50 protein-coding genes and 2 pseudogenes (1 of these 52 only partly in view) are annotated in these 56,088 nt (G+C 68.6%); 34 read left to right on the top strand and 18 right to left on the bottom strand.

Features of this window, described 5'->3' with window-relative positions:
* From AB4Z46_RS27420 to AB4Z46_RS27450, 7 genes and pseudogenes are all read left to right on the top strand, one after another.
* Positions 1-166: pseudogene (locus AB4Z46_RS27420) on the top strand (MBL fold metallo-hydrolase); the annotation flags it as partial.
* A gap of 143 nt (positions 167-309) precedes the next feature.
* A complete protein-coding gene (locus AB4Z46_RS27425) occupies positions 310-1,260 on the top strand; it encodes a helix-turn-helix domain-containing protein (RefSeq protein ID WP_442286715.1) in 951 nt (316 codons plus the stop codon).
* 224 nt (positions 1,261-1,484) lie between these two features.
* Positions 1,485-1,736 carry a hypothetical protein gene (locus AB4Z46_RS27430; RefSeq protein WP_442286716.1) on the top strand — a complete coding sequence of 84 codons (252 nt, stop codon included), beginning with the start codon at positions 1,485-1,487 and terminating at the stop codon, positions 1,734-1,736.
* Positions 1,733-2,839 (top strand): substrate-binding domain-containing protein, encoded by a 1,107-nt coding sequence (locus AB4Z46_RS27435; protein WP_442286717.1) that lies wholly within the window; start codon positions 1,733-1,735, stop codon positions 2,837-2,839. The genes AB4Z46_RS27430 and AB4Z46_RS27435 overlap by 4 nt, the downstream gene beginning before the upstream one ends.
* Before the next feature lie 34 nt (positions 2,840-2,873).
* Positions 2,874-5,354 carry an ATP-binding cassette domain-containing protein gene (locus AB4Z46_RS27440; RefSeq protein ID WP_442286718.1) on the top strand — a complete coding sequence of 827 codons (2,481 nt, stop codon included), beginning with the start codon at positions 2,874-2,876 and terminating at the stop codon, positions 5,352-5,354.
* A complete protein-coding gene (locus AB4Z46_RS27445; RefSeq protein ID WP_442286719.1) occupies positions 5,351-6,361 on the top strand; it encodes an ABC transporter permease in 1,011 nt (336 codons plus the stop codon). The genes AB4Z46_RS27440 and AB4Z46_RS27445 overlap by 4 nt, the downstream gene beginning before the upstream one ends.
* Before the next feature lie 35 nt (positions 6,362-6,396).
* A complete protein-coding gene (locus tag AB4Z46_RS27450) occupies positions 6,397-7,788 on the top strand; it encodes an amidase (RefSeq protein WP_442286720.1) in 1,392 nt (463 codons plus the stop codon).
* Between the two features lie 115 nt (positions 7,789-7,903).
* Here the strand turns inward: AB4Z46_RS27450 and AB4Z46_RS27455 are convergent, their stop codons facing one another.
* Entirely contained in the window at positions 7,904-8,920 is a 1,017-nt protein-coding gene (locus tag AB4Z46_RS27455) for an AraC family transcriptional regulator (RefSeq protein WP_442286721.1), read from the bottom strand.
* Positions 8,921-9,124: 204 nt separating this feature from the next.
* Between AB4Z46_RS27455 and AB4Z46_RS27460 the strand changes: the two genes are divergently transcribed.
* Positions 9,125-10,555 (top strand): FAD-binding oxidoreductase, encoded by a 1,431-nt coding sequence (locus AB4Z46_RS27460; protein ID WP_442286722.1) that lies wholly within the window; start codon positions 9,125-9,127, stop codon positions 10,553-10,555.
* 1,276 nt (positions 10,556-11,831) lie between these two features.
* Here AB4Z46_RS27460 and AB4Z46_RS27465 read toward each other — a convergent pair.
* Positions 11,832-11,975: pseudogene (locus AB4Z46_RS27465) on the bottom strand (SDR family oxidoreductase); the annotation flags it as partial.
* Between the two features lie 72 nt (positions 11,976-12,047).
* On the bottom strand, positions 12,048-12,266 hold the full coding sequence (locus tag AB4Z46_RS27470; RefSeq protein ID WP_442286723.1) for a hypothetical protein: 219 nt from the start codon (positions 12,264-12,266) through the stop codon (positions 12,048-12,050).
* Positions 12,267-12,435: 169 nt separating this feature from the next.
* Between AB4Z46_RS27470 and AB4Z46_RS27475 the strand changes: the two genes are divergently transcribed.
* Positions 12,436-13,749, top strand: a complete 1,314-nt coding sequence (locus AB4Z46_RS27475; RefSeq protein WP_442286724.1) for a lytic murein transglycosylase — start codon at positions 12,436-12,438, stop codon at positions 13,747-13,749.
* 33 nt (positions 13,750-13,782) lie between these two features.
* Here AB4Z46_RS27475 and AB4Z46_RS27480 read toward each other — a convergent pair whose 3' ends face one another.
* The 5 genes from AB4Z46_RS27480 to pdxR all read right to left on the bottom strand — a co-directional run bounded on the left by AB4Z46_RS27480 (position 13,783) and on the right by pdxR (position 19,316).
* Complete coding sequence (locus tag AB4Z46_RS27480) at positions 13,783-15,000, bottom strand: pyridoxal-phosphate-dependent aminotransferase family protein (protein ID WP_442286725.1); 1,218 nt, start codon at positions 14,998-15,000, stop codon at positions 13,783-13,785.
* A gap of 64 nt (positions 15,001-15,064) precedes the next feature.
* Positions 15,065-16,231, bottom strand: coding sequence for a serine hydrolase domain-containing protein (locus AB4Z46_RS27485; protein ID WP_442286726.1), 1,167 nt, complete (start codon positions 16,229-16,231; stop codon positions 15,065-15,067).
* Positions 16,232-16,364: 133 nt separating this feature from the next.
* Positions 16,365-17,309 carry a helix-turn-helix domain-containing protein gene (locus tag AB4Z46_RS27490; RefSeq protein WP_442286727.1) on the bottom strand — a complete coding sequence of 315 codons (945 nt, stop codon included), beginning with the start codon at positions 17,307-17,309 and terminating at the stop codon, positions 16,365-16,367.
* A 23-nt stretch (positions 17,310-17,332) separates the two neighbouring features.
* Positions 17,333-17,725, bottom strand: a complete 393-nt coding sequence (locus AB4Z46_RS27495; protein ID WP_442286728.1) for a nuclear transport factor 2 family protein — start codon at positions 17,723-17,725, stop codon at positions 17,333-17,335.
* A 70-nt stretch (positions 17,726-17,795) separates the two neighbouring features.
* Positions 17,796-19,316: a MocR-like pyridoxine biosynthesis transcription factor PdxR gene (pdxR, locus tag AB4Z46_RS27500; RefSeq protein WP_442286729.1), complete on the bottom strand. Its 1,521-nt coding sequence runs from the start codon at positions 19,314-19,316 to the stop codon at positions 17,796-17,798.
* A 119-nt stretch (positions 19,317-19,435) separates the two neighbouring features.
* Between pdxR and AB4Z46_RS27505 the strand changes: the two genes are divergently transcribed.
* The 8 genes from AB4Z46_RS27505 (at position 19,436) to AB4Z46_RS27540 (ending at position 29,095) form a co-directional block, all read left to right on the top strand.
* Positions 19,436-20,542: a mandelate racemase/muconate lactonizing enzyme family protein gene (locus AB4Z46_RS27505; protein ID WP_442286730.1), complete on the top strand. Its 1,107-nt coding sequence runs from the start codon at positions 19,436-19,438 to the stop codon at positions 20,540-20,542.
* The gene (locus AB4Z46_RS27510) at positions 20,539-22,035 is read left to right on the top strand and encodes an aldehyde dehydrogenase family protein (RefSeq protein ID WP_442286731.1); all 1,497 of its coding nucleotides are present in this window, start codon (positions 20,539-20,541) and stop codon (positions 22,033-22,035) included. Before AB4Z46_RS27505 ends, AB4Z46_RS27510 begins: the two co-directional genes overlap by 4 nt.
* 113 nt (positions 22,036-22,148) lie before the next feature.
* The gene (locus AB4Z46_RS27515) at positions 22,149-23,216 is read left to right on the top strand and encodes an ABC transporter substrate-binding protein (protein WP_442286732.1); all 1,068 of its coding nucleotides are present in this window, start codon (positions 22,149-22,151) and stop codon (positions 23,214-23,216) included.
* 83 nt (positions 23,217-23,299) lie between these two features.
* On the top strand, positions 23,300-24,394 hold the full coding sequence (locus AB4Z46_RS27520) for an ABC transporter ATP-binding protein (RefSeq protein WP_442286733.1): 1,095 nt from the start codon (positions 23,300-23,302) through the stop codon (positions 24,392-24,394).
* On the top strand, positions 24,391-25,323 hold the full coding sequence (locus tag AB4Z46_RS27525) for an ABC transporter permease (protein ID WP_442286734.1): 933 nt from the start codon (positions 24,391-24,393) through the stop codon (positions 25,321-25,323). The genes AB4Z46_RS27520 and AB4Z46_RS27525 overlap by 4 nt, the downstream gene beginning before the upstream one ends.
* On the top strand, positions 25,320-26,147 hold the full coding sequence (locus AB4Z46_RS27530) for an ABC transporter permease (protein WP_442286735.1): 828 nt from the start codon (positions 25,320-25,322) through the stop codon (positions 26,145-26,147). The genes AB4Z46_RS27525 and AB4Z46_RS27530 overlap by 4 nt, the downstream gene beginning before the upstream one ends.
* A gap of 15 nt (positions 26,148-26,162) precedes the next feature.
* Positions 26,163-27,794 (top strand): GMC family oxidoreductase, encoded by a 1,632-nt coding sequence (locus AB4Z46_RS27535; RefSeq protein WP_442286736.1) that lies wholly within the window; start codon positions 26,163-26,165, stop codon positions 27,792-27,794.
* The gene (locus AB4Z46_RS27540) at positions 27,791-29,095 is read left to right on the top strand and encodes an NAD(P)/FAD-dependent oxidoreductase (protein ID WP_442286737.1); all 1,305 of its coding nucleotides are present in this window, start codon (positions 27,791-27,793) and stop codon (positions 29,093-29,095) included. The genes AB4Z46_RS27535 and AB4Z46_RS27540 overlap by 4 nt, the downstream gene beginning before the upstream one ends.
* 12 nt (positions 29,096-29,107) lie before the next feature.
* On the opposite strand, the gene AB4Z46_RS27545 is transcribed toward AB4Z46_RS27540, so the two are convergent.
* Positions 29,108-29,488 (bottom strand): glutaredoxin domain-containing protein, encoded by a 381-nt coding sequence (locus AB4Z46_RS27545; RefSeq protein ID WP_442286738.1) that lies wholly within the window; start codon positions 29,486-29,488, stop codon positions 29,108-29,110.
* A 175-nt stretch (positions 29,489-29,663) separates the two neighbouring features.
* Between AB4Z46_RS27545 and AB4Z46_RS27550 the strand changes: the two genes are divergently transcribed.
* Positions 29,664-30,392 carry a GntR family transcriptional regulator gene (locus tag AB4Z46_RS27550; RefSeq protein WP_442286739.1) on the top strand — a complete coding sequence of 243 codons (729 nt, stop codon included), beginning with the start codon at positions 29,664-29,666 and terminating at the stop codon, positions 30,390-30,392.
* On the opposite strand, the gene AB4Z46_RS27555 is transcribed toward AB4Z46_RS27550, so the two are convergent.
* The 4 genes from AB4Z46_RS27555 to AB4Z46_RS27570 are packed head-to-tail and all read right to left on the bottom strand — an operon-like array spanning position 30,378 to position 35,154.
* A complete protein-coding gene (locus AB4Z46_RS27555; RefSeq protein ID WP_442286740.1) occupies positions 30,378-31,241 on the bottom strand; it encodes a fumarylacetoacetate hydrolase family protein in 864 nt (287 codons plus the stop codon). The genes AB4Z46_RS27550 and AB4Z46_RS27555 overlap by 15 nt on opposite strands.
* A 27-nt stretch (positions 31,242-31,268) precedes the next feature.
* Positions 31,269-32,951, bottom strand: coding sequence for a thiamine pyrophosphate-dependent enzyme (locus AB4Z46_RS27560; RefSeq protein WP_442286741.1), 1,683 nt, complete (start codon positions 32,949-32,951; stop codon positions 31,269-31,271).
* A 45-nt stretch (positions 32,952-32,996) separates the two neighbouring features.
* Positions 32,997-34,703 (bottom strand): FAD-dependent monooxygenase, encoded by a 1,707-nt coding sequence (locus AB4Z46_RS27565; protein WP_442286742.1) that lies wholly within the window; start codon positions 34,701-34,703, stop codon positions 32,997-32,999.
* Between the two features lie 10 nt (positions 34,704-34,713).
* Positions 34,714-35,154, bottom strand: coding sequence for a nuclear transport factor 2 family protein (locus tag AB4Z46_RS27570; RefSeq protein WP_442286743.1), 441 nt, complete (start codon positions 35,152-35,154; stop codon positions 34,714-34,716).
* A 217-nt stretch (positions 35,155-35,371) separates the two neighbouring features.
* On the opposite strand from AB4Z46_RS27570, the gene AB4Z46_RS27575 reads away from it, so the two are divergent.
* From AB4Z46_RS27575 to AB4Z46_RS27630, 12 genes are all read left to right on the top strand, one after another.
* On the top strand, positions 35,372-35,911 hold the full coding sequence (locus tag AB4Z46_RS27575; protein ID WP_442286744.1) for a VOC family protein: 540 nt from the start codon (positions 35,372-35,374) through the stop codon (positions 35,909-35,911).
* A gap of 71 nt (positions 35,912-35,982) precedes the next feature.
* Positions 35,983-36,993: an ABC transporter substrate-binding protein gene (locus AB4Z46_RS27580; protein ID WP_442286745.1), complete on the top strand. Its 1,011-nt coding sequence runs from the start codon at positions 35,983-35,985 to the stop codon at positions 36,991-36,993.
* Positions 36,983-37,777 (top strand): ABC transporter permease, encoded by a 795-nt coding sequence (locus AB4Z46_RS27585; RefSeq protein ID WP_442286746.1) that lies wholly within the window; start codon positions 36,983-36,985, stop codon positions 37,775-37,777. Before AB4Z46_RS27580 ends, AB4Z46_RS27585 begins: the two co-directional genes overlap by 11 nt.
* 13 nt (positions 37,778-37,790) lie before the next feature.
* Positions 37,791-38,579 carry an ABC transporter ATP-binding protein gene (locus AB4Z46_RS27590; protein ID WP_442286747.1) on the top strand — a complete coding sequence of 263 codons (789 nt, stop codon included), beginning with the start codon at positions 37,791-37,793 and terminating at the stop codon, positions 38,577-38,579.
* Positions 38,576-39,400, top strand: a complete 825-nt coding sequence (locus tag AB4Z46_RS27595) for an ABC transporter permease (protein WP_442286748.1) — start codon at positions 38,576-38,578, stop codon at positions 39,398-39,400. The genes AB4Z46_RS27590 and AB4Z46_RS27595 overlap by 4 nt, the downstream gene beginning before the upstream one ends.
* Positions 39,401-39,453: 53 nt before the next feature.
* Positions 39,454-40,305, top strand: a complete 852-nt coding sequence (locus AB4Z46_RS27600) for a fumarylacetoacetate hydrolase family protein (protein WP_442286749.1) — start codon at positions 39,454-39,456, stop codon at positions 40,303-40,305.
* A gap of 122 nt (positions 40,306-40,427) precedes the next feature.
* The gene (locus AB4Z46_RS27605) at positions 40,428-41,429 is read left to right on the top strand and encodes an ABC transporter substrate-binding protein (protein ID WP_442286750.1); all 1,002 of its coding nucleotides are present in this window, start codon (positions 40,428-40,430) and stop codon (positions 41,427-41,429) included.
* 398 nt (positions 41,430-41,827) lie between these two features.
* The gene (locus tag AB4Z46_RS27610) at positions 41,828-42,031 is read left to right on the top strand and encodes a hypothetical protein (RefSeq protein WP_442286751.1); all 204 of its coding nucleotides are present in this window, start codon (positions 41,828-41,830) and stop codon (positions 42,029-42,031) included.
* Positions 42,032-42,209: 178 nt separating this feature from the next.
* Positions 42,210-42,500: a hypothetical protein gene (locus AB4Z46_RS27615; RefSeq protein ID WP_442286752.1), complete on the top strand. Its 291-nt coding sequence runs from the start codon at positions 42,210-42,212 to the stop codon at positions 42,498-42,500.
* Positions 42,497-43,165, top strand: a complete 669-nt coding sequence (locus AB4Z46_RS27620; RefSeq protein WP_442286753.1) for a hypothetical protein — start codon at positions 42,497-42,499, stop codon at positions 43,163-43,165. The genes AB4Z46_RS27615 and AB4Z46_RS27620 overlap by 4 nt, the downstream gene beginning before the upstream one ends.
* A 103-nt stretch (positions 43,166-43,268) precedes the next feature.
* Positions 43,269-46,034 (top strand): magnesium-translocating P-type ATPase, encoded by a 2,766-nt coding sequence (mgtA, locus tag AB4Z46_RS27625; protein ID WP_442286754.1) that lies wholly within the window; start codon positions 43,269-43,271, stop codon positions 46,032-46,034.
* Between the two features lie 73 nt (positions 46,035-46,107).
* Complete coding sequence (locus AB4Z46_RS27630; protein WP_442286755.1) at positions 46,108-46,824, top strand: MgtC/SapB family protein; 717 nt, start codon at positions 46,108-46,110, stop codon at positions 46,822-46,824.
* A gap of 180 nt (positions 46,825-47,004) precedes the next feature.
* On the opposite strand, the gene AB4Z46_RS27635 is transcribed toward AB4Z46_RS27630, so the two are convergent.
* From AB4Z46_RS27635 to AB4Z46_RS27655, 5 genes are all read right to left on the bottom strand, one after another.
* Entirely contained in the window at positions 47,005-48,273 is a 1,269-nt protein-coding gene (locus AB4Z46_RS27635; RefSeq protein ID WP_442286756.1) for a c-type cytochrome, read from the bottom strand.
* 16 nt (positions 48,274-48,289) lie between these two features.
* A complete protein-coding gene (locus tag AB4Z46_RS27640) occupies positions 48,290-48,676 on the bottom strand; it encodes a c-type cytochrome (protein ID WP_442286757.1) in 387 nt (128 codons plus the stop codon).
* 29 nt (positions 48,677-48,705) lie between these two features.
* Positions 48,706-49,275 carry a ferritin-like domain-containing protein gene (locus tag AB4Z46_RS27645; RefSeq protein ID WP_442286758.1) on the bottom strand — a complete coding sequence of 190 codons (570 nt, stop codon included), beginning with the start codon at positions 49,273-49,275 and terminating at the stop codon, positions 48,706-48,708.
* Positions 49,276-49,295: 20 nt separating this feature from the next.
* Complete coding sequence (locus AB4Z46_RS27650; RefSeq protein WP_442286759.1) at positions 49,296-50,009, bottom strand: RNA polymerase sigma factor; 714 nt, start codon at positions 50,007-50,009, stop codon at positions 49,296-49,298.
* 102 nt (positions 50,010-50,111) lie between these two features.
* Positions 50,112-51,014 (bottom strand): LysR family transcriptional regulator, encoded by a 903-nt coding sequence (locus tag AB4Z46_RS27655; RefSeq protein WP_442286760.1) that lies wholly within the window; start codon positions 51,012-51,014, stop codon positions 50,112-50,114.
* Between the two features lie 164 nt (positions 51,015-51,178).
* Here AB4Z46_RS27655 and AB4Z46_RS27660 point away from each other — a divergent pair, with 164 nt between their 5' ends.
* The 4 genes from AB4Z46_RS27660 to AB4Z46_RS27675 form a co-directional block, all read left to right on the top strand.
* Positions 51,179-51,880 (top strand): CBS domain-containing protein, encoded by a 702-nt coding sequence (locus AB4Z46_RS27660; RefSeq protein WP_442286761.1) that lies wholly within the window; start codon positions 51,179-51,181, stop codon positions 51,878-51,880.
* Positions 51,881-51,906: 26 nt separating this feature from the next.
* Positions 51,907-53,460 (top strand): nitronate monooxygenase, encoded by a 1,554-nt coding sequence (locus tag AB4Z46_RS27665; RefSeq protein ID WP_442286762.1) that lies wholly within the window; start codon positions 51,907-51,909, stop codon positions 53,458-53,460.
* Positions 53,461-53,523: 63 nt separating this feature from the next.
* A complete protein-coding gene (gene yccS / locus AB4Z46_RS27670) occupies positions 53,524-55,767 on the top strand; it encodes a YccS family putative transporter (protein ID WP_442286763.1) in 2,244 nt (747 codons plus the stop codon).
* A 251-nt stretch (positions 55,768-56,018) separates the two neighbouring features.
* Positions 56,019-56,088, top strand: the 5' end (the start) of a protein-coding gene (locus AB4Z46_RS27675) for a GntR family transcriptional regulator (protein ID WP_442286764.1). It continues 659 nt past the right edge of the window; the window shows 70 of its 729 coding nt (coding positions 1-70); its start codon is at positions 56,019-56,021; the stop codon falls past the right edge of the window.

Raw genomic sequence — 56,088 nt, forward strand, 5'->3', positions numbered from 1 at the left:
GGAGACCTACGCCAGGCTCAAGCCCAAGTACGGCCACTGGGTGATCTTCGACCACTGCATGCCCTTCGACGTCAGCCGTGCCTACGACGAGGCCTCGGGCCATGCCGACCCGCGCATCTGGACCGCCGAGCGCGACGTCGACATGTGGAGGACGCTCGAGGGTTGAGCGTCCGGCTCGCAACCGGTATGGGCCGTGGGTCGCGCGTGGTGGCGAGCGGACCTCGGCATATCGGTGGCCTCTCGCGATACGGCTACGATGATGGGGTCATCCCGCTTGCATGCGAATCAGGCAATCCTGGAGCCTCGTTGATGTTGACCCACTTTGATGCTTCGACCGTTCGCGAAAGCGAGCGCTTCTCGTACTGGCATGAAGAAATCTGCCGAAACTTCTGTCGTGCGGAGACCAAGCCTGTGCGTCCCGGTGCGTTCAACGCACAGTTGTCGCGGACGTCACTCGGGTGCATCGAGCTCAGCCACATCGACTGCGAGCCGCTGCGATACGAGCGCGCGTCCTCCGACGTGCGCTCGTCGCCGAGCGACGACTTCCTTCTCAGCGTGTTGTGCGAAGGCGAAGGCCATCTGCAGCAGCGCGGCAGGATGGCGCTCCAGCGTCCAGGCGATCTGGTCGTCTACGACACGGCGCAGTCCTTCTCCTATGCGTTCCCGGAGCGCTACCGGATGGTGCTCCTGAAGATTCCGCGCCGCGCGATGCTGGCGCGCGTGCCGGAGGTCGAACGGATGACCTCGCTGGTGATCGACGGGAAGACTCCGCTCGGCGGCCTGGCGGCGAGCATGGTCCGCAATGCCGCCACGCTCGACTTGGTCGACGGCGCTGCGGCGGCGAAAGTGGGAACGTCGATCGTCGATGTGATTTCGGCGGCGATGGATGTGGAACTCGCAGGGGCGGACGCGGCGCCCGACCGCCGCACCATGCTGTTGCGGCGCGCGCAGGACTGCATCCGGGCCAATCTGGACGATCCAGAACTGGACGTCGACCGCATCGCTGCGGCGCTCTGCGTTTCAAGCAGCACGCTGGCGCGACTGTTCTCAGGTCACGGGACCACCGTCATGCGATGGCTATGGGAGCAGCGGCTCGAAGCGGCGCACCGCACCCTGGTCGAGGGACGTGCCAGGCAGGTCACCGAAGTTGCGCTCTCCTGTGGGTTCAGCAGCTTCTCCCACTTCAGCCGCAGCTTCAAGGCCCGATTCGGGCACTCGCCCCATACCCTGATCGGGAGCCGCGGCGCGACGACGCCCTGAGCCTGAGTCCGTCCGGGGCGGGCAGGCAGCCCGCTGGCTGACGAGTCCGTTCTGCCTGTCTCAGGCAAGTGCAATTGACCGACGCAGGCGAGCGCTGGCCGCCGGCAATTCCTAAAGTTCACCCCAAGGTTGTTCCTCGGTCCCGGGCCGCTGGCACGAAGCGCCGGAGGACACCAACGAACCGAAGGAACACAGCGGCTGTGACTGCGCAATGTACCGGGGCCATGGTCCTTGACGTCGATGGAAAGGTGCTCCATGCGACGGGAGCCGCCTGCAGGGTGGCGGTGCAGCGACAGCTGTGTGACTACGTGCTGCGCCGGGCCATCGTCTCGGGCGTCGTGCCATTGGCGATGCCCGGTGGTCCGCACAGCGTGCAGTTCCTTCGAGGCGTCGACACCGACATTGTTCTGTTGTTCAGCGCCAGCCCCATCGATCCGTCCGATGTCATTCACCCGCACCAAGGAGATTTCCAATGAACGAAGCCCTCATCCAGACCTACCGTCGCGGCGCACGCGCAGCCGCGCTCGGCGCAGCATTCGCCGCACTGTCCCTCAGTGGTCTGGCCGACGCCCAGGAATCCGTCACCATGGGCAAGGGCGTCGACATGTCCACGTTGTGCGGGACCAAGCCGACGGTCGTCGGTCTCACCGACGGATACGGCGGCGACACCTGGCGCAAGATCGCCGAGGCCGAGTTTCGCGACGAGGCTTCCAAGTGCAAGAACATCACGAAGATCATCTACGCCAACGCGAACGGCGACCAGCAAAAGGGCAACAGCGACATCAACAGCATGGTTGCGCAGGGTGTCAACGTGCTGATTGCGTTCACCGACTTCGGTGACGCGATGCTGCCCGCAGTGCGCAAGGCGCAGAAGGCCGGGGTGACCGTCGTGCCGTACTTTTCCAAGATTGCAGGTATGCCTGGCAAGGACTATGCGGCCAACGTCTATCAAGACCAGGTTCGCGTGGGTCAGATCTGGGCCGACTGGATGGGTGCGAACCTGAAGACCGGCAATGTCGTCTTTCTGGGCGGCACTGCAGGCGCCACGTCCTCGCAACGCTTCATGGATGGCTTCTCGGGCCAGCTCAAGAAGTATCCTGGCCTGAAGCTGGTGGATACCAACTACATCGTGACCAACTGGAATCCGGCGGACGGCCAGAAGGCCGTCGCGGGCCTGATCGCCAAACACGGAAAGATCGACGGCATTGCCTCGGACTACGGTGTCACGACGCTGGCGGCCATCAAGGCCTTCGAACAGGCGGGACTGCCGATTCCGGTTCAGGCCACGCTGGCGAGCAACAACGACATCAACTGCAAGTACCTGCAGGCCAAGAAGGCGGGCAAGTCCTGGCCGTACTTTTCGCTGGACGGAACCACGTCGACCGTGCGCTATGCGCTGCGTCGCGGCATGGCCGAGTACCAGGGCACGAGCAACCCCGAATCGGCGGGCGTCGTGCCGTACCTCTACATCGACAGCGCCAAGGGCCTGGACCCCAAGTGCGATCCGACGGCTCCGCCGGACGCGGACCTGTCGTCGGGCTTGCCGACGGACAAGCTGAACGCGCTTTTCAAGAAGTGATGCGCGAGCGTGATGGCGACGAGGCTCCACGGTGATGAATCCAAGTAACGAAACCCTGCTCCAGCTGGACGGCGTGACCAAGCTGTTCCCAGGCGTCAAGGCGCTCGATGCCGTGACCTTCTCGGTCCGCGCAGGCGAAGTGCACGGCCTGGTCGGTGAGAACGGCGCAGGGAAGTCCACCTTGATGGGCGTGGCGTCGGGAGCCCTGATGGCCGACGGCGGGGCGGTCACGCTCTGCGCGCGCATCGTGCGCGGCGATCCGGAGCTCGCTCGCGAACTCGGCCTGGCGATCGTCCGGCAGGAGCCGGCACTGATGCCGGACCTGACGGTCGCGGAGAACCTCTATCTCGGCGTGCCGCTGCGTTGCCGCCCGTCGCTCTCGCAGCTCGCTCCTTGGGCGACCGGATTGCTCAGGCGCTGGAGCGACGACGTCGCCATCGATCCTCGCGACCGTGTCGTGACGCTGGGTCCGGAGCATCGCTTCATCGTGGAGATCGTGAAGGCGCTGGCGGCCGAGCCCATGGTTCTGGTGCTGGACGAGCCGACGGAGCATCTCCTGGCCGAGGACGTCGATCGCTTGTTCAAGCACGTTCGCGCGGTGACGGCCAGGGGCGCGTGTGTCGTGTACATCTCGCACCGCATCCGCGAGGTGCAGCAGATCGCCGACCGCCTGACCGTGCTGCGCGATGGACAGGGCCAGGGCACCTACGACGCTTCGAGCCTGAGCGAGCAGCAGATCGTCGAACTCATCGTGGGTGGAGAGCTCGATCGCGAATTTCCGGCGAAGGCCGTCGCTCCCCAGGCGGGCGTGGCGCTTCGCGTCGATGCCCTCGACGGCCCCGGCTTCGCCAACGTCGCCATGCGGGTGGGGCGGGGTGAGATCGTCGGGCTGGCCGGCATCGACGGCAACGGGCAACGCGAACTGCTGCGCGCACTCTCCGGCATCGTCACCTCCAAGGGGCTCCTGGAAGTCGACGGGCGGGCGGTGCGCATTCGCACGCCGGACGATGCGGCGGCGGCAGGCATCCGGCTCCTGCCCGGCGACCGTCATCGCGAAGGGATCTTCGCCGAACTGTCGGTGCGGGAGAACTTCTCGATGCGCAGCCTCGGCCTTGACCTGGTCGGCGGCCTGCTGAGCAAGCGAAGCGAGAGCCGGCGTACGCGCGACGCCGTGGCGCGGTTCGCCGTCAAGACGCCGACGACGGAGACGCCGATCGGATCTTTGTCGGGCGGGAATCAGCAAAAGCTGGTGCTGGCGAGCGTGCTGGCGAGCCAACCGGTGGTGATGCTGGTCGACGAGCCTACGCAGGGGGTCGACGTCGGCGCCCGGATGGAGATCTACAAGACGCTGCGAGCGACCGCCGCGAGCGGCGTCGGGATCGTCGTCGTTTCGTCGGATGCCCATGAAGTCGCCGGCTTGTGCGACCGGGTCCTCATCTTCTCGCGTGGAAAGATCGCGAAGGAGCTGGCGGGGGCGGAGGTGTCCGAGCACAACATCACGTCGGCAGTTCTGACCTCGACGACGGTTCGCGAGCGTGCGCCCGGCGGGGTCTCGGGATTCTGGAAATGGGCGTCCGGCGATCTGGCGCCGATCGTGATGCTGACACTTGCCGTGCTGCTGCTCGGCGCCTATGCAGCGGCGGTCAACGAGTTCTATCTGACCGCGCGAAACTGGAGCGGCGTGCTCCCACTGATCGCAACGCTCGCGCTCGTCGCCTTCGGCCAGCAACTGCTCATGCTGGTGGGTGGTATCGATCTCTCCGTGGGGCCGCTCATGGGTCTGGTGGTCGTCGTGCAGTCCTTCTTCCTGGTCACGGATGCGGGCGCCGGACAGCAGGCGATCGGCTGGGCGCTGGTGTTGGGCGTCGCGCTGGCTGTGGGGTTCCTGAACTGGCTCCTGGTCGATCCGGTCGGCCTGCACCCCATGGTGGCCACGCTGGCGACCTACATGGCGGTCCAGGCGGTTTCGCTGATCTTGCGACCGGTGCCTGGCGGATTGATCGCGGACGACGTGATGGAGGGGATCGGCGCGAGCATCGGCTTCGTGCCCGTCGCGATGATCGCGGTCGGTGTCCTGGCCTTGCTTCTGGAGTTCGGCTTGTTCCGAAGCAGATGGGGCCTGTCCTTTCGCGGCTTCGGTTCGAAGCCCGAGGCGGCACGCGTCGCGGGCATCCATCCCCGGTGGACGATGATGGCGGCGTACATGGGTTGTTCGCTGCTCGCGGGTATCGCCGCGATCCTCATGATGGCGCAGGTGGGTTCCGGGGACGCGACGGCGGGGGTGAACTACACCTTGGCCAGCATCGCTGCCGTGGTGATCGGCGGGGCGAGTCTTTTCGGCGGCCGGGGTTCCTTTGTCGGTGCGCTGCTCGGCGCGCTCCTGATCACCCAGGTCAACGTCGTCACCACCTTCCTGGGGCTCACCGACGCCTGGCAGGCCTACCTGCTCGGCGGGATGATCCTGGCCTCCGTCGCGTTGTACTCCAAGAGCCGTGAAATGGCGGTGGCACGATGAACACCACGATCCCGAACACTCTGAGTGCGGCGAAGTCCAGCGTGGCTTCAGTCCAGGTCGGGCGACGCAGCCGTTCCCCGCGGGTCGGCGAGTTCGGCTGGATCTGGGTCGGAACCGTCGTCCTGTTCGCGATCAGCGCATGGCTCGCACCCGGCACGTTGACGAAGGGGTCGCTCCTGGCGATGCTGCCCTTCGCCGGCATCCTGGCACTCGTCGCCACCGGCGAGACGGTCGTGATCCAGCAGCGCGGTCTCGACATGTCGGCAGCCGGCATGGTCTCGCTGGCGGGCGTACTGGCCGCGGTATTCGGCTATGCCAGCGGCTCGACGATCGTGGCCGTCGGCGGGGCCTTGATCTGCGGGGCCGTTGTCGGGGCCGCCAACGGATTCCTGTGCGCGCGGCTGAACATCACGCCCCTGGTGGCGACGCTCGCCGTCAACGCTCTGCTGATCGGCGGGGTGCGATCCCTGACCGGCAACGCGCCGATCTCGGCACCTGAGAGCATCCAGGCCTTTTCCCATTCAAGCCTGCTCGGATTGCCCAACAGCCTTTGGCTGGCCGTGCTGTTCATTGCCGTGGTTGCCGTCATGACCAGGCGCACGCCCCTGGGTCGCCGTTTCGTCGGCGTCGGCGTGAATCCGCGCGCGGCGTCGGCGGCCGGCATCGCGGTCCTCCGATACCAGATCGGCGCCTATGTGGTCTCCGGCCTTTGCTTCGCCGTGGCGGGGATCCTTCTGGCGGGCTACATCGGCAATGCGTCCCATACGGCCGGCAACGACTATTTGCTGCCTGCCATCGCTGCCGTGGTGGTGGGCGGCACGCCCTTCACGGGTGGCCGAGGCAGCGTGGTCGCAAGCGGCGTCGCCGCCCTCTTCATGGCTCAGCTTGGCCAACTGGTTCTGGCGCTGGGCGCGGGCCCCGCCGTGCAGCTCCTGGTGCAGGCACTCGCGATCCTGCTCGCGACCACCATTCGCCTGCTTCCCTCGCTCTTCAAGAGAAGACACTGAAAATGCGCTCGCCAACTTCCGAAGCCGCCCCTCAAATGGCGGAAGGTCTGCACTATCTGGAGCTGAGGGACCTTGCCCGGCTCATCCGCTCGAAGCAGGTTTCGCCCGTCGAGATCACAGCGGCCATGCTGGGCCGAATCGACGAGGTGGATCCGCGGCTTCACGCCTATGTTCGCGTCATGGCCGATTCCGCCATGGAGAGCGCCCGTGCGGCGGAAAGAGACATCGCGGCGGGGAGATGGCGTGGCCCTTTGCACGGCGTACCCATCGCGATCAAGGACATCTTCTGGACCAAGGGTGTTCCTACCGCTGCCGGGATGGCGATGCATCAGGGATTCACAGGCGCGGAAGATGCGACCGTCGTGCGTCGCCTGAGAGAGGCGGGAGCCGTGCTTCTTGGCAAGCTCACCCTGACTGAAGGCGTCTATGCAGAGCATCGCCCGCCCTACGACGCGCCGCGCAATCCGTGGAATGGATCGTTCTGGTCCGGCGCATCGTCCAGCGGCAGCGGCGTCGCGGTGGCCGCCGGCCTGTGCTTCGCCGCATTGGCGTCCGAGACCGGCGGCTCGATCAAGTTGCCCTCTGCGGCGAGCGGAGTGACCGGTCTGAAACCGACGTGGGGACGCGTCAGCCGGCATGGCGTGTTCGAGCTGGCCGCGAGCCTGGATCATGTCGGGACCATCGCACGAAGCGCAGCGGATGCCGCTGTCATGCTGGGCGCGATTGCCGGAGCCGACCCCCAGGACAGCACTGCGTCTCACCAGCCGGTTCCGGACTATCTGCAGTCCCTGGACCAGGGCGTGCGAGAGCTCCGGATCGGTCTGGACGAGGCCTGGGTGCGGGAAGGCGTCGACGAAGGGACGTCGTACGCGCTCGACGGGGCGCTCGCCACGCTCGAGGACCTGGGCGCATCGCTCCAGCCGGTGCGGCTTCCCGATGGCAACGACATGATCTGGGATTGGTTCGGCGTCTGTGCGGTGGAAACGGCGCTCGCGCATGAAGGCACGTACCCGTCCCGTGAGGCGGAGTACGGGCCGGCCCTGGCCGACTTGCTCAAGATGGGGCATTCCATGACGGCATTGCAGCACCAGCGTCTGCTGCAGCGGCGCGATGCGTTCTCGCGCGCACTGGATGCGGTGTTCGAGCGGGTGGACCTGATCGCGCTGCCAGTGCTTTCCTTCCCCGCGCCGAGCTTGGAGCGCATGTCGCGGATCGATGACGACCTCATCGCGGGGCTGCATCGCTTCACGTGCCCCTTCAACATGTCGGGCCATCCGGGCATCGTGCTGCCTTGCGGATTCACCGCGGAACGCACCCCCATCGTCTTTCAACTGATCGGGCGGCGGTTTGCGGAGGCGCAATTGCTCTCGGCTGGACACGCCTTTCAGATGAACACGGGCTGGCACCACGTGCATCCGTCATCGTGAACTGCTCGCGCTATTCATAAATAGACCGACACGTCGGGCGGCACGCTGCACGCTGGAAGTTCGACGGCCATGGACTGCGCGGCATCGAGCACGCCCTTGCTCACAGCGCACCGGGCTATTGCGCCAACTCGGCGCGCGCATCGCGTTCCCGCCGCCATGCGCCGGGCGGCATGCCGACCAGGCGTTTGAAGGCCCGCGCGAACGCCGCTTCGGATTCGTAGCCGACGTCGAGCGCAATCGCGGCGACCGTGGCGCGGGTTTCGAGCAGCTGGCGCGCCGCCGCCTGCACGCGCCATAGCGCCAGATAGTGGATCGGCGGCATGCCGATCAGGTGGACGAAGCGTTCGTGCAGTGCCGAGCGCGAGAGACCGACGCACCGTCCGAGTTCGTCGATGGTCCAGTCCTGCGCGGGCTGCTCGTGGATCAATGCGAGCGTCCGGCCGACATAGCGGTCGCGCAAGCCCGCAAGCCAGCCCGCGCTCTGCGCGGGCAGGTGGTCGGCGTAGCGACGCACGGCATCCACGAACATCATTTCGCTCATGCGCGCGAGCATCGCCTCGCCGCCTGGACGCCGCGCATGCGACTCGGCCACCGCCTGCTGGGTGAACTTCGCGATCCAGGCGTCGCCCTCGGTGGCGCGCAAGTGCATCAGGTGGGGCAGCGCAGCGATCAGCGGATTGAAAGGCTGCAGGTCGCAACCGAGGAACCCGCAGACGATGGTCGCGTCCGCATCCGGATCGGGCGGCGCCGAATGCACGACGTTCCGGCCGTTGTAGGCAAGGCGCAGAGGCAGTTGATCGACTTGCGCGTGCGCGCCGGGGAACCAGCTGAAATCGCTGTCGCCGCGCATTCCGGGCGCGCTCGACACCACGTGGGCATCCCCGTGCGGGAACATCACGACATCGCCGGCGAAAAGCTGCACCGACGGCCCGCCGGGAATCCCGGCCCAGCAGCTGCCCTGCGCGACCGCGTGGTACTCGATCACATGGTCGACGCCGTGCATCAGCAGGGGCGCGAGTTCCTTCGCCGACGGAGCCTCTGCGGCCCACTCGCTGTTGCCGCTGATGCTGAAGAACACCGCGCCGCGCAGGCGCACGCCGCGCAGCACATCCGACAGCGTGTCCTGGCTCATCGGGGGGTCACCGCGGCGCTTCGGTCAAGGCGGCCGGACGCTCGGTCAACCCCGAGCATCGCGCGCGAACAAAGAAGGACGCGCAATCAAGTGCCGAGGACCCGCGGTCAAGCGCCGGATCGCGCAGGAAAAAAGAATGGGTCCACCCGTTGCGACCGAGGCGCGGCGGCATGTCCCTCAATGCATTCATTTCAGGAGCACTCCATGCAGTCTTTGACTTACCTTACGCTGGACAAGGACGTCCGGCAAGTCCGGCAGGCGGACGTCGATGCATTCGCCGCGCAGATCAGTGGAGGCGTGCTCGGGATGGCCGATGCCGGGTATGACGAAGCCCGCAAGGTCTGGAACGGGACCATCGATCGCCGCCCCGGGCTGATCGCCCGCTGCCTCACGGAAGGCGATGTGCAGGCCGGCGTGCGTTTCGCCGCCGCCCACCGGATGCTCCTGAGCGTGCGCGGCGGCGGCCATCACATCGCGGGCAACGCGGTGGCCGAAGGCGGACTCATGCTCGACCTCTCGGCCATGCGGACGGTCCAGATCGACGCTGCGAAGCGGACCGCGCGTGTCGCCGCCGGCTCGTTGCTCGGCGACCTCGATCGCGAATCGCAAGCCCACGGCCTGGCGACGCCGCTCGGCATCAATTCCACCACCGGCGTTGCGGGACTCACCCTCGGGGGAGGCTTCGGCTGGCTGACACGCCGCTATGGCATGACCGTCGACAACCTGCTGAGCGCCACGGTGGTGACCGCTGACGGCACCGTGCGCGTCGCCTCCGCCACTTCCGAGCCCGACCTGTTCTGGGCCTTGCGCGGCGGCGGCGGCAACTTCGGCGTGGTGACGTCGTTCGAGTTCCAGCTGCATCCGGTGGGGCCCGAGCTCTACGCCGGCCTGGTCGTCTACCCGTTCGCACAGGCCCGGCAGGTGCTGCGCGCGTGGCGCGACTTCAACACCGGCGCGCCCGATGAACTGAGCGTCTGGGCGGTGATGCGCAAGGCGCCGCCGCTGCCGTTCCTTCCGGCGTCGGCCCACGGCACCGAGGTGGTGGTCTTTCCGCTCGTCTACTGTGGCGACGTCGCGGCCGGCGAGCGTGCGGCCGCCCCGGTGCTGAAGTTCGGCGATCCGATCGGTACCGCGCTGGGGCCCACGCCCTATGCCGGGTTCCAGACCGCCTTCGACCCGCTGCTGGCCGCCGGCAGCCGCAACTACTGGAAGTCGAACAACTTCAACCGGCTGACCGACCAGGCGCTCGACGTCGTGATCGAATCCGTCAACCGCCTGCCGGGACCGGAGTGCGAGATCTTCATCGCGCAACTCGGCGGTGCGATGGCGCGCGTGAAGCCTGCGGCCACGGCCTTTGTCGGCCGCGATGCGCACTACATCATGAACGTGCATGGCCGCTGGTCCGACGCGGGCGACGATGAGCGGGTGCGTGCCTGGGCGCGCCGGGCCTTCGAGGAGGCCGCGCCGCACGCCACCGGAAGCGGCTACGTGAACTTCCTGACCGAGGACGAGGCCGAGCGCGTTGCCGCGAGCTATGGCGCGAACCATGAACGGCTCCAGGCCCTGAAGCAGCGCTTCGACCCGGGCAACCTGTTCCGCATGAACCTGAACATCGCGCCTGCGGGCCAGGCCTAGCCATGAGTTGCGTCGACGACCGCGGATGCCGGACCACCGGCGCCACACCGTCCGCCCTGGTGGCGTACGAGCGAGCGCTCGCCGCCTTCCAGAGCTGGCGCGGCGGCGTCGACGCGGAACTTGCCATGGCGCTGCGGGAGTCGCCTGCCTTCGTGATGGCACATGTGCTGCAGGCCTACCTGCTGATCGGCGGCCGCGATCCGCGACGCGTGCAATCGGCGCGGCCGGTGCTTGCGCGCGCCGCCGGGCTGCCGGCCAACCGGCGCGAGCGGCTGCATCTTGCCGCGATCGCCGCGGCGATCGACGACGACTACGAAGGCGCCAAGGAGAGGCTCGGCGAGTTGCTTCGACTGGAGCCGCGGGATGTGCTGGCGCTGCAGGTGGCGCACATGCTCGACTACGTCACCGGCGATGCCGCGCGCATGAGCCATCGCGTGGCGACGGTGCTGCCGGCCTGGTCGCGCGATCTTCCGGGCTACCACGCCGTGCTGGCGATGCATGCCTTCGGGCTCGAGGAAGGCGGCGAGTACGAACGCGCCGAGGCGTTCGCCCACGCGGCGCTGGCCCTGAATCCGATGGACGCCCGGGCGCACCATGTGCTGGCGCATGTGTTCGAGATGACCGAACGGCCCGACGCGGGCGTCCGCTGGCTGAACGCGCACTTCGACTGCTGGGGCGAGCACACCGTCGTGGCGAGCCACTGCTGGTGGCATCTGGCGCTGTTCCGGCTGGCGCAGGGCCGGGTCGACGAAGCGCTGGCGTTGTACGACCGGCGGGTCTGGGCCGCTCCCTCGAACCAGATCGCCGACTTGATCGACGCCGCCGCACTGCTTTGGCGGATCGAACTCTGCGGCGGCGAAACGGGCACGCGCTGGACCGAGCTCGCGGCCGCGTGGGACCCGCACATCGACGACGGCTTCTGCAGCTTCAGCGACCTGCACGCGACGCTGGCATTCGTCGGTGCCCGCGACTGGGACCGGGCGCGGCGCCTCGAGCTGGCGTTGCTCCGGGCGCAGTCGCTGCCGACGCGCCACGGCGAAACGACACGGCAGCTCGGTCTTTCATCGTGCCGCGCGCTGATCGCGTTCGGACGCGGGGACAACGCCCTCGCCACCACGCTGCTGGCGAGCCTGCCGGCGCTGGCCCACCGGCTCGGCGGCAGTCATGCGCAGCGCGACGTGCTCAACCTGACCCTGCTGGAGGCCGTCGAGCGCCTCCGCAAGCCGGCCCGACGGCTGCGCAGGGCGTCGATCCTCGGCGGCCTCGATCGCGTCGCTCAATACTGCACCCCGCGCGTCAACGCGCCGTCGACGACCAAGTGGGTGCCGGTGATGAAGCTCGCCGCCGGGCTCGCGAGAAACACCGCGGCGTTCGCCATTTCCTGGGGCGTGCCCATGCGGCCGGTCGGATTGAGCGCGAGTGCTTCGGCGAAGAACTTCGGGTTGCCTTGCTCGATCTGGTTCCAGACCCCGCTATGGAACGCCGGCAACTCTCAGAAGCTGGGCGCGGCAGGTCCTTCGTCGGGTTGGCGCGCCAGCGCCGCTTCGGCGTCGGCGAACTTGTCGCCGATGTAGACGGCGAGCTTTTCGGCCTCGCCTTCGGTGCGTGTCGGCGATGGCCCGGCCTGCACCGTGTGCTGGCCACAGCCGCTCACGCCCAGGGCGGCGACGAGTCCGGCGGCGGCAAGCGACCGGGAAAGACATGGGTGCATGAAATCTCCTCTGCCTCGCCAGGATCGGATCGGCACGGCGGATATTGGTTGGCATTCCCTCGATCTGCAAGAAAGCAGACGGCCTATGGCCCGACTGTTCGGACTAGGCCCGGCTGGACTTTCGGCTGCCCGTGGCCTTCGTCGACGTCAGCAGGCGAAAATCAGCGCCATGCACCGACACCATCTTCCGCAGCTACGCATCCGCGCGCTTGGCGCTGCTGCCCTGGCAGCCGCCGTCCTGGCGGGCTGCGCCTCCGCGCCGTCGACCGCACCGACACCGCCGACCGGTCCGGCCGCAGCCGCTCGACCGGCGATGCCGCTCCCGGCCCCGAGGCCCGCGGGCGCGGACGATACGGCGCTCCCACAAGGATTCGCACGCTGGGTCGCGGACTTCCGCGCCAGCGCGCGCGAAGCCGGCATCAGCGAGGCAACGCTTCGCGCTGCGTTCGACAACGTGCAGTACCTGCCACGCGTCGTCGAACTGGATCGTGCCCAGCCCGAGTTCACGCGCACGCCCTGGGACTACCTCGACAACACCGTGACGGCCCAGCGCGTCGCGCTGGGCCAGGACAAGCTGCTGCAGATTCGCGGCGAAGCCGATGCGGCGGCCGCGCGCTACGGCGTCCCGCCCGGCATCGTGGTCGCGATCTGGGGCATGGAGAGCAACTACGGCAGCAACTATGGCAGCACCCCGACCATCGACGCGCTGGCGACCCTGGGCTTCGAGGGCCGCCGCGAGGAATGGGCGCGCCGTGAATTGCTCGCGGCCTTGAAGATCCTCGACCGGGGCGACATCGACCGCGACCACATGATCGGCTCCTGGGCGGGTGCCATGGGCCAGACGCAGTTCCTGCCGTCGAACTTCCTGGCCTACGCGGTGGACGCCGACGGCGACGGCCGGCGCGACATCTGGGGCAGCATGGCCGACGTCACGGCGTCGACCGCCAACTTCCTCTCGAAGTCGGGCTGGAAGGCGGGCCAGCCCTGGGGCGTCGAGGTGCAGTTGCCGGCGGGCTTCGACCACGGTCGCGCGGATGCCGCCGTGCGTCAGTCCAGCGCGCAATGGGCCGCCGAGGGCCTGCGAAGCGCGGACGGCCGGCCATTGCCGGACTTTGCCGATGGCTCGATCCTGCTGCCTGCGGGGGCGCGCGGCCCGGCCTTCCTGGTCGGACCCAATTTCCGCGCGATCCTGCGCTACAACAACTCGACCAGCTATGCGCTCGCGGTCGGTCTTCTTTCACAGCGGCTGACCGGCGGCCCCGGCGTGCAGGCGCCCTGGCCGCGCGATCTGACGGCGCTGTCGCGCAGTCAGCTGCTGGAACTGCAGACCGCATTGAACCAGCGCGGTTTTGCCGCCGGCACGCCCGACGGCATGATGGGGCCGGCCACCCGCGACGGGATTCGCCGGTATCAGCGCAGCGTCGGCCTGCCCGCGGACGGCTACCCGAGCGCGGCCGTGCTCCAGCGCTTGCGCGAGCCCTAACCGCCGCCGTGATTCGGCGCCTGCGGGTTCCGGCTACACCGGACCCGCCGGCCTGTCGCCGCGTTCCGAAAGTCTCCGCTCCAAGGCGGCCATTCCGGCAGGGACATTGAGAGCTGCGCCGTTGGCCTCCATGCTCAGCCCCAGCGCATGCAGGGTGCGAAAGAGATGGTGTTCCCTGCATTGCTCGCCCATCTGCCCGATGCGCAGGATGTTGAGGCCGAACGAGCCTGAAATCTCCACCTTGTGCGTGCTCGACATGTGGCCCCGGACGCGGTCCGCCACCACGGCGGCGGGCACGTTGATGCCAACCACCGAGTTCAGGCGGGAGGGTGCCTCGACCAGCAGCGTCAGGCCCATCGCTTCGATGCCGGTCTGGAGCGCCTCGGAACAGACACGATGCCGCCGGAAGCGGGCGGACAGGGTCTCTTCGCAGACCAGGCGGAGTGCCTCGTGCAGCGCGAGGATGCCCGACACCGGCGCGGTGTAGTGGTAGGAGCTCTGGTTCCAGAACTTGTCCGCCAGCTTCGCGTCCAGGCACCAGTGCGGCAAATGGTCCTGGCGCCGTTCGATGGACTCCCAGGCGCTTCGGGAAAACGCAAGCAGCGACACGCCCGGGATCGAAGACAGGCCCTTCTGGCCCCCGGTGATGACGGCATCGATCTGCCAGTGGTCCATGTCGAGCGGCATGGTGCTCAGCGTGCACACGGCATCCACGATGACCAGGCATCCGTGCGCCTTCGCAATTCGCGCGATGTCCTGCAGGTCCCGGTTGAGGACCGTGTTCGATGTCTCGCCCTGGACGATGGTCAGCACGTCGTACTTGCGGGTGCGCAGGCGCGCTTCGATCAGGGCGGGCCGGGCGCTGACGTTGTCCTCGACCGTGAGCACGTCGACACTGCCGCCGACCCGGCGCGCCATCTCCGCCATGCGCTGGCTGAAAAAGCCGTTGGTGACGCTGAGGACGCTCGTGCCCGGGGCCACCAGATTGGTGATGGCCATTTCCATCGCGGCCGACCCGGGGCCCGCCACGCCCAGCACATGCGGCGAGGCGGTCTGGAACACGTAGCGCCCCATGTTCTTCACCTGCTCGATGACCTTGCTCATGGTCTCTCCCAGGTGATTGATGACGATGGAGTTCGCATACGCGACGCGATGGGGAATCGGCACCGGGCCGGCGCCCATCATCAACAGGGGTTCGTCCGGCAGGATGCTTTCGAGAGGACTGATGTGCGGCGGAGGCAGATAGGTCACGAGCTTGCTTGTGGAGGGTTTCTTGGGTGCAGTCGCATGAATTCCGGGGCATGCGACTGGCAGTCTACCCGGGGTACCGGCGCGCGTGCCGGTAGGTCGCACGCTCGAAGGCTTCGTACGTGGCCAGGAAGCGGGGCTCGCCGAACGGCAGCGACTGCGTCATCAGGACCGCCGCGATGTCGCGCACGGGATCGATCCAGTAGTGGGTGTTGAGCACACCGGCCCACCCCTGCGATCCCGGGCCGCGCATGCCGGGTGCGCCATCCTCGAAGCGCATGAACGCAATCCCGTGCGTCTTGCGCGTGCCGGGCAGCAGGTCCACGTCGGCGCTGATCGCCGGTGCCGCCGTCTTGAGCGGCGGCACCTGCAGCGCGCCGATGTGATTGGACAGCATCGTTGCCACGCCGTTCTCGCTGAGAAGGCGACGGCCGTCGAGCGCGCCGCGGTTGAGCACCATGCGCAGAAAGCGCAGGTAGTCGCCGGCCGTGGCGTACAAAGCATGGCCCATGCCGTACACCTCCGGGTTCGGCGGCGGCGAGATCGCAAAGTCGGCGAATCGACCATCCGCGCCGCGGATCTTGACACCGGCGAGCCGGTCGTCCATGGACCGGTCCGGCTCGAAGGCGGTATCGCGCATGCCCAGGGGTTCCAGGATCTCCTCGCGACAGAACTGGTCGATGCGCCGGCCGTCGACAGCCTGCACGACGAGTCCGAGCCAGTCGATGCCGATGCCGTAGTCCCAACGCTCGCCGGGCTCGAAGGTCAGCGGGTAGAACATCGCCGCCTTGGTGCCCGCCAGAACGCCGGGCGAGCCGGTGGCCTGCTGGTAGCGCGAAATGAGCGGATTCCAGAACTCGTACGTGAGGCCGGAGGTGTGGGTCGCGAGCTGGCGCACCGTGGCGCGACGCGCCGGCGTGCGCAACACCGGGCCCTCCGGGCCGATGGACTCCAGCAGCCGCATCCGGGCAAACTCGGGCAGCAGCGATTCGACCTCGGCGTCGAGCGACAGCTTGCCGCGGTCCACGAGCAGCATCGCGGCCAGGCCACCGATCGCCTTGGTCATCGAGAAGATGCGAAAGACGGTGTCTTCCCCGGCGGCGCGGCCCGGCTTGGCCTCGCCTGCGCTGCCGCTCCATAGGGTGCCGTCGCTGTTGCCGATCATGGCCACTGCGAATGGCAGGTCTTCGCGCGCCACAGCGCTGCGGATCAATTCGTCGAGTTCGTCGTTCATTCTGTCTCCTTGTCACGGCCCTCGATGCGGGGCCGATACGCGAGGAGTCTAGGAACGCGAACCGGTCGCAATGCGCCGCTGCGTGCCCGTGTGTCGGTCTGTTCGTGCCAGCCGCACGGGCATCGCGCGGACCTCAGAGCCCCGCGGACGCGCGGAAGTCGCGCGGGCCGACGTGGCGCAGACGCCGGAACTGGCGGGCAAAGTGCGAGCCGTCGAGGAAGCCGCAGCGCCGCCCGATCTCGGCAATCGTCAGGTGCCTGAATCTGCGCTCGACCATCAGCCTGGCGGCCTCGTCGATGCGCACCTGCATCAGCGTTCCGGCGAAGGTGTGCTGGTGCGCCGCGAAGGCACGGTGCAGGCTGCGCAGCGAAACCCCGCTGTCGCGCGCGATGTCCGACGCGACCAGCCCTGGCTCCGACAGACGCGCGCGGATCGCCTCGACGCCGCGTTCGAAGGGACCGCGTGGCACCCTGGCATCGAGCCTTTCGCAGCCGCTGGCCAATGCGAGCAGCGCGCCGAGCTGGTCTTCCACCAGTTCGTCGGGCAGCGGCAAGCGGGCCAGTGCACGGGGGACCAGGGCTTCCTTGGCGCCTCGCAAGGCGAGGCCCCAGCCGCCGGTGGCCTGCAGCGGCCTGCCGATGAGCCTGGCCGGGTCGGGAATCCAGCGTTCCAGCCAGCCGATCGGCATCTCCACGGACAGATCGTCCAGCCCCGCACCGAACACGAATTCGTATGGAATCCGCGAGTCGACAAGGACCGACTCGCCCGGCTGCACCAGGTGGTCGTGGCCGGCGTGCCGGATGCGCCACGCGCCAAGAGGCTGCGAGATGAGGTAGTAGGCGTTCTTGTCGCCCCGGGCGATCTCCACGGGGTCGCGGCTCACGCGCTGGGGCGATCCCTGCACCTGGAACGGCACGATGCGTGCGAGCGGGCACAGCTCGATCCGACCGAAGAACTCATGCGGCTCGGTCGGAACCAGATCCATCTCCACGACCGACTGGTGGACCGAGTCCCGCCAATAGCGCGCCCGCTGGTCGGGCGCAACCTCCTCCGTGGATCTGAAGTGCAAGGCTCGCATGCATCCTCCTTCCAGCCGCCGGCCTATTGCTGGCTCGCCTGCAGCATCGCCGCCATCTTCTGATGGATCAGGTTGACCGCCTTCAGGGGCCGCAGCATCACCTTGAACTCGGTGATCTTGCCTTCGTCGTTCCACTTGATCATGTCGACGCCGTTGATGCGGATGCCCTCCAGTTCGAGTTCGAACTCGAGCACCGCGTCGCGCTCGCCCGCGAGCTCTCGAACGTAGCGGAACGACGGGTCGAAGAAGACCTGGAAGGCCGCGGCGAGGTACTTCTTCGTGATGGCCTTGCCGACCTGGGGCGTGTGGACCACCGGCGAATGGAAAGTCGCTTCGTCCGCAAGAAGGGCGTCGAGTCCCTGCGCGTTGCGTTCCTTGACGAGTTGATGCCAGGCGGCGATCGGGCTGGATGACATGAGCGGTTTCCCCCAACAATGCGGATGAGGCCGCGACTCTGCCCCGGACCGGCCGGAAAGACAAGCACCCTCACGCGGCAGAGGCGGTGCGCGAGCGGTCTTTCAGCGCCTTGGATTCCAGCACCTCGCCCAGCATGCGAACGCCTGCATCGATGGCCGCCGCCGGCACGCTGCCGAAGCCCAGCACCAGGCCGTTGTCGCTGACCGGCGTGATCGCGAAGCGGCCGATGGGCGAGGTGCTGACCTGGCGCAGGTCGGCTTCGTGCGCCGCCGCGGTCTCGGACACCTGTGCCGGCAGCCGTGCGATGGTGTGCAGGCCGCCGTGCGTCGGCACGAGGTCGAGCAGGCCGGCGAGGCACCGCTGGCAGGCTTCGGCCAGGGCCTCGTAGCGCTCCAGGTACAGGTGACGCATGCGGCGCAGATGGGCCGAGAAATGGCCCTCGTCGATGAACTCGGCCACCACGGCCTGGGTGTGCGACGGCACGCCCTGTAGGAAGTGGCTCATGATCGTGCGAAAGGTGTCGACCAGGGCCGGCGGCGCCAGCAGATAGCCCAGCCGCAGCGCCGGAAACAGCGATTTGCTGAAGGTGCCGACGTAGATCACCAGGCCGGTCGTGTCCACGCTCTTGAGCGTCGGCAGCGGCCGGCCGCCGAAGAAGAACTCGCCGTCGTAGTCGTCCTCGATGATCCAGGCGCCCGCCCGCTCGGCGGCATGCAGCAGCGCGAAGCGGCGCTCCAGGCTCATCACGCTGCCCAGCGGCTGCTGGTGCGAAGGCGTCACGAAGGCCAGCCGGAAGCGTGGTGCCAGTCGCAGGCCCTCGTCGACGCGCAGGCCTTCGTCGTCGACCGGCACCGGCACCAGTTCGGCACCGGTGGCGATCAGGCTGTTGCGGGCGCCGATGGCGCCGGGGTTCTCGAACCAGATCTTGTCGCCCGGATTCAGCAGCGTCGAGCCGATCAGGTGAAACGCCTGCTGGGCGCCGCCGACGATGAACAGCTGCTCCGGGTCGCAGGTGATGCCGCGGTTGGCGCGCAGGTGCGAGGCGATGGCGCGCCGCAGTTGCACCGAGCCGTTCGGGTCGCCATAGCCCATCAGCTCGTCGCGCCCGCCGCGCAGGTACTTGGCCGACAGCCGCGCCCACTGTGCGACCGGGAATGCGTCGAAGGCCGGCAGCGCCGTGGTGAAGGCGCGCGCCACGTGCGGCAGCCGTTGCCGCGTGCCGAAGCGCTGCACCGCCTGCGTCATCACCGTCGACAGCACCGGCGCCGCCGGCCGCACGGCCGCGGCCTGCGATCGGGCCGGCATCGGACGGCTCGCGCCCAGGGCGGCGCTGACGAAGGTGCCGGCACCGGTGCGCGACTCGACCAGTCCCTCGGCGGCGAGCCGGTCGAACACCTCGATCACCGTCGTGCGCGAAACGCCGAGGTCGCGCGCCAGGGTGCGGCTGGCGGGCAGCCGGTCACCGGCCTGGAAGCCGCCGGTCAGGATCATCTCGCGCAGCGCGACGCAGACCCGGGTGCTCACCGGCTGGTGCGACGCGGGGTCGATGCGCAAGGACAGCAGCAGCGACCCGCCTGCACGTTTGACCATCGCGTCTCCTGATTGTGGTTTTCAAAATGGTATCAGCCAAACATCAGAATGGACCTGTCGTCCAGGCCACTTCGCGCGGACGATCGGATTTTTCCAGTCCGGCACAGGCACGCAGCTTCATGAAGATCCAGAAGATCGAGACCTTTTGCAACCTGCACGTCGGCTTCGTCCGCGTGACCGCGGAAGACGGCGCGCAGGGCTGGGGCCAGGTGTCGCCGTACAACGCCGACATCACCTCGCAGGTGCTGCACCGGCAGGTCGCGCCCTGGTCGCTGGGGCAGGGCGGCCAGGACCTGGAGGCGCTGGTCGACCGCATCGCCGAGCGCGAGCACAAGTTTCCCTGCGCCTACCTGTACCGCGCGATCGGCGGCCTCGACACCGCCCTGTGGGACCTGCGCGGCAAGCGCGAAGGCAGGAGCGTCTGCGAGCTGCTGGGCGGCACGCCGGGCCGGCTGCGCGCCTATGCCTCGTCGATGAAGCGCGACATCACGCCGCAGGACGAGGCCCGCCGCATGCTGCGGCTGCGCGACGCGCACGGCTTCGACGCCTTCAAGTTCCGTGTCGGCGCCGAATGCGGGCACGACGTCGACGAATGGCCCGGCCGCACCGAGGACATCGTGCCCGCGATGCGCCGCGCGCTGGGCGACGCGGCCGCGTTGCTGGTGGACGGCAACAGCGGCTTTTCGCCGGCGCGGGCGATCGAGGTCGGCCGCCTGCTGGAAGACCAGGGCATCGAGCACTTCGAGGAGCCCTGTCCCTACTGGGAGCTGGAGCAGACGCAGCAGGTGCGCGAGGCGCTGACGCTCGACGTGACCGGCGGCGAGCAGGACTGCTACCTGCCGATGTGGAAGCACATGATCGACACGCACACGGTGGACATCGTCCAGCCCGACGTCTGCTACGTCGGCGGCCTCGCACGGACCCTGCGCGTCGCGGCGATGGCCGCGCGCGCGGGCCTGCCCTGCACGCCGCACAGCGCCAACCTGTCGATGGTCACGGTGTTCACCATGCACCTGCTGCGGGCGATACCGAACGCCGGCAAGTACCTGGAGTATTCGATCGAGGGCGCGGACTACTACCCGTGGCAGGAGGGCCTGTTCGTGCATGCGCCGTACGAGGTGCGCGACGGCCACGTCACGGTCCCCGACGAACCCGGCTGGGGTGTGGAGATCGATCCCGCATGGCTGGCCCGGTCCCGCTACCAGGTGTCGGAGCGCGCCGCGTGAACGCCGGGCTGCAGGCGCTGGTGCGCGAAGCGCAGGCCACCGGTCGCATCGCGGGTCTGCCGGGCCAGCACTTCATCGATGGCCGCTTCGTCCCCGCGGCCCGCGGTGGGCGCATGGAGACCTTCGATCCGGGGACCGGCGAGGCCTTTGTCACTTTCGCGGCCGGCGACGCCGACGATGTGGACGCCGCGGTGCGCGCCGCCCAGGCGGCCTTGCGCGGGCCGTGGCGATCCATGGCCCCGGGCGATCGCGGCCGGCTGCTGTGGCGCATCGCCGAGCGCATCCGCGCCTCGGCCGACCGGCTGGCCGTGGCCGAGACCCTGGACTCCGGCAAGCGGCTGTCCGAGGCCCTGGGCGACGTGGCCGGCGCCGCCGCCACCTTCGAGTACTACGCGGGGGCCTGCGACAAGCACCAGGGCGACAGCATCCCGCTGGGCACCGGCCACCTGGCCTTCACGCTCAACGAACCGGCCGGCGTGACGGCCCACATCATCCCGTGGAACTACCCGCTGTCGACTGCGGCGCGCGGCATCGCGCCGGCGCTGGCGGCCGGCTGCACCGTGGTGGCGAAACCGGCCGAGCAGACGCCGCTGACCGCGCTGATGCTGGCCGAGCTGTGCGCGCAGGCCGGGCTGCCCGCGGGGGTCTGCAACGTGGTCACCGGCACCGGCGCGGCAGCCGGCGCGGCGCTGGTCCGGCATCCGGGCGTGCAGCACATCAGTTTCACCGGCTCGGTCGCGACCGGCATCGACGTGATGCAGGCGGCCGCGCCGCACGTCACGCGGCTGGTGCTCGAGCTGGGCGGCAAGTCGCCGGTCGTGGTGCTGGCCGACTGCGACATCGAGCAGGCCCTCGAAGGCGTGCTGGGCGCGATCTACGAGAACGCGGGGCAGATCTGCTCGGCGGGCTCGCGCCTGGTGATCGCGCGCGAGATCCACGAGGTCTTCGTCGACCGCCTGCAGGCGCGCGCGGAGGCCATGCAGCTGGGGCACGGCCTGCGCGATTGCGGCATGGGGCCGGTGAGTTCGCTGGCGCACCGCGACAGGATCGCGGGCTACGTGAGCCGGGCGCGCGCGCGTGGCGTCAGGGTGCGCACGGGAGGACAGGCCTGCGCCGATCCGCAGACCGGACGCGGCTGGTTCTACCCGCCCACCATCCTCGACGACCTGCCCGCGCTGGACGAGGCGGTGCAGGACGAGATCTTCGGCCCGGTCCTGGCGGTGCAGCTGTTCGACGACCTCGCCCAGGCGGTGGCATTGGCCAACGGCACGGCCTACGGGCTGGTCGCCGGCGTCTACACGCGCAGCTTCGCGGCGGCGCACCAGCTGGCGCGCGACATCGACGCCGGGCAGATCTTCATCAACGAGTATTTCGCGGGCAGCATCGCGGTGCCGTTCGGCGGCAACCGGCGATCGGGCTTCGGCCGCGAAAAAGGCATGGAAGCCTTGCGCAGCTACAGCCGGATCAAGTCCGTGGCGGCCAGGATTTCCTGAACTGAATTGGTATGACGAAGTTTCGAGAATGGCACTGTCCGGCCGACCACCCGGTTTCTAGACTGCCGCGATGGGGGAACACCGTGCAAGATCGACCGACGAGGAGTGAAGCAATGAAGAGCCCTTTGATTTTCAGACGCCTGACGCTGGGAGCGCTGGTCGCGATGGGTGTGCTGCTGGCGCATCCGGCCGCCGCGCAGCAGCAACTGACCATCGTGTCCTTCGGCGGCGCCTTCCAGGAGGCGCAGATGAAGGCCAAGTGGGCGCCCGCCGCCAAGGCCCTGGGCATCACGCTCAAGGAAGAAACCTACACCGGCATTGCCGACCTGCGCCTGAAGGCCAAGGCCGGCGCCGTGACCTGGGACATCGTCGGCAGCGGAGCCGGCAGCGCCGCGCGCGCCGGTTCCGAAGGCTTGCTCGAACCGATCGACTACAAGACGGTCGACGTCTCGACCTTCGGTCCCGGGCTGGCGTCGGAGTTTTGCGTCGGCGGCACGGTGTTCTCGAACGTGTTCGCGTTCAACACCAAGACCTATCCGGACGGCCGCCCGCAGCCGCAGACCTGGGCCGACTTCTGGGACGTGAAGAAATTCCCCGGCAAGCGCTCGTACCGCAACGCCGTGGCGGGCTCGCTCGAACCGGCGCTGATGGCCGACGGCGTGCCGCCCGAGAAGGTCTACGAAGTGCTGTCCGCCCCTGGCGGCATCGAGCGCGCGCTCAAGAAGATCAAGGAACTGAAGCCCCACATCGCCGTCTGGTGGTCGTCGGGCGCGCAGCACGCGCAGCTGATGAAGGACGGCGAGGTCGACATGGTGACCGGATGGAACGGCCGCTTCGACGGCGTCATCAAGGACGGCGGCAAGGTCAAGTACGGCTACAACCAGGCGATCCTGGATGTGGACTGCTACGCCGTGCCCAAGGGCGCGCCGAACCAGGCGCTGGCCATGAAGTTTCTGAACGAGATCGGCAAGCCGCAATACCAGGCCGAGCTGGTGAAGTACATCAACTACGGGCCCACCAACAAGAAGGCCTTCGAAGGCAGCGCGATCGACCCGGTCGTGGCCAAGGGGCTGCCCACCTATCCGGACAACGTGTCGAAGCAGATGCTGCTCGACGCCGGCTGGTACCTCAAGAACGAGGCCCGGGCCGCGCAGATGTACCAGAACATGCTCACCGAATAGCGCCGGCGGACTCGGCTCCGCGATACTCGGCAAGGGGCCCGCGCGACGGGCGGAGACTACTCTTCCAGAAAGCAGGTTGATGCATGGTGCGCAATTCGTCGCTGCCGATCTCGATGCGGCAGGTGACCAAGAAGTACGGCAATGTCTTCGCACTGGACCATGTCGACCTGGACATTCGCAGCGGCGAGTTCCTCACGCTGCTCGGGCCTTCGGGGTCGGGCAAGACCACCCTGCTGACCGTGCTGGCCGGCTTCACCCGGCCCGACCACGGGAGCCTGAAGTTCGGTGACGCCGAGATGATCACCACGCCCCCGCACAAGCGGGGTGTCGGCATGGTGTTCCAGAACTACGCGCTGTTCCCGCACATGAGCGTGGCCGAGAACGTGGCTTTCGCGCTGCGGCTGCGCGGTGTCGCGCGCAGCGAGAGCGCAGAGCGCGTCGAGAAGGCGCTCAACATGGTGCGCCTGGCCGGCTTCGGCGCGCGCGGCATCGACCAACTGTCCGGCGGCCAGCGCCAGCGGGTGGCGCTGGCGCGGGCCATGGTGTTCGAGCCGCGCATCATGCTCATGGACGAGCCGCTGTCGGCGCTCGACAAGCAGCTGCGCGAGCACATGCAGATCGAGCTGCGGCAACTGCACGACAAGCTCGGCATGACCACGGTCTACGTGACCCACGACCAGCGCGAGGCGCTGACCATGTCGGACCGCATCGCGGTCGTCAATGGCGGGCGCATCGTGCAGCTCGACACGCCGCGCGCGATCTACGAGCGCCCGGCGCATCGCTTCGTGGCCGAGTTCATCGGCGAATCGACCTTCGTGCCGGTGACGGTGGTGCAGGGGCAGGTCCGGCTGGCCGAGCGCGCGCTGCGCGCCGCCGAGCATCCGGGCGTCGATGGCGCGCGGCTCTTGATGCTGCGGCCCGAGCGGCTGCAACTGCTGGACGCGGGGCAGGCGGAGGCCGCCGACGGCCTCAACGTCTTCGGCGGCCGGCTGGTGGCGCAGGTCTACCAGGGCGACAGCGCGCTGCTGCATGTGGCGCTCGACGACGGCACGATGGTCTGGTTGCGGCATGCCACGCACGGCACGGGCAAGTCCGCGCCGGAGCCGGGCGCCCCGGTGCGGCTGGGCTTGAGTCCGCAGGACACCGTGTTGCTGCCGGCCGAAGGTTCGGCGGCATGACGGCGTTGGCCGCCGCGCGGGCCGAGCAGACCCGCGCGCAGCCCATCGCGCAGCCGAACGCGCACGCGCTGCGCCGCGTCGCGCAATGGGAACGGCTGGGACTGCTGGGGCTGTTGGCGCCGGCGTTGCTGCTGATCGCCGTCACGATGCTGGCGCCGGTGGGCTGGCTGTTCTACCTGTCGCTGCTGTCCGACACCGGCCAGTGGAGCTTCGAGCACTACCAGCGGATGTGGGAGCAGCCCTCGTACTGGCGCACCTTCGCCACCACCTTCCAGGTCAGCCTGATGACCACCGGCCTCTGCATGCTGATCGGCTATCCGCTGGCCTATTGCCTGTCCGAACTGCCGCGGCGCGCGGCCAACCTCTGCATGATCGCGGTGCTGCTGCCGCTGTGGACCTCGCTGCTGGTGCGCACCTATGCCTGGCTGGTGCTGCTGCAGCGCAAGGGGCTGATCAACGGCTGGGGCATCGCGCTGGGCTGGTGGGACGAGCCGCTGGCGCTGGTCCACAACCTGACCGGCACGCTGATCGGCACCGTGCACGTGATGCTGCCGTTCCTGATTCTTCCGCTGTACTCGGGCATGCGCGCCATCGACCGCGACTACCTCAAGGCCGCGGCCAACCTGGGCGCTTCGCCGGCGCGCAGCTTCTGGCTGGTGTTCCTGCCGCTGTCGCTGCCCGGGCTGACCAGCGGCGCCGTGATCGTCTTCATCCTGTGCCTGGGCTTCTACATCACGCCGGCCGTGCTCGGCGGGGGCAAGGTGATCATGGTGTCGAGCCGCATCGCCAACGACATCGAGGTGTTCTTCAACTGGGGTGCGGCCAGCGCGCTGGGCGTGGTGCTGCTGGTGCTCACGGTGGCGGTGATCCTGGCCGCATCCAGGCTGATGGGCGCGCGCGGACTGCTCGGCGGGCAGGAGGCGCGATGAGCATGCGCGAGTGGCTCAGGCATCCCGTCACGCAGACCCAGGTCACTCGCGGCCAGCGCCTGTGGCTCTACGCGCTGGCGGCGCTCGTGATGCTGTTCCTGGTGATCCCGACCCTGATCGTGATTCCGATGTCGTTCTCGGCCTCGCAGTACCTGGAGTTCCCGCCGCGCGAATGGTCCATCCGCTGGTATGCGAGCTACTTCGCCTCGTCGTCCTGGATGCAGGCGACCGCCACCTCGTTCAAGGCGGCCGCGCTGACCACGCTGGTGGCCACGCCGCTCGGCACCATGGCGGCCTATGGCCTGCACGCCTCGCGCTGGCGCTTCGCGGGGCCGATGACGATGCTGCTGCTGACGCCGATGGTCGTTCCGGTGATCCTGATCGGCATCGGCGTGTTCTACGCCTACGTGAAGCTCAAGATGGTCAACACGCTGCTGGGCCTGGCGCTCGCGCACAGCATGCTGGCGGTGCCGGTGGTGATGATGGTCGTGGCGTCGGCGCTGAAGTCCTTCGACCTGAACCAGGAACTGGTGGCGCGCAGTCTGGGCGCCTCGCGCGCCCGCGCGTTCTGGCTGGTGACCCTGCCGCAGATCCGCTTCAGCGTCGTGACCGCGGCGGTGCTGGCCTTTCTCACCTCGTTCGACGAGGTCATCGTGTCGCTGTTCGTCTCGGGCGGCGACCACTCGACCCTGACGCGCAACATGTTCAATGCGCTGCGCGACCAGGTCGATCCGACCATCGGCGCCATTTCCACGCTGATCATCGCCGTGACCTCGCTGCTGCTGGTGTTCACGCAGTTCGTGGGCAAGCGCGATGCGCACTGAAGGCGCTGCCGCTTCGTGACGGAATTCGATTTCATCGTCATCGGCGCGGGCTCGGCGGGCTGCGTGCTGGCCCATCGCCTGACGGCGTCGGGGCGCCATAGCGTACTTCTGCTGGAGGCGGGCGGCAGCGACCGGCGCTTCTGGCTCAAGGTGCCGATCGGCTACGGCACCTCGTTCTACAACCCCTCGGTCAACTGGATGTACCGCACCGCCGCCGATGCCGGCCTGGCCGGGCGCGAAGGCTATTGGCCGCGCGGCAAGGTGCTCGGGGGCTCCAGCACCATCAACGCGATGGTGTTCGTGCGCGGCCAGCCCGCCGACTTCGACGAATGGGCCGCCATGGGGAATGCCGGCTGGGGCTGGGACGACGTGCTGCCCTGGTTCAAGAAGCTCGAGGACAGCGACCACGGTCCCAGCGCCTGGCGCGGCGCTGGCGGGCCGCTGCATGTCAGCGACGTCTCGCGGGCGGTCCACCCGCTGTGCCAGGTCTATCTGCGCGCCGGCACGGAGCTCGGCCTGGCGCTCAACGGCGACCTGAACGGGGCCAGCATCGAGGGCGTCGGCACCTACCAGATCACGACCCGCGACGGACTGCGCGAATCGGCCAGCACGGCCTACCTGCATCCGGCGATGAAGCGCGCCGCGCTGACCGTGCGGACCGGTGCGCAGGCGACGCGCATCCTGTTTTCCGACACGCAGGCGACCGGCGTGCGCTATCTGATGGGCGGTCAAGCGCATGAGGTCCGCGCCCGGCGCGAGGTCATCCTTTCGGCGGGCGCGATCAACTCCCCGCAGTTGCTCATGCTGTCGGGCGTCGGCCCGGCCGCCCAGCTGCAGGCGCACGGCATCCCCGTCGTGGCCGACCGGAGCGCAGTGGGGCGGAACCTGCAGGACCACCTGTGCATCGACCATCTCTACCGCTCGCGGGTGCCCACCCTCAACACGGAGCTCGGGCCCTGGGGTGCCAAGCTCTGGGCGGGCCTGCGCTATCTGGCGGCCCGCAGCGGGCCGCTGGCCCTCAGCGTGAACCAGGGCGGCGGCTTCGTGCGCTCGCGCCCCGGGCTGGCGCGGCCCAACCTGCAGCTCTATTTTTCTCCGTTGAGCTATCTGCGGGCCCGGGCGGGCAAGCGCGAACTGATGCGTCCCGACCCCTATCCCGGCTTTCTGCTCGGCGCCCAGCCGTGCAAGCCGACCAGCCGGGGCTACCTGCAGCTGCGGGGTCCCGACCCGCTGGCGGCGCCGGTCATCACGCCCTGTTCGCTGGACACCGAGAGCGACCGCCAGGAGATGCTCGAGGCAAGCCAGTTCCTGCGCCGGCTCGCGGCGACGCCGGCCTTGAGCGCGGTGATCGAGAGCGAGCTGATGCCGGGAGTACAGGTCCGCTCGCGCGAGCAGATGGTCGAGGACATCCGCCAGCGGGCCTCGACCGTCTTTCATCCGGTGGGCACCTGCCGCATGGGCCCCGATCCGGCGGATTCGGTGGTCGACCGCCACCTGCAGGTGCACGGGGTGCAGCGGCTGCGCGTGATCGATGCCTCCGCATTTCCGACGCTGCCCTCGGGCAACACCAACGCGCCGACCCTCATGCTGGCCGAGAAGGCCGCCGCCGGGGTCCTGGCCGATCACGAGGAACAGAGCCTTCGATGAACCACCCCGTCAACGATCTCCTGGCCGACTGCAAGCTGGCGCCCTACTGGTGGGACGACGTGCCGCGTCCGGCGATCGTCGAGGCGGCCCTGCCCGGCGCGGTAGACGTGGCGGTCGTCGGCGCCGGCTACACCGGCCTGCATGCGGCGCTGCAGACTGCGCGCGGCCAGCGATCCACGCTGGTGCTCGATGCGGAAGAGGCCGGCTGGGGCTGCAGCACGCGCAACGGCGGCCAGGTGTCGACCAGCATCAAGCCCGGCTTCGACCCGCTGGCGCGCCGGCACGGCGCGACGCGGGCCTTCGAGATCCTGAAGGAAGGGCAGCGCTCGCTGGCCTTCATCGGCGACTTCATCCGCAGCGAACGGATCGACTGCGACTTCGGCGCCGTCGGCCGCTTCCATGCGGCGCACAACGCCGTGCAGTACGAGGCCTTGGCCCGCAGGGTCGGCGCGCAGCCCAAGGGCCTGGAGGTCGAGGCCCACATGGTGCCGCGGGCCGAACAGCGCAGTGAGCTCGGCTCCGACGCGTACTGGGGCGGGGCGGTGTACACGCAACATTGCTCGGTGCATCCGGCGCGCTATCACCAGGGCCTGCTGGAGCGCGCGCTGGAGGCCGGCGTTCAGGTGGCGCCGCGCACGCCGGTGGCGCGCATCGAGAGGCAGGGCGACCGTTTTCTGGTGCATACCGCGCGCGGCAACGTGCTGGCGCGCGACGTGGTGGTGGCGACCAACGGCTACACCGGCGCCGCCACGCCCTGGCTGCAGCGCCGCGTGATCCCGATCGGCAGCTACATGATCGCGACCGAGGAACTGCCGCCGGGCCTGATGGACCGCCTGATCCCGAAGAACCGGATCGTCAGCGACACGCGCAAGGTCGTCTACTACTACCGGGCCTCGCCGGACCGCAGGCGCATCCTGTTCGGCGGCCGCGTCTCGCACCAGGAGACCGACCCGCGCGCGAGCGCTCCCCGGCTGCACGCCGACATGGCGAAGGTGTTCCCCGAACTCGCGGGCACGCGCATCAGCCATTCGTGGTGCGGCTTCGTGGCCTACACCTTCGACGAGCTGATGCATGTGGGCAAGCACGACGGCATGCACTACGCGATGGGCTACTGCGGCGCCGGCGTGGGCACCTCGAGCTACTTCGGCATGCGCGTGGGCCAGCAGGTGCTGGGCCTCGCCGAGGGCCGCACCGCGCTCGACGGCCTGGCCTTCCAGACCCGGCCGCTGTACAGCGGGAACCCCTGGTTTCTGGCGCCGTCGGTGCTCTACTACCGCTGGCGCGACCGCTGTTCGTTCTAGCCCGTTGCGATTTCAGGCCGCGGTGCTGCCGCGAAGCAGAGTCTTCAACTCGCCGCTGTCGACCAGCTTCTGAAGATCGGTCGCGCCGCCGACCAGCACGCCCTTGACGAACACCATCGGGATGGTCGGCCAGCCGGTCCACATCTTGAGCGCATTGCGCTCGCGCCAGCGGCTCAGGTAGCTGCCGTATTCGAGGTAGCGATAGGGCTGCTTCGCCTGGTCGAGGATCTTGCGCGCCTTCCTCGGAAACGGGTTCATCGCCATGCCGACCACGACGACGTCGTTGGCCTCGATCGCATCCATGACTTCGCGCACGATGGCCAGCCGGTTTTCGGCCAGCTTGGTGCGGATGGCGGGATGGATGTGGGCTTCGTCTAGGACGGGACGGGACATGGGTGACTCTTTCTCTGGTTTGCGAGGACTGAATCCGTTCCGGATCGCTTGGGCCCTCGGGGCGCGGGCGATTTTGCGCCACTCGCTGCGCTGTCGATAATCTCGCCCCCGACCCCATTCCGGCGGAAATGCGTAATAAGCTCGCCGATCGAACGAACCTGATCTGGCGTCTTTCATGATTACTCAAGCGGAGCTCGTGCTCCTCAAACTGCGCGAACTGATCCTCAACGGCGAATTCCTGCCGGGGTCGCACCTGATGGAGGTGAGCCTCTCGGAGCAGCTGGGCGTCTCGCGCACCCCGGTGCGGCTCGCGCTCGGCGCGCTGGCGCAGGAAGGGCTGCTGCGCTACACGCCCAAGAGCGGGTTCATCGTCAGGAGCTTCTCGATCAAGGAGATCACGGACGGCGTGGCCGTTCGAGGCCGGCTCGAGAGCATGGCCTGCCGCACCGTGGCCGAGAACGGTGCCTCGGCGCAGGTGCTGGAGGCCTTGCACCTGAACATCGAGCAGACCACGCAGCTCACGCGCCTCGGGTCGCTGGCGGTGGACGATGTTCGCCGGTGGTGCGATCTCAACGGCGATTTCCACGAGAAGATCGTCGAGGCCTGCGGCAACGAGACGCTGCAGCGCTTCGCGCAGCAGTTCGCCTCGATCCCGCTGGTGGCGCCGCGCCACATCGCGGCCACCTACGGCAACATCGACCGGATCGCGCAGCTGATCTCGGAATCGCTGGTGATGCACCGCCTGGTGCTCGATGCGATCGAGCGCCGGCAGCCCGAGCGCGCCGACTTCCTGATGCAGGAGCACGTGCACCAGGGCGAGCAGGGGCTGCGCCGCTTCCTCGAGTCGATGGCAGGCGGCGGCGATGGCGCGGCCGTGGGCGCGGTGAAACTAGTCGCGCCCTGACGAGGCCGCTTCCGACGCCACCGTGTTGACCAGCGTGCCGACGCCGTCGACCTCCACCTCGACCACGTCGCCGGGCTGCAGGAAGCGCGGCGGCATGCACTTGTAGCCCGACCCGGCCGGCGTGCCGGTGGCGATCACGTCGCCGGGCCGCAGCGCGGTGAAGGTGGAGATGTAGGCGATCAGCTCCGGCACGCCGAAGCTCAGGTCGCCGAGCGTGCCTTGCTGCATCTGCTGGCCGTTGAGCCGCGTCGACAGGCCCACGCGCGACAGGTCCTCGAACTCGTCGAGCGTCGCGATCCAGGGGCCGAAGCCGGCCGTGCGCGGGAAGTTCTTCGCGGCCGTGAAATGGCGGCTGTGGCGCATCCAGTCGCGCGGCGTCGCGTCGTTGTAGGCGCTGAGACCGGCCACGCAGTCCCAGGCGTCGGCCGCCGCGATGTGGCGCCCGCCCTTGCCGATGACCACCGCGATCTCGCCTTCGAAGTCGAATTCGCGGCTGATCGCCGGGCTGACGAGCGCCGATCCGCTGCCCACGTGCGCATCGGCGAAACGGGTCGTCAGGTGCGGGTACTGCAGCTTGGGCCGGCCCTGGGCGATGCGGGCCGATTCGTAGTTCAGCAGCACGCCGAAGATCTTGTCGGAGGCGACCGGCGGGAGCAGCACCAGTTGCGAGAGCGCGAAGTCGGTGGGACGCGACGCCAGTGCGCGCATCGCCTGCAGGCCCGCGGGCGCGAGGGCTTCGGCGAGGCTGGCCGGCGCCGTCGGCAGATGGCGGGGCACATCGATCACGCCGCCCTCCCGCACGATGCCGTAGGAGGGCTGGCCGTCGATCAGGTAGCTTGAGAGTTTCATGTCCGTGAGGTCCTTCCGGGATCGGGTTCAGGCGGCGCGGGCGAGCGCGCTCAGGCGCAGACCCGGCATCAGGTATTCGAGGTTGCAGCGCACGTCGACCACGACCGGGCCTGGCGTCGCGAGCGCGCGTGCCACGGCCTCGTCGACCTGCGCCAGGCGCTCGATGCGGATGCCCGTGGCGCCGAAGGCATCGGCCAGCCGGGCGAAGTCCGGATTGCCGAGGTCGGTGCCGATCGGGCGCCCCGGATAGGCGCGTTCCTGGTACGTGCGGATCGTGCCGTAGCTGCCGTTGTTGGCGATGAAGATCTTCGGTTGCGCGCGGCGCGCCACGGCGGTCGCGAGTTCGTTGCCGGTCATCAGGAAGCCGCCGTCGCCGCAGAACGCGACGACCTGCCGATCCGGATGCCTGAGCGCGGCCGCCAGCGCGCCCGGTACGGCCATGCCCATGGCGCCGCAGGCGGCCGCGACCATCTGCTGCGCAGGCTGGAACTGCAGCGCGCGATGCACCCAGCTCGAGAAATTGCCCGCATCCATCGAGACCACGGCGTCGCCGCGCAGGTGGCGTTCGACGGCCTGCACCACGGCACCGAAGTCCAGGCCCTGCCCGTCGTCCTCGTTGACCGTCAGCGTTTGCTGCGCGTGGCGGCATCGGCCCACGGCCTCGATCCACGCGGCACGATCCGGCGCCGCGGGCGGGGCGAGCGCGAGCAGGGCCCGCACGAAGTCGTCGCCCGATGCGGCGATCGCCACCTCGGGTGCATGCAGACGGTTCAGCACGCCCGGGTCGGGGTGCACATGGACCAGGGCGCGCGTGGCGGGCGCGAGCGCGGGGAACCTGTAGCCCTGCGAGGCCACGTCGCCCAGGCGCGTGCCGATGGCGAGCACCAGGTCGGCTTCGGCCATCAGGGCCGCGGCCTGCGGGTCGACGAAGAAGCCCAGGTGCCCGAACCAGTGCGGGTGGTCGTTGGGGAACAGGTCCTGGTTCTTGTTCGTGACGGCCACCGGGAGTGCCCAGGCCTCGCTGAGCTGCCGCAGCGCGGCGCGGAACGCCGGCTGGCGGCATTGGCTGCCGACGATCGCGAGCGGGCGCTTCGCCTGGGCGAGGCGTTCGCGCACCTGGGCAAGCGCATCGACGCAGACGGCGCTGCGCACGCGCGGCAGCGGCGCCAGCGCCGGCGCGCCGGTGAGGTCTTCGAGCATGTCTTCAGGCAGCACGACGATGGCCGGCCCCGGCGTGCCGGTGGTCGCGGCGGCGAAGGCGCGGCCCACCACCTCCGCGGCCCGCGCGGCGTCCGAGACCTCGCCGACCCATTTGGCGATGCCCGAGAAGAGGCTCTGGTAGTCCATCTCCTGAAAGGCGCCGCGGCCGAGGTTGGGCCGGTCGACCTGGCCGATCAGAACGACCAGCGGAATCGCATCCTGCTGCGCCGCATGGATGCCGATCATCGCGTTGGAGGTGCCGGGACCGCGGCTGACGGCGAGCACGCCGGGGCGGCCCGTGAGGCGTCCGTCGGCCACCGCGGCCAGGGCCGCCGAGCCTTCGTGCCGGCAGGTCACGAGGTCGATGGAGGGCTGGTCGCGCAGGGCGTCGAGCAGCGGCAGGAAGCTCTCGCCGGGCACGCAGAAGATGCGGTCGACGGCATGCGCGCGCAACGTGCGCGCGATCAGCACGGCCGCCGAGGCGGGCGGGGCAAGGGGGTCAATGCGCATGGGTGGGATCGATGGTGGAAAAGACGGGATGGAGGGCGAGCGGACTCATGCACTGGCCTCTTCGGCCTGGCGGGCGGCGGGCTGGGCCTGGGTGCTTCGGCCCGTGGCCGTGGCCAGGATGCGCTGCGGGTCGGCGGGCAGCGCATCGCCGCGCCAGGCCACATGGCCGTCGGGGCGCACCAGGACATAGCGGCGTTCATAGAGCGCGAGCACCGCCGGATCGGCGAGGCCCACCAGCGTCAGCGGGATGTTCAGCCCGCGGGCGGCACAGTCGAAGGCATGCGCGCCGGCGGTCGGCACGCCGAGGCACAGCAGGCTGAAGCCCGGGCCGAGGCGGTCCAGTACCGACTCGCCGGGCGCGAGCCACAGATGCGGCGCGCGCGATCCGGGACGCGCCACGGGCACGTAGTGCATCGGGTCGTCCGGCGGCGCCGGCGTGCCGTCGGCCAGGATCACCGGGGAGCCTTCGTAGCGGTAGCCCAGGTGGATGCCGATGGCGGCGAAGTGCTTGCGCTGGTGCTGGATGCGTTCGGCCCATTCGGCGCGCAGGCGCTGGCCGGCCTCGCCGTTGTCCTCGAGCTCGGGCGGGGGCGCCGACGAGGCCTGGATGTGGACGCGGTTGTCGGTGGCTTCGATGGCATTGCGCCAGCCGATCGGCCGGCGTTCGATGCCGTAGCTGTCGAGCAGCGTTTCGCCGCCCCACCCCTGGTGCACCGCGGCCAGCTTCCAGCCCAGGTCGACCGCATCGCCGATGCCGGTGTTCATGCCGAAGCCGCCGGTGGGCGAGAGCAGGTGCGCCGCATCGCCGGCGACGAAGGTGCGCCCCTGGCGGTAGCGGTCGGCCACGAGCTGGCGCGGCATCCAGGGCTGGACCGAGAGGATCTCGAAGGGAAAGTCGCCCCCCATCGAGTCGATGACCGCCTGGCGCGGATCGAAGTCCTCGACGCGCTCGCCTTCGCGCAGGTGGCGCTGGAGCACCCATTCTTCACGGCCGTCGATGGCGATGAACACGCCCGTGGCCTTGGGCGCCAGGGTCCAGTAGAGAATGGCGCCGCCGCGCCCGAAGCGCTCCACCAGCCCCGGCGCGCGGATGTAGACGCCGATCATCTGGCCCAGCGAAGGCTTGCCTTCCATGCCGATGTCGAGCAACTGGCGCACCATGCTGCGCGCGCCGTCGCAGCCGGCCACGTGGTCGGCCGTGACCGTGGCGCGCTCGCCGTTCCCGTGCGTGAATTCGCAGCGGGCCGGTGCGCCGCCGGCCACGCCCGGGTCCAGCTGCTGCAGCTCCCAGCCGAGCCGCAGTTCGACGTTCGGCAGCGTGGCCAGGTGCGCGCGCAGCACCGGCTCGATGTGGTTCTGCCCCACGGCCGTCTTGTAGTAGGGCGAGAGCGCGATGTCCGGGTGCTGCGCGAGCAGGGCCGCATCGGCGTTTCGCGCGTCGGCGATCGACGGAAAGGAAAAGCGGGTGATCTCGTGGTCGAACAGCCGGGTCGTGAAGACCACGTTGGTCGGGTAGTCCAGGGGCAGGCCCGCGGCCGTGACCTGGTCGTCGATGCCCCAGCGGCGGAAATGCTCGAGGCTGCGCGCGCTCACGACATTGGCACGCGGATGGTTGTTGCTGCCGTCGCCCTTGTCGACGATCAGGCAGTCGACGCCGCGCCGTCCCAGTTCGATGGCCAGGCACAGGCCGACCGGACCGGCACCGACGATGACGACGGGGTAGTGCTCTTTGAGGCGCGTGGAGGTGTTCATCGTCATCGCCTCAGGCCGCTTGCCGCAACACCGTGCGCGCGACGCGCATGCGGATGCGCCAGCCGTCCGCGGTGCGCACGAACTCGTCGTGGTATTCGCCGATGGCCTGCGCCGCGCCCAGCGGAGCGACCTCGCCCTCGGCGGGCGCACCGGCCGGCCATTCATGGCGATGGAACTGGAAGTAGGTGATGCCGCGCGCCTGGTCGGGCGACAGCACCTCGACACAGCAGGGCGAGCACAGGTGGCGCGTGAGCACCGAGCGCGAGCGCTGGTTCAACGCGGCGCGGATCTGGTCCTGGCCGTGCAGAACCTCGCCGCGGCGCTCGAAGGTGGCGTCGGCCGTGAACAGGGCCACGACCGACTCGATGTCTCCGCGGTCCACGCCGTAGGCGAATGTTTGGGCCAACTGGCCGCAGGCGGCCGCGATGGGCACGGATTGTTGGTTATCCATTGATTTTTCCATTTGGGTTTCTTGCTTCATGCATGCATGATGAAGTGTGGCATGCGATTGGACGCGCCGCAACCCGCTGATAAATCTGGTAAACCCTAATTCATAACGCCGCTTAGACTGGAATATAGTGTCTACATGCATGCATGAGAGCGATTTTCTCCGGCGTCAGCGTCTCGACGATCCCGCCCAACATCCACCCTCCAGAAACGGAACACCCATGGCAACGTGGCCCACTGCGCGCATCACACACATCGGACTGAACGTCACGGACCTCGCGCGCTCCGTCGACTTCTATACAAACGCCATGGGCATGAAGGTGATGAAGAGCGCCGACGGCCGCTTCGCGACCGTGAGCTTCGGCTACCAGCACCACGACATCGCGCTGATCCCCGTGCCGCCGCAGTCCGGCGCGCCGTCGCCCGTCGGCATGAACCATTTCGCGATCGAGGTGCGCAACTACGCCGATCTGGCGCAGCGGGCGCGGCGCCTGCACGACGCCGGCGTGCCGCTGGAGCGCGCCATCGACCATCGCACCGGCATGGGCCTCTATCTGAAGGACCCGGATGGCAACGCCATCGAGCTGTGGTGCGAGAACTACCCGACCATGGAGCGCGCCATCGCCTTCGGCGTCGAGATGACGGAGGAATTCGAGGAGAACCACATCGGCTATCCGATCGACATGGCGCAGCTGCTGCGCGACCACGAACTCATGGCCGGCGAGCCGGCCGCGCAGAGTGATGCGGAGTGCCTCGCATGAGCCCCGATTCCTCCTCGTGCGCGCAGGCTTGCATGCCGGCGCGGCCTTCATCGTCAGCCCCCTCCCTTGCCATGAAAAAACTGTTCTCCATCGCCGGCCTGGCCCTCGCGGCCCTCGCCGCCGGCGCGCCTTTTCAGCATGCCGCCGCACAGGAAGCCACGCTGGCCCTGCCCACCGTGAGCCTGATCTTCGTGCCGGCCTACGTGGCTGAGGAAAAGGGCTACTGGAAGTCCCGCGGGCTCCACATCAAGACCATGGTCATCGCCGGTCCCGGGGCCACCAATGCACTGCTGTCAGGCAGCGCCGATTTCAGCAGCACCGGTCCCGGCCCGATGTTCCGCGCGGTCGCCAAGGGACAGAAGCTGCAGGCCATCGCGAGCACGGGCGACCGTTTCATGCTCGAGATCGTGCTGCGCGGCGATGTCGCCGCCAAGCTCGGCGTCAAGCCCGATGCCGACATCGAGAGCCGCGCGCGCGCGCTCAAGGGCCTGTCCTTCGCGGTCGACTCGGTCAACGGCTATCCGCACGGCTACCTGCGCTACATCGCGGCGCGCAGCGGCCTCAACGCCGAAAAGGACCTGGTCGTGTCGCCCATGCAGCCCCCCAGCATGCTCGCGGCCCTGGAGTCCAAGCGGGTCGATGCCATGGCCTTCGGCCAGCCCTGGACCACGCAGGCCATGAAGCAGGCCGGCGCCGTGCGCTGGATCAGCAACATGGCGGGCGACCTGCCCGAGCTCAATCCCTTCGCGTACAACCTCTTCGTGGTGCGCGGCGACTACTGCGAGAAGTCGCCCGCGATCTGCGAGAAGTTCGTGGCCGGCATCAAGGACGCGCTGACCTTCATCCAGGACCATCCGGCCGAGGCGCTCGAGATCGCGAAGCGCCGCGCCGCGCCGCAGATGGAGCCGCAGATCGTCAGCGAGGCCTGGGAGCTGCTGCGTCCGATGCTGCCGCGCACGCCCGTGATCTCGCTGGCCTCCCTGAAGAACGCCGAGAACTTCAGCGTGACCGCGGGCCTGCTCGACCCGAAGGATCGCGTCAAGGACTGGACTCCGCTCTACAACAACCGCTATGCGCAGTAGCACCCTGGGCGGACCTCGCCGCTTGCGGGCCGCGGCCGACCGCGCGGCCGTGGGCCTGCTGCTGCTGGCGGCCTGGCAACTGGCGAGCCTGGCCGCGGGCGACTACTGGTTCAGCTCCCCGCTCACCACCTGGCGCACCGTCATGGCGGGGCTGCAGAGCGGCGAGCTGGTGCGCCACAGCGCCTACACGCTCGGCGCGGCGGCGCTGGGATTCGCGATCGGCGGCGTGCCGGGCGTGTGGCTGCCGATGCTGCTGCGCCGTTCGCCGCGGCTGCGGCGCATCCTCGACCCCTTCATGGTGGCCGGCTACGGACTGCCCAAGCTCGCGCTGGCGCCGCTGTTCGTGCTGTGGTTCGGCATCGGCGCCGAAGCCAAGGTGGTGCTGGTCGCCAGCGTCGTCTTCTTCCTGCTGTTCTTCAGCACCACGGCGGGCGTGCAGGCGATCGAGCCGCGAATGATCCAGATGGCGCGCGTGGCCGGGGCCACGAACGCCCAGATCCTGCGCAAGATCGTCTGGCCCAGCGTGCTGCCGCACGTGTTCAACGGCATTCGCATCGCCACGCCCTATGCGATCGGCGGTGTTGTGATCTCGGAGCTGATCTCGTCCAACCGCGGCCTGGGCTACCTGGTGCAGCTGGGCGCCACCAACTTCAGCGCGCCCGACATCTTCGCGGCCGTCGCCACCATCACCGTGGTCACCGGGGCCGCGAGCTGGGTCGTGGGCCTGGCCGAACACCGGGCCTCGCGCTGGCGCGGCCGCATCGCCAACGATCCCACTGCTTGACGGAAGCCACACCATGTCCATTCTCGATGTCGTCTCGATCGACAAGCGTTTCGCGGCCCGCGCCGGCGGCGAGGCCGCGCCCTGGGTCATCCAGGGCCTGAGCTTCACCGTGGCCGAAGGCGAGTTCGTGACCATCGTCGGCCCCTCGGGCGCCGGCAAGTCCACGATCCTCAGCATGCTGGCGCAGGTCGAGCCGCCCAGCGGCGGAGAAATACGCCTGCATGGCCAGACCATCTACGGTCCCGGCCACGACACGCTGAAGCCGGGGCTCGATTGCCGGATCGGCTACATCACGCAGGACGACAACCTGCTGCCCTGGCGCACGCTGGAGCAGAACGTGCTGTTCCCGCTCGAGGTCCAGGGCCGGCTCGACGCCCAGGCGCGCGAGCACGCCGCGCAGCTGATGCAGACCGTCGGCCTCGCGGGCTACGAGCGCTACTACCCGCACGAGCTGTCGGGCGGCATGCGCAAGCGCGCCGCGATCGTGCGCACGCTGGTCTACGACCCCCCGATCATCCTCATGGACGAGCCTTTCGGCGCGCTGGACGCCGAGACGCGCGCGACGCTGCAGGCCGACCTGCAGCGGCTCTGGGCGCTCAAGCACAAGACCATCCTGTTCGTGACGCACGAGATCGCCGAGGCCGTGGCGCTGGGCGACCGCGTGCTGGTGCTCAAGCGTGCGCCCGCGCGCGTCATTGCCGAGCATGCGGTCACCCTGGCGCGGCCGCGCGTGATCGACGAACTGCTGGTCGACGAAGCGTTCGTGCGCCACTACGAAACCATCAGGAACCAGATCCGATGAACGGCGTCAGCCGGACCCTCGGCACTCCCGCTGCGGCCGTGCCGGCGGCGCGGCTCGGCGACGATGCCGTCGTGCTCGGCGGGCGCATCGTGCTGGCGCTGCTGCTGCTCCTGGGCTGGGAGTGGGCCGCGCGCCGGCTGGGCTTGCTCTATCTGGCCGGGCCGCTCGACGTCGCCGTGCGCAGCTGGGAGCTGGTGCGCTCGGGTGAGCTGCTGCGCCACACCGCCGCCACGCTGGCCGCCACCTTCCTGGGCTTCGGCATCGGCTGGGTGGCGGGCACGCTGTTGCCTTTCGTCCTGCTGCGCTCGCCGCGCGGCACGGCGGCGGTCGAGCCCTGGATCATCGCCTCGATGGGGATTCCCAAGTTCGCGCTGACGCCGCTGCTGATCCTGTGGTTCGGCATCGGCCTCACGCCCAAGGTGGTGGTGGTCGCCTTCATGGTCTTCTACATGATCTTCCTCAACACCTTCGCCGGGCTGCGCAGCGTCGATCCGCGGCTGACCCGCATGGCACAGGTGGTCGGCGCGAGCCGCTGGCAGCTGGCGCGCCGGGTGCTGTGGCCCTCGATGCAGCCCTTCGTGCTGTCGGGCCTGAAGATCTCGCTGCCGCGCGCGCTGTCGGCGGCGATCGTGGGCGAGTTCCTGGTCGCCGACCAGGGCCTGGGCCACTACATCGAGCATGCGCGGCAGGCCGGCGACACGGTGGGGGTGTTCACGGGCATTGCGCTGGTCACGCTGCTGGTGATGGGCCTCAACGCCGTGCTGGTCGCCTGGGAGAACCATGTGCTCGCCTGGCGTGCCAGGCGCGAGACCACGCTGTAGCGCGGTCCGCCGTCATTCATTCGTTCATTCATATCGAGAAAGAAGAAACCTCCATGCGCTGGATCCGATACGCCGACCGAGCCGCCCCCCGATGGGGCGTGCTGCACGACGATGCCGTGATGCCCCTGGCCGCCGGGCGCGACGGCGAAGCCCAGGTCGAGGCGCTGCTGCGCGGGCAGGCCACCGCGCCCGATGCGGACCGCGGCGCCCTGGTGCCGCTCGAGGGCCTGCGGCTGCTGCCGCCGTTGCTGCCGGAGGCGACGCTGTATTGCGTCGGTCTCAACTACAAGTCCCATGTCGATGAAACAGGGCGCGACCTGCCGCCGCAGCCCGCGATCTTCATCCGCACGCCGGCCAGCGTGGTGGGCGCGAACGAAGCGCTGGAACATCCCGGCGTGTCCACGCATTTCGACTTCGAGGGCGAAGTGGCGGTGGTGATCGGCGAGGGTGGGCGCGGCATCCGGCGCGAGGACGCGCTGCGCCACGTGGCCGGCTACACCTGCTTCAACGACGCCAGCGTGCGCGACTACCAGCAGCACTCGGTCAGCGCGGGCAAGAACTTCCATCGCAGCGGGGCCTGCGGACCGTGGATCGTGGCGGCGTCCGCGATGCCGGCCGGTGCGGAGATCACCGTGCAGACGCGCCTCAACGCAGAGGTTGTGCAGAGCTCGCACCTGGGCATGCTGATCTATCCGGTCGATCAGATCGTGAGCTACCTGTCCCAGTTCGCGCAACTGCGCACCGGCGACATCATCGCGACCGGCACGCCCGCGGGCGTGGGCGCCCGCCGCACGCCGCCGCTGTGGATGAAGGCCGGCGACGAGGTCGAGGTGATGGTGGGCGGCGTGGGGGTGCTGCGCAACGCGGTGCGCGCCCGCTCGGCCGATAGCGCTCGCATTCGTTGACGCGAGCTTGACCGTCGATGCGGTAGGCGCCAAGTCGTTGATCGGAAGACCTGAGCGTCGTAGACTGGATCGCGATGCTGCGGCAACCCGCAGTATTCCCTGACATTTCACTTGGGGGTCCAGTGATTGATCGGCGAACGTTCTTTGGCGGCGTTGTGGGCGGATTCCTCGCCACACCGTTCGCCACTTCGTTCGCCGCCGAGATGCGGCAGGCGGGGAAGGTCTACCGCATCGGTTATCTGAGCACCCCCACCCGCGAGTCCGTGGAGCGCGGGGTCGATGCATTCTTGCGAAAGTTGCGCGAGCTCGGCTGGGTCGATGGCCAGAACCTCGTCATCGAGTATCGCTGGGCAGAGGGGAACGTCGAGCTGCTTCCTGAACTTGCAGCCGACCTGGTTCGGCGCAAGGTGGACCTGATCGTCGCGCCCGCGGGGTCTGCCGCGCTGGCAGCCAAGACCGCGACGGGCAGCATCCCCATCGTCATGATCTTCCCGAGCGATCCTGTCGAGACGGGGCTTGTCGCCAGCCTGAGTCGGCCAGGGGGAAACATCACTGGCACGACCTTCACCGCCGGCCCCGAGATTTTCGGCAAGCAGCTGCAAATCCTGAAGGAGACCATCCCTCGCGCCGCTCTTGTGGCGGTCCTCTCGAACCCTGCAGACCCCTCGTTTGCACTGCAAGTCGAACACGTGGGAGCTGCCGCCCGCTCCCTGGGCATCCGCCTCCAGCATGTGGATGCGCGAGGTTCCGAGGGGTTCGAGGCCGCCTTCGCGGCGATGGCGCGAGAGCGGGCGGACGCGCTTCTGGTCACCGGCTCCTCGACGTTTCTGGCGCATCGGGCCAGGCTCGCCGAACTTGCGATGATGGGGCGGCTGCCGACGATGCTGAGCTTTCGGGAAAGCGTCGAGGCAGGCGGCCTGATGGCCTATGCGGTGAACATGGCCGATTTCGTCGGACGCGCCGCCACGTATGTGGACAAGATCCTCAAGGGCGCGAAGCCTGCCGACCTCCCCGTCGAGCAACCGACGAAATTCGAACTGATCATCAATCTGAAGACCGCCAAGGCGCTCGGCATCGCGGTCCCGCGATCGCTGTTGCTGCGCGCAAATGAAGTGATCCAGTAGTCGAACGACCCTGCAGCCCTGTTGGTGCTCGTGGCAACCGGCTTGTCGCTGTGGTGGTTTGGACGCAGCGCATGAGGGGCCGCGGCACATTCGGTGCCAATCTGGCTTGACGCTAGATATTGCGCAGTGCAACAATTGCGTGTTTTCATTTTGGAGCCATGTGCGTGGACAGTGCCAGTTTTATCAGTGATGTGAAGTGTGCCTTGGCGGGCACGACACACTCGGCAATCTGACGCGCGCTTTTGGCGCTGCGTGCCGATGTGCCGCAGCCCATCGCTTGCCTCCGCGGCAAGCGACTTCCCAGTCTCCTTTCCCTCGCTGAATTTTCCGTCGACCTGTTTGACAGGACGACGTGCGCGCGGTCCATGAACAAGGCTCCTCCAGCCAGGAGACCCGTCATGTGCCAACACACCGTCAATGCCCGTCCGATGACGCCGCTGCCCGCGTCGGCGCATGAGCGCGCGCGCATGCCGAGCCCCTGCAACGACGCCGCTGCGCTCGACGCCTCGCGCTCGATCGACCGCGGCGTGCTGTGGACCACCCGTCGCGTCCGCAGCTTTCTCCTGTTGTCGCAGTTGCAAGTTGCACGCCCCGTGCGCTGAGACCATGTTCCACGCACTGATTTGCACCGGAGGCCGATATGGACCCCGCCCCTAGTTTGCGCCGCGAGGCGCACCTTCTTTCCGCTACCCATCCAATGTGCCCCCCACCGCACTGGAGGCGTCCGCTCGCATAGTCGCGGCTGGGCTTCTCCGGGCGGATGCTCGACAGGAGAACCCCATGAACCGCGAAGACCTGCAATTCATCGTGCGCGCGGCCATCGCTGCACGCGACGCTCACGAAATTCATCGACTTCTTGAACGCCACGGCCTCGTGGCATTCAGCCAGGCCCTGGCGCCGTGGTCCATGCGGGCCATTGCTGACGGTCTGTCGCTGCTGGCCCCTGCGCACCGGGCACCCGTCATTCGCCACTTGCCTACGCAGACCCGCACGCGCTTGCAGGCGGAGGGGCTGCTGCCCACTCGTGCGCTGCAGCCGGTGGCGACGACCCCGGTCTGGAGCGCCGCATGAGCCAGCGGCTCATGGTGCTTTCGTGTTGCCTGGTCGGCGTGGTGCTGCAGGCGCATGCGGCAGGTGGCCATCACGCTGTCGATGACGCGGCCATCCTGGGTCCCGGACAGTGCCAGCTCGAGACCTGGGTCGACCGCGAAACCGGCGGCGCCCGTTCGGCGCTCCACCTGGGGCCGGCCTGCCGCGTGGGCCCGGTCGAGCTGGGTCTGAATGGCGACCGCACGCGCACCGCCGAGGACGGCTTGATCGTCTTCGGGGGACCACAGATCAAGTGGGCCTACCCGCTGAACGAGAGCTGGAGCACCGGCGTCGTGTTCTCCGCCACATGGAGGAGCAGGGCACCGGGCTTCGTCGGCAGCTCGTTCGTCATTCCCGTGACCTGGCAGGCCGGCGAGACCGTCTCTGTGAACGCCAACATCGGGCGCGACTTCTTGCGCGGCGATACCGATGCCGCGCGCTCGGGCCTGTCACTGGAGTGGTCACCGCTGTCCACATGGTCGTTCGTCGCCGAGCGCTTCAGGGAATTCGAGGCGGACTACTGGCGCGCCGGCACGCGCTGGATGCCGCACCCGGCCTTCAGCATCGACCTCAGCCTGGCTCGCGGGCTGGGCCCTCTCGAACCGGCTTGGTGGAGTCTGGGCCTGACCTGGGTATTCGACCGCTGACCCGCCGCCCGTTCGAGAGCCAAGACGCCATCGATCCACCTTTCACGATCGTCCCACGGGGACGGTCACGCCTCAGCATGCCGCTGCGGCCAGGGAGAAAAAAATGAAAAACGCACTGCGTTCCTTTTTCGACAATTTTCTGCGCAATCGCCACATGCTCCGGCACTTCGAGCGCTGGCCGACGCTGCTGGGCTCCAAGCCGCCCGTCACCGGATCCGCGGCCATGCCACGGGATGTCGCCCATGCGTTGCGCGCCGCTGCGCACGCCGATCCTGGCGACCTGCTCGTCACGTTGAACAGCGCCACGCACGGCCTGCCGGTCGAGAAGGCCGAAGCACTGCGCAAGCGGCTGGGCGCCAACGACGTGCACCACGAGAGACCGCTGCCATGGTGGACACATCTCTGGCAGTGCTTTCGCAATCCGTTCAACCTGCTCCTGACCGTGCTCGCGCTGATTTCCTTCTTCACCGAGGACATGAAGGCGACCGTGGTGATCGGCAGCATGGTGGTGTTGTCCACCGTGCTGCGCTTCCTGCAGGAGTCGCGCTCCAACGATGCGGCGGACCGGCTGCGGGCCATGGTCAGCAACACGGCGACCGTGCTTCGGCCCGACCCGGCAGGCCAGCCCCTGCCGATCGGCGACGGAGGTTTCGATACCTCCTGCAGCGGCAGCCTTCGCATTGAAGTACCGATGAGCGAGCTCGTGCCCGGCGACGTTGTCGCCCTCTCCGCGGGCGACATGATTCCGGCCGATTGCCGCGTGCTGGTGGCGAAGGACCTGTTCGTCAGCCAGTCCGCGCTCACCGGCGAGTCGATGCCGATGGAAAAATTCGCGCTGGGGCAAGGCGGCAGCATTGCCTCGCCCCTGGAGTACGACAACCTCGCGTTCCTGGGCACGAACGTGGTGAGTGGCACGGCCCTGGCTGTGGTGGTGCATACCGGGGCGCGCACCTTCTTCGGCGCGCTGGCACAGCGCGTCACCGCGGTCGCCAAGGGCACCACGGCGTTCCAGGCCGGCATCAATCGCGTGAGCTGGGTGCTGATCCGCTTCATGCTGGTGATGGCGCCACTGGTGCTGCTGATCAACGGGTTCACCAAGGGTGACTGGTGGGAGGCGGCCTTGTTCGCGCTGTCCATCGCCGTCGGCCTGACCCCCGAGATGCTGCCGATGATCGTGACCGCGACGCTGGCCAAAGGGGCGGTCGTGATGTCGCGCCGCAAGGTGATCGTCAAGCGCCTGGAGGCGATCCACAACTTCGGCGCCATGGATGTGCTTTGCACAGACAAGACGGGCACCTTGACGCAGGATCGGATCGTGCTGGAGCGCCACACCAACGCCTGGGGCGAGGCGGCCGACCATGTTCTCAGGCTGGCCTACCTGAACAGCCACCACCAGACCGGCCTGAAGAATCTCCTCGACAAGGCGGTGCTGGCTCACGCCGACGTCGAGCACACCGCAACCTTGAAGGCCGAGTACCGGAAAGTCGACGAGATTCCGTTCGACTTCACGCGCCGGCGCATGTCCGTGGTCGTGGCCAATGGCGGCGAAACGCATCTGCTGATTTGCAAGGGCGCGCTCGAAGAGACGCTCTCCGTCTGCACACATGTTGAGCGGGGCGATGCGGTGCTGCCCCTCGATGCGGAGTTGCTCGCCCGGATCGAGGCCGTGACGGCCGACCTCAACCAGCAAGGTCTGCGCGTGGTCGCCGTGGCCAGCCGCGAACTGCACGCGGGCGAACGCAAGGCAGCCTACGGCGTGGGTGACGAGACGGGGCTGACGCTGGCAGGTTACGTTGCCTTTCTGGACCCGCCCAAGGAATCGACGGCGCCAGCGCTGCGGGCGCTCGCTGCGCACGGCGTTGCGGTCAAGGTGCTGACGGGCGACAACGAACTGGTCACTCGCAAGGTCTGCGCCGACGTGGGCCTGGACGCCGGGACCATCGTGCTCGGCAACCACGTCGAGCACCTGAGCGATGCCGGATTGCGAGACATCGTGGAGCGGCGCCAGGTGTTCGCCAAGCTGACGCCCGCGCACAAGGAGCGCATCGTGCGCGCCCTGCACGACAACGGCCACGTGGTCGGCTTCATGGGCGATGGCATCAACGACGCGCCGGCGCTGCGCGCCGCCGACATTGGTATTTCGGTGGACAGCGCGGTCGACGTGGCCAAGGAATCTGCCGACATCATCCTGCTGGAGAAGAGCCTGATGGTGCTGGAGGAAGGCGTGCTGGAGGGCCGCCGCACCTTCGCCAACATGCTCAAGTACATCAAGATGACCGCCAGTTCGAACTTCGGCAACGTCTTCTCCGTGCTGGTGGCCAGCGCTTTCTTGCCGTTCCTGCCGATGCTTCCGCTGCATCTCCTGGTGCAGAACCTGCTGTACGACATCTCGCAGATTGCGATCCCCTTCGACAACGTGGACGAGGAGTTCCTCACGCGCCCACAGCGCTGGAACCCCGACGACCTCGGGCGCTTCATGGTGTTCTTCGGGCCCATCAGCTCGATCTTCGACATCGCGACCTATACGGTGATGTGGTTCGTCTTCGCGGCCAATGCGCCGGAACACCAGACGCTCTTCCAATCCGGCTGGTTCATCGAGGGCTTGCTGTCGCAGACGCTGATCGTGCACCTGATCCGCACGCGCAGGATCCCCTTCCTGCAAAGCAGGGCCGCCTGGCCGCTGCTGGGCATGGGGGCGGCCATCGTGGCCGTGGGCATCTGGCTGCCGATGGGCCCACTGGCGCACTACTTCAAGCTGCAGGCGCTGCCGCTCGGCTATTTCCCATGGCTCGTGGGCATCCTGCTCGGCTACATGGCGCTGACCCAGATGGTCAAGGGCTGGTACGCGCGGCGCTACGGGTGGCAGTGAGGCGGCGGATTTGTCATGTTGCGCTGCTCCGGAGACGCGATGGTGATTGCCGGCGCGGCGCCCGGGAGACGAAATGGAAGCATGGAAGAATTTCGACCTGTACTCGCTGCTCGACACGCTCGTGAGCATCGGCGCCGCCTTCGTGCTCGGCGGAGCGATCGGCCTGGAACGCCAGATCCGCCAGCGCACGGCGGGCCTGCGCACCAACACGCTGGTGGCGGTCGGCGCGTCGGTGTTCGTCGACATGGCCAACCGGCTCCACGGCCATGAAGGCGCCGTTCACGTGGCGGCGTACGTCGTCTCGGGCATCGGCTTCCTAGGGGCCGGCGCGATCATGAAGGAAGGCGCCAACATCACCGGGCTCAACACGGCGGCGACGCTGTGGGGCTCGGCCGCCGTCGGCGCCTGCGCCGGCGCCGATCTGATCGGCGAAGCGCTCGTTGCTGCGCTGTTCGTCCTGGCCAGCAACACGCTGCTGCGTCCGGTGGTCAACCGCATCAACCGGCGCCCCGTCCATGAGGAGTTCAGCGAAGCGACCTATGTGGTCTACGCGACCTGTTCGCGCAGCGCGCAACCCGAGGCACGGGAAAAACTGGTCGACCTGCTGGAGGCGGCCAACTACCCTGTTCGAGACGTCGCCCAGCATGCATTCGGGCAGGACGACGCCGAAATCGAAGCCACCTTGTACGCCACCGCGGTCGAGCCCGAGGAACTCGACAAGGTCGTGAGCGACCTCGAGGCCCAGCCCGGCATCCGGCAGGCATTCTGGAATGCCAGGTCGGAGGACTGACCGCGAAGTGACCCCCGGCATGAGGTAGGCCGAGATGTTGTCGTTCGCGTGGTAGCGGCAGTCGGCACCGATCAGGCGGTAGCGGATGCGGTCGGACGCGCTCATGGGCGCGGGCGGTGCTTCGGACCTGAAGATCGGGTCCGAGTTTTCTGTCGTTCTCAGCATGGGGCAGGTCGTGCTTCACAGCGACTTCAGGTACTCGGCCAGATCCGCGATCTCCTGCGCGCTCAGGCCCAGTCCGCGCTTCGTGTTGTAGGTGCTGGCGACGTCCTTGAGCGTCGCAGCCGAACCGTTGTGGAAGTAGGGCGCGTGCTGCCAGGCGCCCTTGAGCGGCGTGGTTCGATATTGCTTGCTCGCGGAGCGCGCGGCATAGCTCGGAGACTCCGGCTCGGCCATCGAGTCGGCGGGTGGGTGCAGCGTCGCATTGGCGTCCGTGAACAGGGCGCCGCTGTGGCAGCTCACGCACTTGCCGGCCCCCGCGAAGACGAGCCTGCCCCGTTCGGCCGCAGCGGCATCGAAGCTGCCAGCCGGCGCGGCGGGCGCCTTCAGCGACAGCTGGTAGGCCTGCAGCGCCGGCAGCTTGCTCGTGACCAGATCCTCGGTGCCATGGGTGATGCTCAGATGGAGGCGCGGCTCCGAGACCGATCCCTGGCCACCCATCTCCGCCACGGCCACGTACCGGTTCCAGTACGCGGGCTCGCTGCCGTCGCCGGTGAAGGTCACGCTGTGAATGCCCTCCAGCCCGTACGCCGGAGGGATCACCACCGGGTTGCTGATGCCGTCGACGTTGTGGCGCGGGTCGAACTTGCCCTTGCCCCAGGAATTGAAGACGGCCTTCATCGCCGCGTCCACTGCCGGCGACAGCGCGATGATGGCGCCCGGGTTGAGATCCCGGTTGGCCCAGCCGTCGAGCCGTTTGCCGATGCCCGGCGCGAAGGAATTGTCGACGGTCGAATGGCACAGCGCGCAGGTGATGCCGACGCGGGTCAGCGCGTCCTTGCCGTTGACGGTCTCGACCTTGCCCTTGAGGCCGACCACGGCATCGAGCTTGAGCAGGGCGATGGTCGTGGCCGGGCTCTTGAGGTCGACGCTGCCGTCCCGGATGCCCTGCACCACCGCCGCCGGCAACGCTTCGGCGTCCACCTTGAGGCCCACCGACAGTGCGGTCACGGGGTCGACCGCGGTGCCGATGACTTCATGCATCCTCAGCGTGTCGCTCCACTGGGTTTCGTCGCCGAAAGTGTCGAAGCGAAAGATGGCCTTCCCCTCGGCGATCAGCGCCGTCTGCTCGGCCTGCCGGGACGCTGCCACCGCGGCGAACTGCTGTGCGCCCGAATCGTTGGACCCGCCGCCGCATGCGCTGAGCGAAAGCGCCGCGCTGAAGAGACTCGTGACCAGGATGCCGTGCGAGTCGACCGGGAACTGCGGCCTCGATGTCTGTTCTTGCATGACGTTTCCTTTTTGTTCATCGTTTCGCCGCTGCCTGCTTGCCGCACTCGGCGCCTGCGTTGGCATGCTGGAGGTAGGCGATCAGGTCGGCGCGGTCCTTCGGGTCGGCGATGCCGTCGTAGGTCATCGTGCTGCCGGGCACCACGCTCAGGGGCTTGGCCAGGAAGCGGTCGAGCGTCTTGTCGTTCCAGGTGATGCCGGACGCCTTCATCGCCGGCGAGTACCCGTAGCCGGGCACGCTGCCCGCGAGCCGGCCGAAGAGCCCGCAGTGCCGCGGGCCGACGCGATCGACGGCCAGCGCGTGGCAGGCCTGGCATCTCGCATAGACCTGCTCTCCGTGAACGGCGTCGGGCGCGGCGGCCGCGGGTCCGGCTGCACCGACCGCCAGCGCGGAGGCCGCCATGAGCGCAGCCCCGATGAGCCCGCGCGCGGTCACGACATGAAGGCCGACGGAACCGGCGCTTCGCCGAGCGCCTGGCGCAGCACCGCCCAGTGCATCGCTTCGTCGCCCAGGATGCTGGCGGCGGCCTTGGCCAGCTCGCGGTCGCCGAACAGCGGCACCGCGCCCAGATACGCGCTCACGGCGCCCTGTTCCAGCTTGGCCGCGAACCTGAGCACGTCGGCCTGGGATTTCAGCTGTTCGGCCGGGAAGCCATAGGCCTGCTTGGCCGTCACCGGCTTGCCGCCCAGTTTCTCGATGGTCTTGGCAAGCACGCTCGCATGCTCCTTGTGATGGCCCTGGAAGGTCACGGCCAGGTCGAGCACCGGTTTTTCGAGCAGCTTGCTCTCGGCGCCGAGCTGGTAGGCGGCGATCGCTTCGAGCTCCGCGCCCAGCGCGGTGTTGAGAATCCGCGTATCGGCGGCACTAGCGTCGCCGGCCTTGGCGGCCAGCGCATCCTTGCCGGCCAGCAGCGCGACGGCCGCAGCCGACAGCACCAGCCCGGATCGGCCCAGGAACAGGCGGCGCGCCGCCATCGGGGTCGGCATCAGAAAGAACGACATGGTGATCTCCTCGTGGGTTGTCAGTCGCGGGGAATTTCCCGCTGGGTCGCAAGCTTTGCCAGCACGCCGCCGACGATGCGGTCGCAGCGGTCGCCGGCAAACGAAAAGGCGTCGCCGACGGCGAGGTCGACATCGCGCGACAGGCCCTCGCGCAGCAGGCTGCGTGCGCGAAAGAAGCGCGTTCGCACGGTGGCTTCGGGCATGTCGAGAACGACCGAGACCTCCTCGACGCTCATTTCCTCGACGGCGCGCAGCACGAAGACCGTGCGGTAGAGATCCGGCAGGCGATCGATGCGGGTCTCGATCAGCCGGCGCATTTCCTCGCGCATGGCGAGCCGGTCGGGCTGCCGATCGATGTCGTCCTCCATCCATGGCTCCTCGGTGGGTTCGTCGCCCGACGCCGAAGCGTCGAGGGGAATCACCCGCGCGCTGCGCCGGCGCAGGCGTGTCAGTGCTTCATTGACCACGATGCGCACCAGCCACGTGGAGAGCTTCGCGTCGGCACGAAAGCCGGCGAGCGCGCGCCAGGCCTTGAGGTACGCATCCTGCAAGGCGTCCTCGGTGTCGGCGTCGTTGTGGAGGACGCTGCGCGCGGTGCGAAACAGGAGCTGGTTGTGGCGCCGCATGATGGCTTCGAAGGCGGCCGAGTCGCCCTGCGAGGCGCGCAGAGCGAGCTCCGCATCGGAGGTTCCTTCGAGCGCCACGGCGCGTGACGGATGGTGTGCGTTGTGCATGTTGGCCTTTCACCCGTTAGACGGGGCGACTGCGCGGCACGTTTCAACTTTCGGCGCCACGGATTCCGTGGCTGCGTCCCGATCAGGACGAAAGACGCGAGCTCAGCGCTTCTTCGACGCTCGCCCCGGACGCTGCTGCGATGCGGACTTGCCCTGGGCGGCGCGCGGGCTCGCCACCTGCCTGAGGCCGGCCAGCGCCGGATCCACGAGCTTGCGGTCGCAATCCGCCGCGTAGACCGCATACGCGGGATACAGAAACTCCGGCATGTCGGGCACGCGGCGCAGGCGCCCCGATTCGAGATGGGCCCGGACGACGTCGAGCCGGAAATAGCCGGTGCCGCCGGCGGCAAGAAGGTACTCGCGTCCCAGCGGGCCGAGGCCGGCCTTCACCGCGGCATTGGAGAGTTCGGGAAAGGCAAGCCCGTGCTGCGCGGCGAATTCCGGGCCCCAGTCGACATACACGTAGTCCGCGGCGCGGGGAGGGCGTGCGCGCTTGGCGGTGGTGACCATCACGAGCTTCTCCTCGATCAGGAGTTCGACGCGCAGCCCGGGGCGATGCTGCGGCGCATAGACGATCGCGATGTCCAGCACGCCGTCGGCCGTCTTGTCGAGAAGATGGCCCGGAAAGCCGACCTCGGTGCGGATCGCGAGATGCGGCGCGGCGGAGCGCATCCACAGCATCCACTGCAGCAGCAGCGGATCCCAGAGGCTGACCTCGCAGCCGATGCTGAGCGCGGCGCGCCGACCGGCGGGCACCGCCACCTGGTGACGCGCGCGCTCCCAGACCTGGACCAGGCTGGTCGCGTGCGGCAGGAACTGCTCGCCCGCGGGGGTCAGCGTGGCGCCGGACTTGTTCCGGACGAACAGGGCGCGGCCCAGCAGCTCCTCGAGCGTGCGCACGCGCGCGCTGACCGAGGTCGGCGTGACATGCAACTGCTCCGCGGCGCGCAGGAAGCTGCGTGTCTGCACGATCTCGAGGAAGGTCTGGGCGAGCGTGAGATCCATCCGGCATCCTTGTTTGGATGAGAAATTATTGCAATGAAACGGCAATAAAAGTCATTTTACTTTGAGGAAAACCAGGGAGATCATGATGGCCATGGTCCCCGCGTGGAGCGCGAGGCCGGTGCATCGAAGGGCGCCCTCCGCGCCCAACCCGAAAGGAGCGCACCATGAAAGCCAGCGATGTCATGACCGCACCGGTCATTTCGGTGGATCCCGACACCAGCCTGCACGAGATCGTCGAGACCTTGCTGGCGCACCGGATCAGCGGCGTGCTGGTGGTCGAGGGCGGCCAGGTGGTGGGCACGGTCGGCGATGGCGATCTGCTGCATCGCCACGAGATCGGCACCGACCAGTGGGCCGACTACCGAACCTGGTGGCAGCGCCTGACCCAGTCGAGTCCGGCCCCGGGCGCCTACGTCCGGTCGCACGGCGGGCGTGCCAGGGACGTGATGAATCGGGATGTCGTCACGGTGTCGGCGGACGAACCGCTCGGGCGGATCGCCGTGCGCTTCGAGGCGCGCCATATCCGCCGCATACCGGTGCTGCGCGACGGCCAGTTGGTGGGCCTCGTGACGCGTGCCGATCTCGTGCGCGCGCTGGCGAACAGCACGGCCACCGCCCGCGCCGCCGACCCGAAGCAAGGCGACGAGGAAATCCGCAACCGCCTGCTGGACGAACTGAGCCGGCAGACCTGGTGGTCCGGCACCTGGTCGAACGTCTTCGTGCACGAGGGGATCGTCAGCTACGTCGGCGTGGTCCAGCGCCCGGCGGACCGGGATGCGGCGCGGATCGCCGCCGAGAACATTCCGGGCGTCCACGGCGTCGAGGACCGGCGCATGCAGTACGGCGACTGGCAGCCGATGTTCTGACGGCGCACCGCTCCAGGGAACAGGCCATGGATCCGCACATCCCAGACACGCTGTACAGGCCGGTTTGCGAATTGCTGGGCAGCCGCTTGCCCCTGGTCCTTGCGGGCATGGGCGGCGTGGCGCGTTCCGAACTGGTCGCCGCGGTCTGCGAGGCCGGAGGGTTCGGCTTTCTCGGCATGGTGCGCGAACACCCGGACTTCATCCGGGCCGAGGTCGCCAGGGTGCGCGAGCGCACCGGCCGCAGCTTCGGCGTCAATGTCATTCCGGCGGCGACCGAGGCGCGGCTGCTGGCCGGACAGATCGCCGCCTGCATCGATCTTCAGGTCCCCGTGGTGGGCCTCTTCTGGGACCTGTGGCCCGCGGTCGTCGATCGGCTGCGGGCGGCCGGCATCCTGGTGGTCTGCCAGGTCGGCGCGGTCGAGGAGGCGCGCGCGGCCGAGCGGGCCGGCGCCGCGATCCTGATCGTCCAGGGCCGCGAGGCGGGCGGGCACGTGCGCGGCGAACGGCCGCTCCTGGAGCTGCTGCCCGAGGTGCTCGCCAAGGTCGCCGTGCCGGTGCTCGCCGCGGGCGGGATCGCCGACGGGGCGGACGTGGCGAACCTGCTGTCCCTGGGCGCCCAGGGTGCCGTGCTGGGCACCGCCCTGCTGGCGACGCACGAGTCCTTCGCGCACGCGCACCACAAGCAACGCATCGTCGCCGCCAGGGAGGGCGACACGCGGTTGACGCAGGCGTTCCACATCAACTGGCCGCCGGGTGCGCGCGTGCGCGTGCTGGCGAACGAGGTGACGCGCGGCGAGCGGGGCGATCCCTTCACGTCCCCGAGAACGGTCATCGGCGAGGACGCGGGTCGGCCGATCGTCCTGTTCAGCACCGACTCCCCGCTGCGCTCGACCACCGGTGATCTCGAGGCGATGGCCTTGTATGCGGGGGAGGGCGCGGCGCGCATCGGCACGGTGGAGGGCGCGGCACAACGGCTGCGGGCCATCGCCCTGGATGCCGCCACGGCCCTGGCCGCGCGGCCCGGACCGCTGCACGAGAGGGTCGACGTGTCGTCGCCGGTTTGCTATGCCGAAGAGCTGGATGCGGCCTACGTCTCGCCCATCGGCCGCGAGGAACTGCTCGCCTCGCTGAACGAGCTGCTCGAAGCGGAGCGCGCCGGCGCCCGTGTCGCGATGCAGTTCATCAAGGAAGGCGGAGATGGCGCGCTCGGGCAGCTCGGCGAGCAGATCCGACGCGACGAGGTCAAGTGGTGCGGCATGCTCATCCGGGCGATCCAGTCGATCGACGCCGCGCCGAGCACCCGCACCGGTGCCTTCTACGACAAGGCGATGGCGATCGAAGACCCGGGCAAGCGGTTGGCGTTCCTGAATCGCGGCCAGGCCTGGGTCGTCGACAAGCTGACGGCGCTGCTGCCGCGTTTGCGCGACGGCGCGCTGCGCGACCAGCTCGCCGAGATGTGCGCGCGGCATGCGGACAACATCGTGCAGGTGGGCGGCTTCCTGGATCGCCGCGCCCTGGAGGCTATCTCCCCTGGAACACCGGCTCGCGCCGGGCGGTCATCGCCGCCACGCCTTCCTTGATCGCGTCGACGAGTCCGGCGCGCCGAAGCCTGTCGGTGCGCCCATTGCGGCGGCAATCGCGGCATGGCACGCATCGTGCAAAACGATGGCATGCTGCCTTTCGTGATCGAGACTTTCCCCCAACAACTCGGTAGATGGGGCGCGGGCCAGGCCCAGGCGCTGCGGGTGCTGCTCACCCTCGGAAGCCTGATGGCGGCGTGCGGCGCGGGCGGGCGGATGGAGGCCGTGACCCCGCTGTTCCTGGGCGCCATCGCCAGCGCGCTGGCCGAGACCGACGACAGCGGGCGCGGACGCTATCGCGCCCAGGTCGTCACGCTGGCCTGCTTCGCGGGGGCGGCTTTCGCCGTGGCGGGCCTGATCGATCGCCCCTCCCTCTTCATCACGAGCCTCGCGCTCGCCGCGTTCTGGCTCACGATGCTCGGGGCGGTCGACGCGCGCTACAAGGCAATCGGCTACGCCACGCTGATCCTCGCGATGTACACCACCCTGGGCATCGACAACCACCCGCTGGCGGACACTGGCGAGCACTACCGCGAGCTGTGGCTCCTGCTGGCGGGCGCCGCGTGGTATGGGGTGTTCTCGGTGGGCTGGTGCGTGGCCTTCCCGGCCCAGCCGGTGCAGGCGCGGCTGGCCAGGCTGTACGCGGTGCTCGGCGACTACGTGCGTTTCAAGGCCTCCCTGTTCGAGCCCTTGCGCGGCATCGACATCGAACGCAAGAGGCTGTCGCTCTCGCAGCTCAACGCGGAGGTGGTGCTCGAACTCAATGCGGCCAAGGAAAGCATCTTCCGGCGCATCGGGGCGCGCGCGCCCACGGGGCGCATCGCGCGCTATCGCGGGCTCTACCTGATCGCGCAGGATGTGCATGAACGCGCGAGTTCGTCCCACGACGACTACAACGCGCTGGCGGACGCCTTCTTCCACAGCGACCTGCTCTACCGCTGCCAGCGCGTGCTGCACCTGCAAGGCGAGGCTTGCCGGCGACTCGCGCTGTCGATCGAGCGGCGCGAGCCTTTCGCCGCCGACACCGCGACGGTGCAGGCGCTGGCGGAACTGCGCAGCGCGATCGCGCACGAGCGCAGGCGCGCGCAGGAGCCCGGGCGACTGGCGCTGCTCGCCTCCGTCGAGGCGCTTGCGCGCAACCTGGAGCAGCTCGACGGGCAACTGGCCGGCGCCAGCCAGCCCTCGGCGCGGGCCGGGCGCACGGACATGGGCCTGCTCGACCGCTCGCCGCGCTCCTGGCGCGACGCGGCGGATCGCGTTCGGCGCCAGCTCGCGCCGCGCTCGCCGCTGTTTCGCCATGCGCTGCGGCTGGCGGTCGCGCTGGTGGCCGGCTATGGCGTCATGCGGCTGATCCACCCGGCACAGGGCTACTGGATCCTGCTGACGACGCTGTTCGTCTGCCAGCAGACCTGGGGCGACACCGTGTCGCGCATGGGCCAGCGCATGGCGGGCACGGCGCTCGGCGTGGTGATCGGCTGGGCGCTGCTGGAGCTGTTTCCCCAGCAGCTGCTCCAGGCGCTGCTGGCCGTGGCGGCCGGCGTGCTGTTCTTCGCGACGCGCGCCACGCGCTACCTGCTGGCGACGGCGTGCATGACGGTGCTGGTGCTGATGTGCTTCAACCAGGTGGGCGACAGCGGCGTGCTGATCGTGCCGCGGCTGGTCGATACCGCCATCGGCAGCGCGATCGCGGGGCTCGCCATGGTGCTGGTGCTGCCCCACTGGCAGGCGCGGCGCTTCAACGAACTGGCGGCCGCGGCGATGCGCAACCAGGCCCTCTATCTGCGCGAGATCGCCGCGCAGTACCGCGCCGGCGCCCGCGACGACCTGCCCTATCGGCTGGCCAGGCGCAACGCCCACAACGCCGACGCGGCGCTGGCGGTCGCGGTGTCCGAGATGTTCCGCGAGCCCGCCGTCGTGCGGCCGCGCGCCGGCGTGGCGCTGCGCTTCCTGATTCAATCGCACACCCTGTTGAGCTACCTGTCGGCGCTCGGCGCGCATCGCGTGGCGTTGCAGAGGCCGGCGCATGCCGAGGCGCTGGGCGCCGCGGCAGCCATCGCGGGCGAGGCGCTGGAGGCCCTGGCGGCGAACATCGAGCGGGCGTCCGCGGATGCCGTCGAGCCGATGGCGGCGACGACGCCGGCCGATCCCCAGGTGCTGGCAGGCCTGATCGGCTCGGACGACGAGACCGACCCCGCGGTGCAACTGCTGCGCACCGAACTGCGGCTGATCGGGCTGCAGATCGAGGCCCTGCGCGGCTACGCCGTCCGATGGCGGCAGCTGGAGGCTGGCGCGGCAGAAGGCGGGTAGGCGGGCGCCGGCGAACGGCCCGCCGGCCGTTCAGGTGCATGGCCCGGCAATTGCTTGACCTTGCCGACGGCGTGCGTGAACACGCAGTTTGTTCCCCATACGGAACAAACTGCATTGTTTTGGCGCTTTTTGGATGCATTTCCCGTCCAGGTTCGGGCAAACACTCATAAGAAAGTCATTCGACTCCCTTGATTCGCCTTGATGTTTGATCAAACATCAAACATCAAGAATTTTTCGCCACTCAGGTACCCATGAAGGATCCGACTTCGCCCCCGTTCGACCCCCTCGCGGCCCTGGAACCGATCGTCCGCTCGTCGGTGA

Source organism: Variovorax sp. M-6, from assembly GCF_052114385.1.
GTDB lineage: Bacteria > Pseudomonadota > Gammaproteobacteria > Burkholderiales > Burkholderiaceae_C > Variovorax.

What these genes read in the sequence shown, in the direction of transcription:
- AB4Z46_RS27425 (WP_442286715.1), top strand. Translation starts at nt 310, where the DNA reads ATGTTGACCCACTTTGATGCTTCGACCGTTCGCGAAAGCGAGCGCTTC.
- AB4Z46_RS27430 (WP_442286716.1), top strand. Translation starts at nt 1,485, where the DNA reads ATGGTCCTTGACGTCGATGGAAAGGTGCTCCATGCGACGGGAGCCGCC.
- AB4Z46_RS27435 (WP_442286717.1), top strand. Translation starts at nt 1,733, where the DNA reads ATGAACGAAGCCCTCATCCAGACCTACCGTCGCGGCGCACGCGCAGCC.
- AB4Z46_RS27440 (WP_442286718.1), top strand. Translation starts at nt 2,874, where the DNA reads ATGAATCCAAGTAACGAAACCCTGCTCCAGCTGGACGGCGTGACCAAG.
- AB4Z46_RS27445 (WP_442286719.1), top strand. Translation starts at nt 5,351, where the DNA reads ATGAACACCACGATCCCGAACACTCTGAGTGCGGCGAAGTCCAGCGTG.
- AB4Z46_RS27450 (WP_442286720.1), top strand. Translation starts at nt 6,397, where the DNA reads ATGGCGGAAGGTCTGCACTATCTGGAGCTGAGGGACCTTGCCCGGCTC.
- AB4Z46_RS27455 (WP_442286721.1), bottom strand. Translation starts at nt 8,920, where the DNA reads ATGAGCCAGGACACGCTGTCGGATGTGCTGCGCGGCGTGCGCCTGCGC.
- AB4Z46_RS27460 (WP_442286722.1), top strand. Translation starts at nt 9,125, where the DNA reads ATGCAGTCTTTGACTTACCTTACGCTGGACAAGGACGTCCGGCAAGTC.
- AB4Z46_RS27470 (WP_442286723.1), bottom strand. Translation starts at nt 12,266, where the DNA reads ATGCACCCATGTCTTTCCCGGTCGCTTGCCGCCGCCGGACTCGTCGCC.
- AB4Z46_RS27475 (WP_442286724.1), top strand. Translation starts at nt 12,436, where the DNA reads ATGCACCGACACCATCTTCCGCAGCTACGCATCCGCGCGCTTGGCGCT.
- AB4Z46_RS27485 (WP_442286726.1), bottom strand. Translation starts at nt 16,231, where the DNA reads ATGAACGACGAACTCGACGAATTGATCCGCAGCGCTGTGGCGCGCGAA.
- AB4Z46_RS27490 (WP_442286727.1), bottom strand. Translation starts at nt 17,309, where the DNA reads ATGCGAGCCTTGCACTTCAGATCCACGGAGGAGGTTGCGCCCGACCAG.
- AB4Z46_RS27495 (WP_442286728.1), bottom strand. Translation starts at nt 17,725, where the DNA reads ATGTCATCCAGCCCGATCGCCGCCTGGCATCAACTCGTCAAGGAACGC.
- pdxR (WP_442286729.1), bottom strand. Translation starts at nt 19,316, where the DNA reads ATGGTCAAACGTGCAGGCGGGTCGCTGCTGCTGTCCTTGCGCATCGAC.
- AB4Z46_RS27505 (WP_442286730.1), top strand. Translation starts at nt 19,436, where the DNA reads ATGAAGATCCAGAAGATCGAGACCTTTTGCAACCTGCACGTCGGCTTC.
- AB4Z46_RS27515 (WP_442286732.1), top strand. Translation starts at nt 22,149, where the DNA reads ATGAAGAGCCCTTTGATTTTCAGACGCCTGACGCTGGGAGCGCTGGTC.
- AB4Z46_RS27520 (WP_442286733.1), top strand. Translation starts at nt 23,300, where the DNA reads ATGGTGCGCAATTCGTCGCTGCCGATCTCGATGCGGCAGGTGACCAAG.
- AB4Z46_RS27525 (WP_442286734.1), top strand. Translation starts at nt 24,391, where the DNA reads ATGACGGCGTTGGCCGCCGCGCGGGCCGAGCAGACCCGCGCGCAGCCC.
- AB4Z46_RS27530 (WP_442286735.1), top strand. Translation starts at nt 25,320, where the DNA reads ATGAGCATGCGCGAGTGGCTCAGGCATCCCGTCACGCAGACCCAGGTC.
- AB4Z46_RS27540 (WP_442286737.1), top strand. Translation starts at nt 27,791, where the DNA reads ATGAACCACCCCGTCAACGATCTCCTGGCCGACTGCAAGCTGGCGCCC.
- AB4Z46_RS27545 (WP_442286738.1), bottom strand. Translation starts at nt 29,488, where the DNA reads ATGTCCCGTCCCGTCCTAGACGAAGCCCACATCCATCCCGCCATCCGC.
- AB4Z46_RS27550 (WP_442286739.1), top strand. Translation starts at nt 29,664, where the DNA reads ATGATTACTCAAGCGGAGCTCGTGCTCCTCAAACTGCGCGAACTGATC.
- AB4Z46_RS27555 (WP_442286740.1), bottom strand. Translation starts at nt 31,241, where the DNA reads ATGAAACTCTCAAGCTACCTGATCGACGGCCAGCCCTCCTACGGCATC.
- AB4Z46_RS27560 (WP_442286741.1), bottom strand. Translation starts at nt 32,951, where the DNA reads ATGCGCATTGACCCCCTTGCCCCGCCCGCCTCGGCGGCCGTGCTGATC.
- AB4Z46_RS27565 (WP_442286742.1), bottom strand. Translation starts at nt 34,703, where the DNA reads ATGAACACCTCCACGCGCCTCAAAGAGCACTACCCCGTCGTCATCGTC.
- AB4Z46_RS27570 (WP_442286743.1), bottom strand. Translation starts at nt 35,154, where the DNA reads ATGGATAACCAACAATCCGTGCCCATCGCGGCCGCCTGCGGCCAGTTG.
- AB4Z46_RS27575 (WP_442286744.1), top strand. Translation starts at nt 35,372, where the DNA reads ATGGCAACGTGGCCCACTGCGCGCATCACACACATCGGACTGAACGTC.
- AB4Z46_RS27580 (WP_442286745.1), top strand. Translation starts at nt 35,983, where the DNA reads ATGAAAAAACTGTTCTCCATCGCCGGCCTGGCCCTCGCGGCCCTCGCC.
- AB4Z46_RS27585 (WP_442286746.1), top strand. Translation starts at nt 36,983, where the DNA reads ATGCGCAGTAGCACCCTGGGCGGACCTCGCCGCTTGCGGGCCGCGGCC.
- AB4Z46_RS27590 (WP_442286747.1), top strand. Translation starts at nt 37,791, where the DNA reads ATGTCCATTCTCGATGTCGTCTCGATCGACAAGCGTTTCGCGGCCCGC.
- AB4Z46_RS27595 (WP_442286748.1), top strand. Translation starts at nt 38,576, where the DNA reads ATGAACGGCGTCAGCCGGACCCTCGGCACTCCCGCTGCGGCCGTGCCG.
- AB4Z46_RS27600 (WP_442286749.1), top strand. Translation starts at nt 39,454, where the DNA reads ATGCGCTGGATCCGATACGCCGACCGAGCCGCCCCCCGATGGGGCGTG.
- AB4Z46_RS27610 (WP_442286751.1), top strand. Translation starts at nt 41,828, where the DNA reads ATGTGCCAACACACCGTCAATGCCCGTCCGATGACGCCGCTGCCCGCG.
- AB4Z46_RS27615 (WP_442286752.1), top strand. Translation starts at nt 42,210, where the DNA reads ATGAACCGCGAAGACCTGCAATTCATCGTGCGCGCGGCCATCGCTGCA.
- AB4Z46_RS27620 (WP_442286753.1), top strand. Translation starts at nt 42,497, where the DNA reads ATGAGCCAGCGGCTCATGGTGCTTTCGTGTTGCCTGGTCGGCGTGGTG.
- mgtA (WP_442286754.1), top strand. Translation starts at nt 43,269, where the DNA reads ATGAAAAACGCACTGCGTTCCTTTTTCGACAATTTTCTGCGCAATCGC.
- AB4Z46_RS27630 (WP_442286755.1), top strand. Translation starts at nt 46,108, where the DNA reads ATGGAAGCATGGAAGAATTTCGACCTGTACTCGCTGCTCGACACGCTC.
- AB4Z46_RS27635 (WP_442286756.1), bottom strand. Translation starts at nt 48,273, where the DNA reads ATGCAAGAACAGACATCGAGGCCGCAGTTCCCGGTCGACTCGCACGGC.
- AB4Z46_RS27640 (WP_442286757.1), bottom strand. Translation starts at nt 48,676, where the DNA reads ATGGCGGCCTCCGCGCTGGCGGTCGGTGCAGCCGGACCCGCGGCCGCC.
- AB4Z46_RS27645 (WP_442286758.1), bottom strand. Translation starts at nt 49,275, where the DNA reads ATGTCGTTCTTTCTGATGCCGACCCCGATGGCGGCGCGCCGCCTGTTC.
- AB4Z46_RS27650 (WP_442286759.1), bottom strand. Translation starts at nt 50,009, where the DNA reads ATGCACAACGCACACCATCCGTCACGCGCCGTGGCGCTCGAAGGAACC.
- AB4Z46_RS27655 (WP_442286760.1), bottom strand. Translation starts at nt 51,014, where the DNA reads ATGGATCTCACGCTCGCCCAGACCTTCCTCGAGATCGTGCAGACACGC.
- AB4Z46_RS27660 (WP_442286761.1), top strand. Translation starts at nt 51,179, where the DNA reads ATGAAAGCCAGCGATGTCATGACCGCACCGGTCATTTCGGTGGATCCC.
- AB4Z46_RS27665 (WP_442286762.1), top strand. Translation starts at nt 51,907, where the DNA reads ATGGATCCGCACATCCCAGACACGCTGTACAGGCCGGTTTGCGAATTG.
- yccS (WP_442286763.1), top strand. Translation starts at nt 53,524, where the DNA reads ATGGCACGCATCGTGCAAAACGATGGCATGCTGCCTTTCGTGATCGAG.